Source organism: Gluconobacter japonicus, from assembly GCF_002723975.1.
Classification (GTDB): domain Bacteria; phylum Pseudomonadota; class Alphaproteobacteria; order Acetobacterales; family Acetobacteraceae; genus Gluconobacter; species Gluconobacter japonicus.
In genome coordinates this window covers 54,195-110,134 of sequence record NZ_BEWO01000006.1, presented here as the reverse complement: position 1 = coordinate 110,134, position 55,940 = coordinate 54,195, and the positions used below count along the sequence as shown (strand labels likewise).

57 protein-coding genes and 1 tRNA gene (1 of these 58 only partly in view) are annotated in these 55,940 nt (G+C 55.0%); 29 read left to right on the top strand and 29 right to left on the bottom strand.

Features of this window, described 5'->3' with window-relative positions; translation table 11 throughout:
* On the top strand, positions 1-431 hold the 3' portion of the coding sequence (locus GJA01_RS05985) for a metal ABC transporter permease (protein ID WP_062504984.1). The gene continues 361 nt to the left of window position 1, outside the view; 431 of the gene's 792 nt are visible here — the last part of the coding sequence; the start codon falls outside the window, past its left edge; its stop codon occupies positions 429-431.
* Here GJA01_RS05985 and GJA01_RS15535 read toward each other — a convergent pair.
* Entirely contained in the window at positions 428-562 is a 135-nt protein-coding gene (locus tag GJA01_RS15535; RefSeq protein ID WP_255312266.1) for a hypothetical protein, read from the bottom strand. The genes GJA01_RS05985 and GJA01_RS15535 overlap by 4 nt on opposite strands.
* A gap of 126 nt (positions 563-688) precedes the next feature.
* Between GJA01_RS15535 and GJA01_RS05975 the strand changes: the two genes are divergently transcribed.
* Together GJA01_RS05975 and GJA01_RS05970 are read left to right on the top strand one after the other, a co-directional pair.
* A complete protein-coding gene (locus GJA01_RS05975; RefSeq protein ID WP_062504983.1) occupies positions 689-2,176 on the top strand; it encodes a sugar porter family MFS transporter in 1,488 nt (495 codons plus the stop codon).
* Between the two features lie 32 nt (positions 2,177-2,208).
* On the top strand, positions 2,209-2,649 hold the full coding sequence (locus GJA01_RS05970; protein ID WP_062504980.1) for an HIT family protein: 441 nt from the start codon (positions 2,209-2,211) through the stop codon (positions 2,647-2,649).
* Here the strand turns inward: GJA01_RS05970 and GJA01_RS05965 are convergent.
* The 5 genes from GJA01_RS05965 to rfbB all read right to left on the bottom strand — a co-directional run bounded on the left by GJA01_RS05965 (position 2,646) and on the right by rfbB (position 7,217).
* On the bottom strand, positions 2,646-3,647 hold the full coding sequence (locus GJA01_RS05965; protein ID WP_231875894.1) for a glycosyltransferase: 1,002 nt from the start codon (positions 3,645-3,647) through the stop codon (positions 2,646-2,648). The two genes, GJA01_RS05970 and GJA01_RS05965, sit on opposite strands and share 4 nt — an antisense overlap.
* Positions 3,648-3,711: 64 nt before the next feature.
* On the bottom strand, positions 3,712-4,602 hold the full coding sequence (rfbD, locus tag GJA01_RS05960) for a dTDP-4-dehydrorhamnose reductase (RefSeq protein WP_010502914.1): 891 nt from the start codon (positions 4,600-4,602) through the stop codon (positions 3,712-3,714).
* A gap of 8 nt (positions 4,603-4,610) precedes the next feature.
* Positions 4,611-5,174 (bottom strand): dTDP-4-dehydrorhamnose 3,5-epimerase, encoded by a 564-nt coding sequence (rfbC, locus tag GJA01_RS05955; RefSeq protein WP_010502913.1) that lies wholly within the window; start codon positions 5,172-5,174, stop codon positions 4,611-4,613.
* Positions 5,175-5,268: 94 nt separating this feature from the next.
* Positions 5,269-6,141, bottom strand: a complete 873-nt coding sequence (gene rfbA, locus GJA01_RS05950; RefSeq protein WP_172794494.1) for a glucose-1-phosphate thymidylyltransferase RfbA — start codon at positions 6,139-6,141, stop codon at positions 5,269-5,271.
* Positions 6,142-6,161: 20 nt separating this feature from the next.
* Positions 6,162-7,217 (bottom strand): dTDP-glucose 4,6-dehydratase, encoded by a 1,056-nt coding sequence (rfbB, locus tag GJA01_RS05945; RefSeq protein WP_062504978.1) that lies wholly within the window; start codon positions 7,215-7,217, stop codon positions 6,162-6,164.
* A 190-nt stretch (positions 7,218-7,407) separates the two neighbouring features.
* On the opposite strand from rfbB, the gene GJA01_RS05940 reads away from it, so the two are divergent.
* The 5 genes from GJA01_RS05940 to GJA01_RS05920 all read left to right on the top strand — a co-directional run bounded on the left by GJA01_RS05940 (position 7,408) and on the right by GJA01_RS05920 (position 13,235).
* Entirely contained in the window at positions 7,408-9,456 is a 2,049-nt protein-coding gene (locus tag GJA01_RS05940; protein WP_062504976.1) for a hypothetical protein, read from the top strand.
* Positions 9,453-10,142, top strand: a complete 690-nt coding sequence (locus GJA01_RS05935; RefSeq protein ID WP_062504974.1) for a histidine phosphatase family protein — start codon at positions 9,453-9,455, stop codon at positions 10,140-10,142. The genes GJA01_RS05940 and GJA01_RS05935 overlap by 4 nt, the downstream gene beginning before the upstream one ends.
* Before the next feature lie 539 nt (positions 10,143-10,681).
* On the top strand, positions 10,682-11,998 hold the full coding sequence (locus GJA01_RS05930; RefSeq protein ID WP_082785305.1) for a tyrosine-type recombinase/integrase: 1,317 nt from the start codon (positions 10,682-10,684) through the stop codon (positions 11,996-11,998).
* Between the two features lie 137 nt (positions 11,999-12,135).
* Positions 12,136-12,819, top strand: a complete 684-nt coding sequence (locus GJA01_RS05925) for a MerR family transcriptional regulator (protein ID WP_062504972.1) — start codon at positions 12,136-12,138, stop codon at positions 12,817-12,819.
* Positions 12,816-13,235, top strand: coding sequence for a PIN-like domain-containing protein (locus GJA01_RS05920; RefSeq protein ID WP_062504971.1), 420 nt, complete (start codon positions 12,816-12,818; stop codon positions 13,233-13,235). The genes GJA01_RS05925 and GJA01_RS05920 overlap by 4 nt, the downstream gene beginning before the upstream one ends.
* A 42-nt stretch (positions 13,236-13,277) precedes the next feature.
* On the opposite strand, the gene GJA01_RS05915 is transcribed toward GJA01_RS05920, so the two are convergent.
* From GJA01_RS05915 to GJA01_RS05900, 4 genes are all read right to left on the bottom strand, one after another.
* Complete coding sequence (locus GJA01_RS05915) at positions 13,278-14,369, bottom strand: helix-turn-helix domain-containing protein (protein WP_062504969.1); 1,092 nt, start codon at positions 14,367-14,369, stop codon at positions 13,278-13,280.
* 9 nt (positions 14,370-14,378) lie between these two features.
* Positions 14,379-15,026: a hypothetical protein gene (locus tag GJA01_RS05910; protein WP_062504967.1), complete on the bottom strand. Its 648-nt coding sequence runs from the start codon at positions 15,024-15,026 to the stop codon at positions 14,379-14,381.
* A gap of 130 nt (positions 15,027-15,156) precedes the next feature.
* Positions 15,157-15,339: a hypothetical protein gene (locus GJA01_RS05905; protein WP_062504965.1), complete on the bottom strand. Its 183-nt coding sequence runs from the start codon at positions 15,337-15,339 to the stop codon at positions 15,157-15,159.
* A 5-nt stretch (positions 15,340-15,344) separates the two neighbouring features.
* Complete coding sequence (locus tag GJA01_RS05900) at positions 15,345-15,590, bottom strand: helix-turn-helix domain-containing protein (protein WP_082785304.1); 246 nt, start codon at positions 15,588-15,590, stop codon at positions 15,345-15,347.
* A 139-nt stretch (positions 15,591-15,729) separates the two neighbouring features.
* Between GJA01_RS05900 and GJA01_RS05895 the strand changes: the two genes are divergently transcribed.
* From GJA01_RS05895 to GJA01_RS05845, 11 genes are all read left to right on the top strand, one after another.
* Entirely contained in the window at positions 15,730-15,957 is a 228-nt protein-coding gene (locus GJA01_RS05895) for a hypothetical protein (RefSeq protein ID WP_062504963.1), read from the top strand.
* Positions 15,954-16,370: a hypothetical protein gene (locus tag GJA01_RS05890; protein ID WP_007282962.1), complete on the top strand. Its 417-nt coding sequence runs from the start codon at positions 15,954-15,956 to the stop codon at positions 16,368-16,370. The genes GJA01_RS05895 and GJA01_RS05890 overlap by 4 nt, the downstream gene beginning before the upstream one ends.
* Positions 16,370-17,221 carry a hypothetical protein gene (locus GJA01_RS05885; protein WP_062504961.1) on the top strand — a complete coding sequence of 284 codons (852 nt, stop codon included), beginning with the start codon at positions 16,370-16,372 and terminating at the stop codon, positions 17,219-17,221. Before GJA01_RS05890 ends, GJA01_RS05885 begins: the two co-directional genes overlap by 1 nt.
* A complete protein-coding gene (locus GJA01_RS15530) occupies positions 17,218-18,165 on the top strand; it encodes a hypothetical protein (RefSeq protein ID WP_062504959.1) in 948 nt (315 codons plus the stop codon). The genes GJA01_RS05885 and GJA01_RS15530 overlap by 4 nt, the downstream gene beginning before the upstream one ends.
* Positions 18,166-18,257: 92 nt before the next feature.
* Positions 18,258-18,539: a helix-turn-helix transcriptional regulator gene (locus tag GJA01_RS05875; protein WP_082785303.1), complete on the top strand. Its 282-nt coding sequence runs from the start codon at positions 18,258-18,260 to the stop codon at positions 18,537-18,539.
* Complete coding sequence (locus GJA01_RS05870) at positions 18,533-19,099, top strand: hypothetical protein (protein WP_062504957.1); 567 nt, start codon at positions 18,533-18,535, stop codon at positions 19,097-19,099. Before GJA01_RS05875 ends, GJA01_RS05870 begins: the two co-directional genes overlap by 7 nt.
* On the top strand, positions 19,096-19,833 hold the full coding sequence (locus GJA01_RS05865; RefSeq protein WP_062504956.1) for a phage antirepressor: 738 nt from the start codon (positions 19,096-19,098) through the stop codon (positions 19,831-19,833). The genes GJA01_RS05870 and GJA01_RS05865 overlap by 4 nt, the downstream gene beginning before the upstream one ends.
* Positions 19,830-20,393 carry a hypothetical protein gene (locus tag GJA01_RS05860; protein WP_062504954.1) on the top strand — a complete coding sequence of 188 codons (564 nt, stop codon included), beginning with the start codon at positions 19,830-19,832 and terminating at the stop codon, positions 20,391-20,393. The genes GJA01_RS05865 and GJA01_RS05860 overlap by 4 nt, the downstream gene beginning before the upstream one ends.
* Positions 20,390-21,463, top strand: coding sequence for a DUF7146 domain-containing protein (locus tag GJA01_RS05855; RefSeq protein WP_172794492.1), 1,074 nt, complete (start codon positions 20,390-20,392; stop codon positions 21,461-21,463). Before GJA01_RS05860 ends, GJA01_RS05855 begins: the two co-directional genes overlap by 4 nt.
* Positions 21,414-23,327: a DUF927 domain-containing protein gene (locus GJA01_RS05850; RefSeq protein ID WP_062504952.1), complete on the top strand. Its 1,914-nt coding sequence runs from the start codon at positions 21,414-21,416 to the stop codon at positions 23,325-23,327. The genes GJA01_RS05855 and GJA01_RS05850 overlap by 50 nt, the downstream gene beginning before the upstream one ends.
* Positions 23,328-23,512: 185 nt before the next feature.
* The gene (locus GJA01_RS05845) at positions 23,513-24,061 is read left to right on the top strand and encodes a recombinase family protein (RefSeq protein WP_062504950.1); all 549 of its coding nucleotides are present in this window, start codon (positions 23,513-23,515) and stop codon (positions 24,059-24,061) included.
* Between the two features lie 677 nt (positions 24,062-24,738).
* Here the strand turns inward: GJA01_RS05845 and GJA01_RS05835 are convergent.
* The 8 genes from GJA01_RS05835 to GJA01_RS05800 form a co-directional block, all read right to left on the bottom strand.
* A tRNA-Lys gene (locus tag GJA01_RS05835) sits at positions 24,739-24,814 on the bottom strand.
* Positions 24,815-24,922: 108 nt separating this feature from the next.
* Entirely contained in the window at positions 24,923-25,801 is an 879-nt protein-coding gene (locus tag GJA01_RS05830; protein ID WP_062504948.1) for a ParB/RepB/Spo0J family partition protein, read from the bottom strand.
* 6 nt (positions 25,802-25,807) lie between these two features.
* Positions 25,808-26,608 (bottom strand): ParA family protein, encoded by an 801-nt coding sequence (locus tag GJA01_RS05825; RefSeq protein WP_034880827.1) that lies wholly within the window; start codon positions 26,606-26,608, stop codon positions 25,808-25,810.
* Positions 26,598-27,179 (bottom strand): 16S rRNA (guanine(527)-N(7))-methyltransferase RsmG, encoded by a 582-nt coding sequence (rsmG, locus tag GJA01_RS05820; RefSeq protein WP_023944376.1) that lies wholly within the window; start codon positions 27,177-27,179, stop codon positions 26,598-26,600. Before rsmG ends, GJA01_RS05825 begins: the two co-directional genes overlap by 11 nt.
* A complete protein-coding gene (gene mnmG / locus GJA01_RS05815; protein WP_062504946.1) occupies positions 27,176-29,032 on the bottom strand; it encodes a tRNA uridine-5-carboxymethylaminomethyl(34) synthesis enzyme MnmG in 1,857 nt (618 codons plus the stop codon). The genes rsmG and mnmG overlap by 4 nt, the downstream gene beginning before the upstream one ends.
* A 3-nt stretch (positions 29,033-29,035) precedes the next feature.
* Complete coding sequence (gene mnmE, locus GJA01_RS05810; RefSeq protein WP_062504944.1) at positions 29,036-30,331, bottom strand: tRNA uridine-5-carboxymethylaminomethyl(34) synthesis GTPase MnmE; 1,296 nt, start codon at positions 30,329-30,331, stop codon at positions 29,036-29,038.
* A gap of 115 nt (positions 30,332-30,446) precedes the next feature.
* The gene (locus GJA01_RS05805) at positions 30,447-31,883 is read right to left on the bottom strand and encodes a c-type cytochrome (protein WP_062023473.1); all 1,437 of its coding nucleotides are present in this window, start codon (positions 31,881-31,883) and stop codon (positions 30,447-30,449) included.
* A gap of 34 nt (positions 31,884-31,917) precedes the next feature.
* Complete coding sequence (locus GJA01_RS05800) at positions 31,918-34,182, bottom strand: PQQ-dependent dehydrogenase, methanol/ethanol family (RefSeq protein WP_010504410.1); 2,265 nt, start codon at positions 34,180-34,182, stop codon at positions 31,918-31,920.
* A gap of 428 nt (positions 34,183-34,610) precedes the next feature.
* Here GJA01_RS05800 and GJA01_RS05795 point away from each other — a divergent pair, with 428 nt between their 5' ends.
* Positions 34,611-35,096, top strand: coding sequence for a methylated-DNA--[protein]-cysteine S-methyltransferase (locus GJA01_RS05795; protein ID WP_062504942.1), 486 nt, complete (start codon positions 34,611-34,613; stop codon positions 35,094-35,096).
* A gap of 58 nt (positions 35,097-35,154) precedes the next feature.
* Here GJA01_RS05795 and rho read toward each other — a convergent pair whose 3' ends face one another.
* From rho to GJA01_RS05775, 3 genes are all read right to left on the bottom strand, one after another.
* Positions 35,155-36,456, bottom strand: a complete 1,302-nt coding sequence (gene rho, locus GJA01_RS05790; protein ID WP_010504413.1) for a transcription termination factor Rho — start codon at positions 36,454-36,456, stop codon at positions 35,155-35,157.
* Positions 36,457-36,707: 251 nt separating this feature from the next.
* On the bottom strand, positions 36,708-38,237 hold the full coding sequence (locus tag GJA01_RS05780) for a GMC family oxidoreductase (protein WP_062504940.1): 1,530 nt from the start codon (positions 38,235-38,237) through the stop codon (positions 36,708-36,710).
* A gap of 14 nt (positions 38,238-38,251) precedes the next feature.
* Positions 38,252-38,881, bottom strand: a complete 630-nt coding sequence (locus GJA01_RS05775; RefSeq protein WP_253783389.1) for a gluconate 2-dehydrogenase subunit 3 family protein — start codon at positions 38,879-38,881, stop codon at positions 38,252-38,254.
* 173 nt (positions 38,882-39,054) lie between these two features.
* Here GJA01_RS05775 and sucB point away from each other — a divergent pair, with 173 nt between their 5' ends.
* The 4 genes from sucB to GJA01_RS05755 all read left to right on the top strand — a co-directional run bounded on the left by sucB (position 39,055) and on the right by GJA01_RS05755 (position 44,838).
* The gene (sucB, locus tag GJA01_RS05770; protein WP_062504935.1) at positions 39,055-40,152 is read left to right on the top strand and encodes a dihydrolipoyllysine-residue succinyltransferase; all 1,098 of its coding nucleotides are present in this window, start codon (positions 39,055-39,057) and stop codon (positions 40,150-40,152) included.
* A 109-nt stretch (positions 40,153-40,261) separates the two neighbouring features.
* Positions 40,262-41,260 (top strand): L,D-transpeptidase, encoded by a 999-nt coding sequence (locus GJA01_RS05765; protein WP_062504933.1) that lies wholly within the window; start codon positions 40,262-40,264, stop codon positions 41,258-41,260.
* 147 nt (positions 41,261-41,407) lie between these two features.
* Positions 41,408-43,654, top strand: a complete 2,247-nt coding sequence (locus GJA01_RS05760; RefSeq protein WP_062504931.1) for a TonB-dependent receptor — start codon at positions 41,408-41,410, stop codon at positions 43,652-43,654.
* Positions 43,651-44,838 (top strand): histidine-type phosphatase, encoded by a 1,188-nt coding sequence (locus GJA01_RS05755; RefSeq protein WP_062504929.1) that lies wholly within the window; start codon positions 43,651-43,653, stop codon positions 44,836-44,838. Before GJA01_RS05760 ends, GJA01_RS05755 begins: the two co-directional genes overlap by 4 nt.
* Positions 44,839-44,909: 71 nt before the next feature.
* Here GJA01_RS05755 and GJA01_RS05750 read toward each other — a convergent pair whose 3' ends face one another.
* The 3 genes from GJA01_RS05750 to GJA01_RS05740 all read right to left on the bottom strand — a co-directional run bounded on the left by GJA01_RS05750 (position 44,910) and on the right by GJA01_RS05740 (position 47,109).
* Entirely contained in the window at positions 44,910-45,299 is a 390-nt protein-coding gene (locus GJA01_RS05750) for a DUF3597 domain-containing protein (RefSeq protein WP_062504928.1), read from the bottom strand.
* 70 nt (positions 45,300-45,369) lie between these two features.
* A complete protein-coding gene (gene ahcY, locus GJA01_RS05745) occupies positions 45,370-46,665 on the bottom strand; it encodes an adenosylhomocysteinase (protein ID WP_062504927.1) in 1,296 nt (431 codons plus the stop codon).
* Between the two features lie 90 nt (positions 46,666-46,755).
* A complete protein-coding gene (locus GJA01_RS05740) occupies positions 46,756-47,109 on the bottom strand; it encodes a hypothetical protein (protein WP_010504432.1) in 354 nt (117 codons plus the stop codon).
* Between the two features lie 199 nt (positions 47,110-47,308).
* Between GJA01_RS05740 and GJA01_RS05735 the strand changes: the two genes are divergently transcribed.
* Together GJA01_RS05735 and GJA01_RS15525 are read left to right on the top strand one after the other, a co-directional pair.
* Positions 47,309-48,373, top strand: coding sequence for a transporter (locus GJA01_RS05735; RefSeq protein ID WP_061931138.1), 1,065 nt, complete (start codon positions 47,309-47,311; stop codon positions 48,371-48,373).
* 113 nt (positions 48,374-48,486) lie between these two features.
* Entirely contained in the window at positions 48,487-48,921 is a 435-nt protein-coding gene (locus GJA01_RS15525; protein WP_253783387.1) for a hypothetical protein, read from the top strand.
* A 117-nt stretch (positions 48,922-49,038) separates the two neighbouring features.
* Here the strand turns inward: GJA01_RS15525 and GJA01_RS05725 are convergent, their stop codons facing one another.
* Positions 49,039-49,482, bottom strand: coding sequence for a hypothetical protein (locus tag GJA01_RS05725; RefSeq protein ID WP_062504925.1), 444 nt, complete (start codon positions 49,480-49,482; stop codon positions 49,039-49,041).
* Between the two features lie 234 nt (positions 49,483-49,716).
* Between GJA01_RS05725 and GJA01_RS05720 the strand changes: the two genes are divergently transcribed.
* A complete protein-coding gene (locus GJA01_RS05720) occupies positions 49,717-51,201 on the top strand; it encodes a catalase (protein WP_062504923.1) in 1,485 nt (494 codons plus the stop codon).
* A 28-nt stretch (positions 51,202-51,229) separates the two neighbouring features.
* Here GJA01_RS05720 and GJA01_RS05715 read toward each other — a convergent pair whose 3' ends face one another.
* The 4 genes from GJA01_RS05715 to mutY form a co-directional block, all read right to left on the bottom strand.
* The gene (locus GJA01_RS05715; RefSeq protein WP_255312267.1) at positions 51,230-51,658 is read right to left on the bottom strand and encodes a DMT family transporter; all 429 of its coding nucleotides are present in this window, start codon (positions 51,656-51,658) and stop codon (positions 51,230-51,232) included.
* Between the two features lie 17 nt (positions 51,659-51,675).
* A complete protein-coding gene (locus tag GJA01_RS05710) occupies positions 51,676-52,854 on the bottom strand; it encodes a Gfo/Idh/MocA family protein (protein ID WP_062504919.1) in 1,179 nt (392 codons plus the stop codon).
* Positions 52,855-52,963: 109 nt separating this feature from the next.
* Positions 52,964-53,587, bottom strand: a complete 624-nt coding sequence (locus GJA01_RS05705; protein WP_062504917.1) for a hypothetical protein — start codon at positions 53,585-53,587, stop codon at positions 52,964-52,966.
* Positions 53,584-54,645 carry an A/G-specific adenine glycosylase gene (gene mutY / locus GJA01_RS05700; protein ID WP_062023444.1) on the bottom strand — a complete coding sequence of 354 codons (1,062 nt, stop codon included), beginning with the start codon at positions 54,643-54,645 and terminating at the stop codon, positions 53,584-53,586. The genes GJA01_RS05705 and mutY overlap by 4 nt, the downstream gene beginning before the upstream one ends.
* A gap of 10 nt (positions 54,646-54,655) precedes the next feature.
* On the opposite strand from mutY, the gene GJA01_RS05695 reads away from it, so the two are divergent.
* On the top strand, positions 54,656-55,171 hold the full coding sequence (locus tag GJA01_RS05695; protein ID WP_062504915.1) for a DUF721 domain-containing protein: 516 nt from the start codon (positions 54,656-54,658) through the stop codon (positions 55,169-55,171).
* A gap of 117 nt (positions 55,172-55,288) precedes the next feature.
* Positions 55,289-55,933, top strand: coding sequence for a hypothetical protein (locus GJA01_RS15235; protein WP_099282302.1), 645 nt, complete (start codon positions 55,289-55,291; stop codon positions 55,931-55,933).
* Positions 55,934-55,940 lie beyond the last annotated feature (7 nt).

The window sequence follows — 55,940 nt, the reverse complement described above, 5'->3', positions numbered from 1 at the left end:
GAGATGTTCTTGGCATTGATATGCCCACGTTGCTGGCTCTAACGGGCGTTGCGGTATTGTGTTTGTCGGGACTGGTTTTTCTTGGCCGGCCGCTTCTGTTTGCAAGCCTGATGCCGGATGTTGCTCAGGCCCGTGGAGTTCCTGTTCGCCTTACATCCCTCGGTTTTATGGCAATCGCGGCTTTGGCGTGTTCTGCCTGCGCAGAGGTTTCTGGCGCGCTTTTGGCTTTCAGCCTGATGGTTGGCCCGGCGGCAACAGCGCTGAGGCTAGGTCTTGGACCTATTGCAGGCTTGGTAAGCGCCGTGGCTTTGGCTTTGTTTCTCTCTTGGGGAGGGCTCGCTCTGTCATGGATGACAGACATACCCGTTCCGTTCTGGATCGGTCTTGGTGCCGCCGCCTGTTATGGAATGGCCTGTCTGGTCAGACGTTAATGGGCTGTCATTGTCACAAGACGAAAATGAATCAACCCGATAAAGGCAATCAGGCAAATATGAAGAATAATGAGCGCCTTTAGCGTAATGACGGGCGCATCACGCGTTGTATCCGGATTCTGAGACGGCATTATAAACCTCCACACGTTTTCTGCTTATAGCCACTTTAAGGCCACACTATACGGAAAATATAGTTTTTTACGAAAAAACAGCGTAGGCGCGAAAAACCTGACAGATTGCCCTATGTTAGTATCGCTATGTCAAATGATACGAAAACATCTCGACCTGTTCGTGAACAGATAGACCTCTCCAAAATCGAGGTCTCACCGAATGCGAAACTGATCCTGATGCTGGCCGCTATGGTCGCCGCAATTTGCGGTGGTCTTTACGGCTACGATACGGGAATCATTTCTGGCACTCTTCCTCTTATCGGTGAAGACTTCCATCTGAATTCCACCATGAAGGAAAGCGTAGCCTCTGCTATTCTTCTGGGAGCGGTTTTTGGTGCTTTTGGAGCCGGTTCTCTTTCCGAGAAACTTGGCCGTCGGACAACAACCTGCATTGTCAGTGGGGTGTTTGTTCTTGGTGCGACAGCCTGCGCATTCTCTCCTGATGTCTGGAGCCTGATTGCGGCCCGTTTCGTGCTTGGCCTTGCTGTTGGTGGCTCTACACAGGTGGTTCCGATGTATATTTCGGAACTCGCACCTCAGGAACGGCGCGGTAGTCTGGTAACGATGTTCAATGTTGCCATCGGTTTAGGCATTCTGCTTGCCAACATCATTGGTCTGACCCAGCGGACAAACTGGGGATGGCGCCCAATGGTGGGTATTGCCGCCATTCCTGCCGCCATCGTCTTCGTCTCCATGTTCTTTATGCCAAAAAGTCCTCGCTGGTCGGCCGAGAATGAGGGCATGAAGAACGCCATTCTCCATCTCAGTCGTATTCGGACGACCAAGCGCGCAGTGCGCAAAGAAGTGGAAGCAATCCGCGAGAACGCAACGGACATTGATCCTAAGAACCGCGGCTGGCGTGGCCTCTTCCAGCCTTGGGTGCGCCCGGCGCTGGTTGCTGCTCTTGGCGTCGCTTTCTTTACCCAGTGTGGTGGCCTGGAGATGATGATCTACTATGCTCCAACCTTCCTGAACGATGCTGGGTTTGGTGCGTCCTCCGCCCTATGGGCGTCCCTTGGCGTGGCAATTGTCTACTGCATCATGACTTTCCTGGGCTGTCTGTTTGTGGACCGGATTGGGCGTCGTCGTCTCATGCTGATCATGGGCCCAGGGGCTGCCCTGTCGCTGGTTGGTCTGGGCATCATGTTCATGAGCCATCCGGCTCCGGGGAGCGTTGGATCTTATCTGATCGTTGCTTTCCTTCTGCTGTTCATGATGTTCAACTCTGGTGGCATTCAGGTTTGCGGTTGGCTTCTTGGTGCGGAAATGTTCCCGCTTTCCATGCGTGGGCAGGCAACATCCCTGCACGCAGCGACGCTGTGGGGGGCAGATCTGCTTGTGACCAGTACGGCACTGACAATGGCCGAAGGAATTGGCCTGACATGGACGATGTGGTTCTACGCCTTGGTCAACTTGGCCTCTGTGATCTTTGTGTTCTTCTTTGTGCCAGAAACTTCTGGTGCATCCCTTGAAGACATCGAAGATGCCCTACTGGAAAACCGTTTCCGTCCGACACGGGAAAACAAGCGTATTGTGCCTGAAGAAGATGAAGAGGACGCTCGGTCCGCAGCATGATACGGTTCCTCCTTTCTTCAGGAGGAACCAATATGGACGTTATCGCAAAACGGGTTATTGCTGCGCGAAGTGGCAATAACCCGTTTGTTATTGGGCGTATGAAATCCGGTTGGCTGGTCCTTGGTGAAACGCAACCGCTTCCAGGGTATTGCCAGTTACTGGCAGATCCCATTGTTTCATCCCTGAACGATTTACAGGGAGAGGCGAGGGCGCAATATCTTTTGGACATGGCTGCTGCCGGAGATGCCCTGCTTGCTGTAACAGGTGCGTCCCGGATCAATTACGAAACATGGTGCAATCTTGCGCCGTCGCTTCATACGCATATCGTGCCTCGCTATGTAAGTGAGGAGGAAGACAAGCGGATCAAAGCTGCCAGTATTGCCTATGATTACGCTGCAGCCAGACCCTTCAGCCTGGAGCAGGATAAAGCCTTCATGGCCGCCATGAGGCAGGAACTTGGCTTGAAGGCTTAGTGACAGCGCGTTGCCAGAAGATACCAGAGGCGAAACACAGCCGTTTCACAGAAGGTCTGGCGCTGAAGCTCTGGCCGTTTCCAAATGAGTTTGAAACGTGCTTTGAGCGTCCTGGCCTGAGACAGATCTTCGAGAAGATCCTTGGACTCCGACGTCAGCATGTCCGGATAGCTGAGAAGGCGCTGTACATTCGATTCAAACGCAGTCATGAAAGCGCCTGGCCCGCGTTTGATGGCACAGAGGCCGCGTTTGAACTTGGAATGTTTTGCGCCGACCGTGTTACGGGAATGCTGGCGGTAATAACTCACACAGCGATTATCAAAAAAAATCTCGCCGCCTGCTGCCATAGTCAGAAGATAGGCCCACCAGTCATGCAGGGTATGAGAAGGCGGAGTCGTGCCATGCAGGAGATGACAGGCAGCGGCGTTAATGACAGCTGTATGGCCGGTAGCGATATTCTGGGTTAGAGCCGCGGCGAAACTGGGTTGTCGATGTAACCGTTCGGATTTGCTGAAGACATTCAGGTTGCTGTCCGTCAAATATTGGCGGGCACAATAGATTGCCGGGACATCTGAAGGCTGCGTTTTAAGCCAGTTTACGGCCCATTCCAGCTTTTTGGGGTGCCAGACATCGTCCTGATCAGCAAACGCAATAAATGGCGTTTCAGGAATAGAGTTCAGCAGATGGAGATATGAGGCGCCAACACCTTTGACGTCAGGAATAGACGTAACCTCAACACACCGTCCGTGGCCCCGATGTGCCGCGAAAGAAAGCATGATGACTCGCGACGCATCCGTCGATCCGTCATCTCGCCAGTATAAAACCCAGTCCGTATGAGACTGGGCCAGAATGCTATCGAGTTGTGCGTTGAGGTAAGATTCGCCGTTGTAAAGGGACAGTAAAATGGCGACGCGCGTCGTTCTATCGGCACCTAAGCTTGCTCCTCCCCGGATCATCTGCGGGTTCCAGCGGGGGAGGCCGGATTGAGGAGAAGACATGACATCCTTATGAGAACGGTAAAACTGCAAAATAGGCCATTCTGTCAGGAATGGCCCATAAAACTTACGAAGCCGTAAAGAGACGATGCACCGTACGGGCTACACTCTCACGCCATTCAGGCATTTTAACGCCAAAAATGCGGTGAAGTTTTGAACAATCCAGACGAGAATCCTGCGGACGCTTGGCCGGAGTGGGCCAGTCTTCTGTTCGGATGGCTGTAACCGTTGGCATGGCCTGACCATGCTTCTCGGCTTCTTCCAGCGCGGCGACTGCCAAACCATGCCAGGTCGTCTCTCCGGTTCCGCTGGCGTGATAGATGCCAGCATATTCCGGTTTCCAGCCGTCTTTTTCCACCAGAGCCAGAATGGCCAGAATGGCTTCAGCCAGATCGTCGGAACTGGTTGGATTGCCGCTCTGATCTCCCACGACCTTCAGTGCCGGATTTTTGGCTCCTGCATTGATCATGGTCTTGATGAAATTCTTGCCATGGGCTGAATAGACCCAAGACGTTCTAAGAACGATGCTCTTCGGATTGGCTGCCAGAACAGCCTGTTCTCCGTCAGCCTTGGTGCTGCCATAGACCGTCTCAGGATTGGTCGGATCTTCTTCAGTGTAAGGCGCACCCTTGTCACCAGAAAAGACATAGTCCGTAGAGACATGCACAAAAGGGATGCCAGCCTTGGCACAGGCTTCAGCAAGCGCCTTTGGGCCAGAACAGTTGGCGCGTTCTGCACCGTCTTTTTCTGTTTCGGCCAAATCGACAGCCGTCCAGGCTGCCGCATTCACGACAGCAGCCGGATGATACTTCTCAATCGCAGCGGCGATTGTTTCCGGCTTGTCGAAATCGAACTCAGGGCGGCCGACACGAATGATGCGGTCACCGCCCAAAGTGGCGAGAGATGTCGCAAGCTGGCCATTGCCGCCCGTGACGAGGATGGAACCTGTGCTGGACATGACGTTACTCACTTTTCGTACTGGAACCAGCCCTTGGCTTCGGAGAAGTGCGGTGCGATCTTGTCCTTGTCAGACAGAACCGCTTCTTCTTCGGAAACAGGCCAGTCAATGTTCAGTTCCGGAGAGTTCCAGATCACCGCGCGCTCGGAAACCTTGCTGTAAAGAGACGTGCACTTGTATTGCACTTCGGTGTTCTCTTCGAGCGTCACGAAACCATGCAGGAAGCCGGGCGGAACCCAGAGCTGGGACCAGTTTTCAGCAGACAACTCAGCTGCAACCCATTTGCCATAGGTTGGAGAGCCCGTACGGGCGTCGACTGCCACATCCCAGATGGCGCCGCGCGTCACGCGAACAAGCTTACCTTGTTCGTAAGGGGCTAACTGGCAATGCAGACCACGGACAACGCCTTTTTCAACAGAAAGGCTCTGATTGTCCTGAACGAAAGGCAGGTTGATGCCAGCCTCTGTCATACGGTCAAAATTATAGGTTTCGGAAAAGAAGCCGCGATTATCGCTGAAGCGAGGAGGCGTAACGAGAATGACGTCTGGAATGGCGAGCCGTTCAACCTTCATGACGGTTTCCTTCAAAAATTAGATCTGGAAATAAAGACAGATTATGCCTCAATAGAAAAAACGCTGCCTGACCGGGTCAGGCAGCGCGGATAGTTCAGACGCCGTGGTCTGCCAGTTCAAGCAACAGGCGGCCTAGTTCAGTTTTACCCATTCGCTTTGCATGATCGCGAAGCTGGTCAGCGGTAATGAACTTGTTGCGGAAAGCAACCTCAGCAGGCGAACCAACCAGCATGCCCTGACGGGACTGAATGGTTTGTACGAAGCTGCCAGCCTGCATCAGGCTATCGGGCATGCCAGCATCGAGCCAAGCGCAGCCGCGGCTGAGGCGATCAACCTGCAACGTGCCTTCTTCAAGATACATGCGGTTGAGATCGGTGATTTCCAGTTCGCCACGCGGGCTCGGCTTCACCTTTTTGGCAAAATCCACGACACGGTGGTCATAGAAATAAAGACCTGTGATGGCCCAGTTTGATTCAGGGTTTTCCGGCTTCTCAACGACTTCGAGTGCTTTGCCACTCTCATCGAATGAAACCACGCCGTAACGCTCGGGGTCACGAACCTGATACGCGAAGACCGTCGCACCTTCAGGACGGTTTGCGGCTGCACGTAGTAGCACACCTAGATGATCGGCGAAGATCAAGTTGTCGCCGAGCGCCAGAGCGCAGGGGGATTCGTCAAGCCAGTCTTCGGCAATCAGGAAGGCTTGGGCCAGACCGTCGGGGGAGGGCTGGATTCGATATTCAAACGTCACGCCGAACTGGGAACCATCGCCCAGAAGACGCTGGAACTGAGGCATGTCATGCGGGGTCGTGATGATCATGATGTCCCGGATTCCCGCCAGCATCAGCGTGGAAAGAGGGTAGTAGATCATCGGTTTGTCATAAACCGGCAGAAGCTGCTTGGAGGAAGCGAGCGTCATGGGATACAGGCGCGTGCCCGAACCGCCAGCCAGGATAATGCCCTTCATGGGCTTCGTGTCGATCGTGCTCATGCGCGTGTTCCCAGTCGCTGTCCCGTGTATCGCTTGGAGCGGATGCCCTCCCACCAGTCACGGTTGTCGAGATACCACTGAACCGTCTTGCGGATACCAGTTTCGAAGTCGTGCTTGGCTTTCCAGTCCAGCTCTTTTTCCGCATGGGACGGGTCGATCTCATAACGGAAGTCGTGGCCGGGGCGGTCCGTGACATAGCGGATCAGACGCTCACGCGGGCCTTCCGGATCTGGCAGGAGTTCATCCAGAACAGCACAGATCTTCTTGACGACTTCCAGGTTCGTGCGCGGCTGGCGGGCGCCAATAGCGTAGGTTTCGCCTGGCTTGCCAATTTCAACAGCGCGGACCAGAGCTTCAGCATGGTCTTCCACGAACAGCCAGTCACGGATGTTCTCGCCCTTGCCGTAAACCGGGAGTTCACGCCCTTCGATGGCGTTGATGGTCACGAGCGGAATCAGCTTTTCCGGGAAGTGCCAGACACCATAATTGTTTGTGGTGTTCGTTACGAAGGTTGGCAGACCGTAAGTATGATACCAGGCGCGGACCAGATGGTCGGACGAGGCCTTGGAGGCTGAATACGGGCTGCGCGGATCGTAAGGTGTTGTCTCTGTAAATGGCGGATCGTTTGGCTCAAGATGGCCAAAGACTTCGTCCGTGGAGATATGATGAAAGCGGAACGCGGCCTTTTCTTCGTTTCCAAGACCGTTCCAATATTTGCGGGCAGCTTCCAGTAGGGAATAGGTGCCGACAACATTGGTCTGGATGAAGACGCCAGGGCCATCGATTGAACGATCCACATGGCTTTCAGCTGCCAGATGCATCACGGCATCCGGGCGATACTCCTCGAACAGACGCTGCATTTCAACGCCGTTTACAATGTTGGCGCGAGCGTGAGAGTAACGCGGATCGGAAGAGACTTCGGCAACTGTATCTTCAGAGGCTGCATAAGTCATGCAGTCAACGTTCAGCACGCTGTGTTCGGTGTTCTTGATGATATGACGCACCACGGCCGAACCAATGAAGCCGCAACCGCCTGTCAACAATATCCGCATTTCAACTCCTTAACATCACGGTAGGAGCATCAGCCCCGCCACAGGAAAGTACCTTACAGTGTTGTACAAGAGGCGCAAACAGAGCTGTCGGTAATACTAATGAAACTATTTCTACAACCATAAGGTCTCGCCCCTCATCGCTGAATGAGCTACCCAGACACTCCTGTGAGGCACGCAGGAGAACAAAGGTATGCTGGCTGATACATTAACCCGCTCGCTCGTTGATGTGCTGGAACGCCCGGATCTCAGGGTCGTTGCGGCAGGCCTCATGCCAGAGCTCGATATTTCCTTACAGCAGCCTTTCCAGTTGGGAGAAAATCTGACGGCAGGTCAGGAATCTCCTGCCGGGCGGGCCTGTCTTAAGCTGGGGGAACCCTGTCTTCGTAATCCGGCGCTGGCACCAACATTTCTACGGCAGGCGGTTGAACTTTTCCGGTTGCTCCATGCTGGTGCAGACGCACGTCTTGCCAGTTTTGCTGCGGCGCGTGTTGCCGCGCTGTTTCATGGTCTCGATACAAATGCATCCTGTCCGCTTCCGACTGAACTGGCCATATGCGCGGGGGATGTGCCGAGAAGCGAGATATTGCTTGATATCTGGAATAGCCTGAAACTGCTGTTGCCAGAGGCGCCAGAGTTTACTTTGCAGGATGCCAACAGGTTGCAACCCATTCTCGTGCGTTTGTGGCCCGTTATGGCGCCGGCAGAAACATTGATGAGTAGTGGAGGGGACTCCAGACTGGCAGTTGATCCCGAAACAGGGCTGAACCGTTATTCCTGTTCGCATCGCCCACGTCCGTGGGCTGTCAGTTTTGGGTCGTCAACCGCATCTTCTTTGTCAGAGCGAGGGTTCGGAGGGGCAGAAGCAGCCCGATGTGCGATGATGAACGCACTTCTTTCAAAGCAGGACCCTGACCTTGTTCAGGAAGCAATGGTCAAAAATGCGCGAGCTGGCATTGGAGGACATTATGGCCTGCCAGAGGATGCCGTATTGCTTTCGGCATCAGGGACGGATTGTGAACTGGCAGTTCTGGCTCTTGTTGCTGCGGGAACCACGCGACCTGTCAGCTCCATCCTGCTTGCTCCAGACGAGACTGGAAGTGGTGTACCTCTAGCGGCGTGTGGACGCCATTTTGCTGCAGACAGTGCATGTGCCACGCTGGTCGGGAAAGGGGAACTGATTGAGGGATTCCCTGCCGATACCCGTCTTATCGGTGTTACAATCAGACATTCGGATGGAACCTCACGAGCCATAGAAGAAATCAATGCCGAATGTCTTGAACTCGCGCGACAAGAGGTAAAAGCTGGACGCCATGTTCTGATGCACCGCTTGGATCAGTCTAAAACCGGTCTGGCTGCTCCCGATATGAACACCATCGAAATCCTGAGACGCGAGCTTGGGGAACATTTCAGTGTTGTAGTGGATGCCTGTCAGGCGCGCCTCAGCCCTTCGCGTGTTTTTGAATGGGTAGAGAGTGGTCTGATGGTCGTGGTGACGGGCTCAAAATTTTTTACCGGACCGCCATTTTGTGGCGCCATTCTTCTGCCGGAAAAATTGCGCAATCGTCTTCGGTCGTTATCCCTTCCGGTCGGTCTTAAAGACTATGCCCATCGTGATGAATGGCCGGAAGGATCGGATGAAAACGCGTTGAGCACAGGCCACAATATTGGTCTCGCTCTGCGATGGCATGCCGCTCTCGCTGAGATGGACGCACTTTTTACTCTACCTGATGACACAATCCGCTATCGATTAGAGTCTTTCATGGCGCAGGCCGTCGACATAGTGAATCGGTGTCCGTCACTGACAATGCTTCCCATGGGGCAGCCCGTTGATGACGGGCGTTGGGATGCGGTTCCCACGATTCTGTCCTTTTTAGTGGATGATCCTCTGGTGCCTGAGCGGCCGCTTGCTCTGGAAGATGCACGAAAGCTGCATCGCTGGCTAAACGCAGATCTATCACCCTGGGTGAGGGAAGGGGAGCCAGCTTTGCTCTGTGTTCTGGGACAGCCTGTTCCAGTTCCTCATCCACTTCTGGATGGCCCAGCGGGTGCATTACGCCTGTGTGCTGGCGCGAGACTGGTGTCAGGAGAGCCCTCTCACGCAGGACTGGATGAATCGCAAAGATTGCAGCGGGAATGTGGGGATGCCCGCAGAGTGATCGCTAAACTGGAATTGATCCTGAAACATTGGAATGTTCTGCTGGACGCCAACCCCGTTCCCCGTTACGCGCCTTTTTCATGACCCAGACAGATCACGTCGTTCCACACGGACATTTTCTAGATAGCCCTGAGCTTCCTCGGGGTATCACGCGTTTCTGGCTTGTGCGACATGCTGTCGTGGAGGCCGCCGCACGCAAGACAATGTATGGCGCCATGGATGTGCCTCTTTGCAAAGACGCCATGGCCAGTCAGCAGGGTGGTTATGCGGCACTTGCACGTCGTCTGCCTACAGATGCTGTCTGGTATAGTTCGCCGCTTCAAAGAGCGAGGGATACGGCGATCCAGATTCGCTGTGCTGGAGATTTTCAGTGTCCTGATGTGATGCTGGACACACGGTTTGTCGAACAGTCGATCGGTGACTGGCATGGAACACCTCATGAGCAGTTCCTGTCACTTCTGCGTCTACCGCCAAACCCGTTTTGGTCTTTGTCAGCAAGCGAACTTCCGCCGGGCGGAGAAAGCATGCTGGACGTCTGCGCGCGCGTATCTCATGGTCTAGAGGATCTTGCCAATACGCATTCTGGTCAGGACATGGTGGTAGTCAGTCACGGAGGCGCCATTCGGGCTGCCCTGTCCCATGCACTTGCCATTCATCCAGATATTGCGCTCCGGTTTACGATTCAGAATCTGTCCATCTCAATCATTGAGCGCATCAATGGTCTATGGCGTGTTGTGGCTGTGAACGAGCTTCCAGATTTTCGGGGCTGAAAAATCCCCGAAAGAAAAAGTTTTCTAGCGTAGACCGGACTTTTTCCTGCGGAAGAGTCCGGAATGAGTCCGCGACTGCCAATGCAGCAATGAGAACTGATGTTCTGACTTTACACAAAATACAATTTCAAGGGTAAGACCGGAAACGGAGCTTGGTGGGCACACAAGGGCTCGAACCTTGGACCCGCTGATTAAGAGTTACGCCCGGCGAAATACAGTTAAGACGCAGTAAAGCGCAAAACCGCGCAATAACAACGCCTTATAAAAGGGCGTCTGAGACGGTTTGTGCAAAGAGACGCACCGAAACGCTCCTATTGCTATTTCAAATGAGTCCGGATTGAGTCCGGAAAAACTCGTCAGCGGGTTCAGAGAGGGGAATTGGGCAAAATGAAATTCAGGGAGCTACACAATTACGGTGTTATAGGTGTTATAGGTGTTACTCACATATATAATATATTGATTTTACTGTGTTTTTATCCGGTTTTCTCACTAACACCTTTCGATTTCGTAGGTGTTAAAGGTGTTATTGAGGGCTGGGCATGAGGTTTTCGAAGCGGGAAATAGACGCTCTCACCTGTCCGCCGGGGAAACGGGACGCTGTGTTCTCGGATACGGAGACCAAAGGCTTTCTCGTTCGTGTCACTGACACTGGGACAAAGCTGTTCTTGTTTCAGTATCGCTACGCAGGGAGGGTCCGTCGCCTCAAGTTGGGAGAGTATGGGGCGCTGACCATTGCCCAAGCCCGGAAGATGGCTGAGGAAGCCCGTGGGCGCGTTCTTGCTGGCGGCGATCCCGTGGGTGAACGCCGGGCGGAAGTAGTCTCCTATCAAGCCTCACTACAGGAACAGGCCGCACAAGCGGCGATAGATGCCCTGACGTTGGATGTGCTGATTGACCGCTGGGCTGCCATGGCACTCAGGGAGCATAGCGAGACCTATAGGCGGGAGGGCCCGCAACGCATCCGGTATAACTTCCAGCTGTTCCTGAACCGCCCGGCGCAATCCTTAACAGTCTCTGAGTTACAGGCCCGGCTTGATGAGATTGCAGAACAGCACCCCACCACAGCCCGGCGTCTGCAAGCGTATGCCCGCGCCATGTATGCCTGGGCTGTGAAACGTCAGCTGGTTGAGGATAACCCTTTCGCCCGGGTGATCGTCGAAGGGCGTGAAGTCTCACGGGACCGCGTTCTGACAGACGACGAAATCGGGGAGATATGGCGGGTGGCTGGACAGATGGCCTATCCCTTCGGGCCGTTCTTTCGATTGCTGTTGCTCACCCTGCAGCGGCGGTCAGAGGTTGCAGAAATGCGCTGGGAGGAAATCTCACCTGATCTGACAACCTGGACTATTCCTGCTGAGCGGACAAAGAACAGCAGAGTGCATATCGTCCATTTGTCGGAACCTGCACGGCATGTCCTGGCTGCGCTGCATAGGCAGACAGATCCGAAGACAGGGGCCATCTCCCCTTACGTCTTCACGAATACAGGCAGGACGCCAATCTCTGATTTCTCGGGAGCCAAAGAACGGCTGGAGAGACTGATTGAGGTTGAGAGAGTTGAAAAATCGCCGGGAAAAGAAGTCTGCGCCATGCCCGCGCCGGGCTGGCGATTGCATGATCTGCGACGAACGGGCGTGACGGTTATGGCCCGCCTAGGGGTTGGGCCTCATGTGGCTGATCGGGTACTGAACCATGTCCAGGGGACGATTAAGGGAGTGGCGGCCGTTTACCAGCGGCATGAGTTCCTGAAGGAACGGCAAATTGCCCTGGATAACTGGGCCATTCACGTCCTTCAGGTGGCTGAGAGCTCCGAACTTAATACGGCTGGAAGCAGAGTGATTGCGTTGCGGCGGTCTTGAGGCATATGACGCCCGGCGATACGGGTTACTTGCAAAACTAATAGGCAGCATGATCTATAGGCGAGAGATAGCCGAGTTCTGCCGTGTCGCAGGCGTGGCTTTGCGGGGTTTTATGGCCTCCATCGTGGAGGGTGCACATGCCGGATAAACAGAACATCATCGGGAAAGGCGTCTATACCGTCTCGGAAGCGGCATTGCTTGCGCGTGTTCCTGCGCCGCGTATTCGTGCCTGGCTGTTTGGGCATGGTGCTGATGCTGTCCTAAGCCCTGAACTGCAACCAGAAGATGGGCATGAGGGACTGACTTTCCTTAATCTCGTGGAGATACGTTTCGTCCAGGAACTGCGGGCATCTGGCGTGTCACTTCAAGCTATTCGGCGCATGGTGGAGAACGCCCGGCGCATGTTTGGAACGGATCATCCCTTTGCCTCCGGGCAATTCCATACGGACGGCAAGGCTGTGTTCTTCCAGGCGGCTGAAGAGGCTCCGGAAAAGAGCCTTATCGATCTGACAGATGGGAATGGAGCTATGCTGGATGTGCTGGAAACAAGCTTCCGGCGTTCTTTAAGTTTCAGTGACACAGATGGCCTCGCAGAGACATGGCAACCCTATGCGGAACTGAATCGAATTGTGGTGGATGCTCACCGCCAATTCGGGCGGCCTATCGATTGCTCAGGTGTTCCGACACAGGCGCTTGCACAAGCTTTGAGAGCTGAAAAAGGGAATGCACGGAAAGTGGCGTCCTGGTGGGAGGTTCCGGAAGAGGCTGTGACGCAGGCTGCTGAATTTGAGTTCAAAATCAATCAGCGGCTTGCGGCTTGAGGTTCGTTTTCGACGAAAACCATCCGCCACCTTTGGCACGGATGCTCGCAGAAATAGCCAAAGCTGAGCCCTATGACATTGCCTCTGTCGTCTCGCTGGGCCTTCGCGGCACGAAAGATATAGATCTTTTCGATATCCTTACGAAGGAAGAGGAATGCCAAAACGTCCTCATTACTGCTGACGCAGCTATGAAGAAACGCAAACATGAGGCTGCGGCTATCCAGAAGGCGGGTCTGATCGTAGTGGTCTGCGCAAAAGGCTGGAATCAGGAGGGAGATATTTTTCGGCGGGGAGCTATGTTTCTGCACTGGTGGCGTCAGATCGTGAGCTGCTCGGAAAGCGCATTTCCGGGAACGTTTCTGGAGTTGCCTTGGAAAAGCAGGACAGTTGGAAAGCTGGCACGCTGGAAGCCATGAGAGGCAACCTGTAAGAAATCCTTACAGGTTGGAGCGGTAAGCTTAGGCTTGGCCGTTAATGACCCGAAGCTGTGGACCCTTGCTTACCCGCTCTGTTGGCCCGGCGCTGGGCGTTTGCAAGAGACCGAACAGTAGCTTTTCAACTTCTACAGGGGGAAGGCTCAGATCCTTCGCTATTTCGTGTTTGGTAAGGCGCTCTTTCCAGAGTTCTTCCAACACCATTTTCCAGACCGTTGATTCCTCACGAGGCATAGGGTGCGGCTCGGTTGTTCGGTATCCGCGTTTCCCCATTTCAATGATCATCGTGCGATACTGCCAGTCGCTGAGAATTTTCAGTTTGTGCAGTCTGTAAGCAAGTGCCGAAACAGAAACGCCCCAACGCTTTTTCGCGCGTACGATCTGACTAAGAGATGACACGAAAGGAAGATGGGCTCTGATATCCGCTTCCGGCATCAGGAACGAAGACGCAAAGAGATTGGCTTCTGCTTCAGCCTGCTTTCCTTGCTTTGGACCTCCATGACGGTGGAGCACGAGATGTCCAAGCTCGTGAGCGCAGTCAAAACGGCTGCGTTCAGCTGACTTGAACGTATTAAGAAAAATGTAGGGCGTCTCCCCGTCCCAGCAGGAATAGCCGTCTATTCTCAGCGTCTCCTCAGCTAGAGAAAATACGCGCAGACCTTTGGCTTCCATCAGCTTGATCATATGGCTGATCGGCTGCTCACCTAACGTCCAGCGTTCGCGCAGGGCTCTAGCTGCCGCCGCTGGGTCTCTCTCAGCAGAGAAATTAATCAGATCTGGTTCTGGAAGGTTGAAGCGCTCCTCAACCCATCCCTGAATCCAGTAGGCAAACGGTGCTGCTGATTCTGCCATGTCCCGTTCACGAGCGGTCATGGTGCTCATGCTACGAAAGCTGATGATGTTGGATGCTGGCTTTTCGATATCTCCACACGAAAAAAACGCTTCGGGGAATTCGAGCGTGCTGGCGAGTTTGCGGACTGTTTCCGGTTCAGGCGTGTTTTTGCCGTTTTCGATGCGAGAGAGTGTGACCGGCGTGATACCGGCCATCTCTGCAAGCGCTCGACTGGATAAGCCGCGCCTCTGGCGGGCAAGTGTCAAACGCGATGGGTTGAACATGGTACCGTCTTATTTTCTCGAAATCTGAATATCGTAGTCCTGCTGCGGCATATCGAGATCCTTGTCCAGTTGAACGTCTTCAAGGTCACCCTTCTTCACGATAAAAATGCGCTCGTGGAAATCTACAAACTGTTCATTTTCCAGCGGGGCGGGGCGAGATAGCTCAGCGCGGATACCGGCCAATTCATCACAGCTGACACAGAGATACCAGACTTCGCCGGGATCTTCCTTTGATGGAAACGGCTCTACAGATGGCGGTACAAACAGATCGCCCTGAGCTCCATTGATCAGTTCCTTGGAGGCCGTGCGTTTCTTCGAGATGGCTTTGGGGGTGTATTGAAGGTCTGCTGCGAGATCTACGTTTTGGAAGATGATGCGGATATTGGATGTCTTGTTGAAAACAGACTCAATGCCGTTCTCGCGAAGACGCTCCCACTGTTTGGCCCGGAAAATGATCCGCGTTGCTCGGGTACCAAAAATGTAAGAGAGGGTGCCTGGTGCTGTAGCTGGATCATCAGCTGTAGAATCTCGTCGGGCTCCTACAGCCATTTTGACGACATGGATTAATTCGTCTCGTGTGACGCCAAAATGTCCAGCGAGGCGGGCGATAACGTCTTCTTCGTCAGTTCTGATGATACGTTTTGCAGGGAGACCCATGACCACACCGTGTTAATTTTTGTGCCCTCAAATGTGGAGAAGAAAATTAACACGGTCAAGGAAATCCGTGTAACGGTCGCCAGCCCGGCGGGATCTGATGTTCTTTATTGGTTCTAAGCCTGACGGAGCCTTACCAGGCTCCCAGTTCGCTCAGGATAATCCGTGCCAACCCTTCATTGGCGCCACCATTGGATTCCCGGGCACTTTTGGACTGATGGGTCTTGGCATTGGTGACAGTGATGATGCCTTTTTCGACCCGGTACCATCCAATGCGTTCACCGTTTTCGATAACGTCGATTGTGCGGCTGTCCATTTGCTCTACTCCTGATGAGCGGAGGCTAGGCGCACGCCAGGGCCGCCTCCGTTTTGGGGGATGAACTCTACGCCTGCGGCTTCCAGGGCTTTGCGGATGGCTGTGATCGTGCTGGCACGCGGGGCTGTTGCGCCATCTTCAAAGCGGACAAGAGTGCTTTTTGGAACGCCGCTGACGGTCACTAATTCATCGCGGCTCCAGTTGAGCAATCCTCTTGCTGCTCTCACCTGCGCCGCTGAAATGGTATCCACAATATCATTTCCGCTTGCTTCTGATGTGAGAGAGTGACACTCTCCGTATCGTTCTGCAAGGAACAAACCGTTTTACGGCTGGATGAGGTGCTACCAACACCTCGCCCAGCCTAACCACATACCGAGAGGGACCTCGGCAATGGCTATTCATGCCTTTACCACGTCCGGCTTGCGCCGGGCAGTGATTGCTTCTGCGCACCTTGTTTCTGAGGCCGCACCTGCTGTTCTGGGGGCTGGTCTGTTCCTGCTGTCTATCGTGACACTGGCCCAGCCGGAACATCTGCACGGCCCGGCGCAGGCTGGTCATCACCATACCCATTCCTCCCTCCTGCTGGCGTCTGCAAAAGCGGAAAGGGGGCGTTCATGATGAATGATCAGTCCAAGGCCAGAATGGCGACTGTAGCGGGTTTGGGCCGTCTCGCCGGGCTGGCAGCCATGACAGGGACAGACGCCATTACGGCGGACTCTCTTTCATTCTGTCCGCCTCCTGTGGATTCACACCTGGTTGGTCTCTGCGCGGATCTGGCTGCCACGGAAAGAGAGCGGCAACGTCAGCTTGACCAGGCACACAGTCTTCCGGCGTCTCGCCTGGGGGGACTGCTGGCCCGGCGTCAGACGTTGATTGCTGCGGTCTGTGAGACGAAGGCAGGCAGTCTGGACGGTCTTAAGGCCAAGAGTAGAGCCACGCGGCTTGTGCTTGGGGATGCGGTGGTCCCGCGTAACATGCGGGAGGCCCTGATGCGCTCCCTGCTGGAAGACATGCAGGGAGGGCTCCTGTGATGCAGACGTTCAAGGTTAATGCGGGCGGAGAGAATGCGGCTGATGTGTCGCCAGATGCCGTGCTGATCCGTCTGTGCGGTGAGTTCGTGCAGACTGTGCGGGCCAAGGATGCGCTTATGGAGACGGCTCCAGCCAGTCCTGAGGCTCAGGCTGTTTCTGATCGGGCACGTGAGTTGCTGGATGATTTTCTGGTGCAGCGTGCGACAACGCCGGAAGGCCAGAAAGCCCAGATGGAAGCTCTAAAGGCATTAGGACGGCCGGTGCTTGATTATGAGCAGATGATCCGTGAGGCTCCAGACTGGTTTGGGCAGGTCGCTGCGGCCATCATACGTGATCAGGCACAGGTCATGCAGGTTCGCCCGGCGGAGCCAGTTGTTTCCGCTTCTGTGGGGCCGGTGTCACCCTATGAGGCTGCTGTTCGTATGCGCCGGGCTCAGAAGCTCAAGGATCAGAGGACTGATTACCTTGAAAGTTTGGAAGACGGGCAGGAGATAAGGAAACGGCGCTGGTCTGCCCTTGATGCGCAAGCGGCCGAAAGTGTCGAACTGCTGTTGCATGATCTGATGCCGCTTCTGCCGTCTGCCTCCCTGGTGGACGCTACGGTTCAGGTGTTTGCGGCACTGGAAACGCTCCAGGCAGTGGATCTGGAGCCGGTGGGGGGAAGTGCTCCCCTGTATCGGTCCGAGAATGTCACGCGGATTATGCGGTGTCTGTCCTCAGCATTGCCCGTCCTTATGGCAGCCTGTGGGCAGGACCTGACGGACGTTCTGGACCCTGCGGCGCTGAGCCTGCCAGAAGCTGAGCACGGGCTTTTCAAGACACTCTGGCAAGGCTCTGAGGTGATGGCATGACCGGTCTTTCTTTAGCCTCGTCTGGGCTGGTCCGCGCTAGGTATGTTCACGGCTTGTTTCCTTTTGGTGCCGGGCGCATGGTGACGGATGGCGCGGCTAGGTCTGGCCGCCGAACGCCGGAACCCCACGTCTGGCCCGCCGCGCCGCTCCAGTTCACGCGTGGGGACGGCTGGCGTGGGGCGGCTATGGATAATCGTAATTCTTCTGATCCAGAATGGTTTTCGCTGTTGTCGCCTGTGGACCAATCTATTGCATCCAGACTTATCAGGCTGAGTGGTGAAGCCGCGTTTCGCCGTATTGCAACTGCGGCGGCGAGAGGGCAGGCAAAGCGCGGGAGATCGAAAGAAAAATGGGATGATGCTTGGCTGTCAGAAGGGTATCGTCTCTGGCTATTGTCTCCAGACGCGTCTTTTGAAAAAATTGCTAAAGAAGTAATAGAGGCTGATCAATCTATTGATCCTCGAATAAAAGATGGCCGTATTCGAGCGTTACGGGATGAGCTAACTCAATCCATCAAGAAATTTAATTCAAATTTAAAAAATGAGACGGTTGGGGAGCGCCTAAAGCGTTTTGAAAATCCGGATCTCTTCACAAAAGTAGAAAATAAAATTTTTGAAGAGAAAAGAAAAGTTGCTCGAAATGGTAACGTTATGGACGTTAATAATTCTTTATTGAAATTTATTAGGTTTATGGGAGGTAATTTTTCTAAAATACCAGACAATATAAATATATCACGATATTTAAATAAGGAAAAAATTAATAATTCTGAAAAAAAGAGAATTACTTTATTGAAGATGGAGGAGCGGGAAGGGAATTTCTACGATGCGTTTTCTCCTCTTTTAGACCACATGCCAGTTACTCAAGCTCGTCGCATATATGAAGCTGTGAGTGGCTACGTTGAAGAAGAAGCCAAGGCTTTTAACGGTGGTCCGAAAAAGAGCTGATTTAATGTAGTGGCAATTTTTTTTGCTATGACATCAATGAATAGCCGCGCCGGTTCGCAATTGGCGAACAGGAAAACTGCGGAGTATCACGAATGAATGTTCCGGTTATTGGTGAGCAACCAATTCATGGAAAAGAACGGCTTAATCGTCGCCGATTAGTGTTGTCAGAAGTGGAAACTGCTGACGAGCTGTCGTTATCAGTACGAACGCTTCAATCAATGCGAATGGATGGCACGGGGCCAGCTTTTATCAAGCTGACAGAACGGCGGGTGGGTTATGCTGTTTCTGAGTTGGAACGTTGGCTGGCAAGTAGAACTGTCCGTTCAACGGCAGAAGCAACGGTGCGAGCCCAGCGGGAGGCCGCACCATGCTGACAGCCTCCTACAGTGTTTCTCAGAGTGCACCCGCATCGCGCCGGGCCGGTGATCTGCTTTGGCCGTCTCTGGAGGACAGCAAGCCGGATCTGCTTACGCGCCTTATGACGTTCTTCCGTGGCTGTGACGACTACGTGCAGAACAGTCCCTGGCGTCGTGACATGAGTGAGACCCTGCGTCTGCATGGCCGTGATGAGTTCCGTCCTGTGCCGTCTCAGGCTGCTGTAATTGGCCTTCTGGCAGCGTGGGCAGAACTGCGGAAGGTTCTACTGGCTGACGACGCCTTTCTTGCCCTGGTCCATCAAGACATGCCGGAAGACGCGCCTGACCAGTTCCAGTCTCTGAAGGCCGCCCTGGTGTGGTTCCGCATTGGACTGGACCGGGATGTTCGCACGGTCGAGGCGAGGAACTGGCTGGATGCTCTCGGCTGGCAGGATATTCTCACTCTGGCAGAAAAGCGGGATCAGGCAGCCGAACGGTTGATTGCTGGAACCGCCATTGTCGGGCCGGAAGGTGACATCGTGGCTCTACCTGCGGCCCGGCGGGAGGGCGCGGTATGACCGAGATGATGCCTCTTCAGTTCGAAGGCCAGAATGTCCGGGTGCTGAACCGTGAAGGTGTTGCTTGGTGGGTGCTGACGGATGTGTGCGGTGTTTTGGAAATCCGCAACTCCCGTGATGCTGCTGACCGATTGGATAATGATGAAAAGGGGGTCGCTATTATCGACACCCTTGGTGGTCCTCAGGAAATGACCATCATCAATGAATCTGGTCTCTGGTCTTTGGTCCTCACAAGTCGGAAGCCTGCTGCAAAGCGGTTCAAGAAGTGGGTGACAGGTGAAGTCATTCCGTCAATCCGCCGCACCGGTGCGTATGTCGCCTCTTCTGCTGAAGACACGTCTGAGACGCTGATGGCGCGTGCTGTTCTGGCAGCTCAGGAAGCTCTCCAGCGGAAGGATGCCGAACTGGTGGCGCTGGCTCCGAAAGCCTTGGCCTATGATCGCATCGCCGGGATGGACGGACTGCTAACCCTCACGGAAGCGGCCAAGGAATGTGGGTGGCCGCCGCGTCGGTTCATGGCTCGTCTTCACGAGATGCGCTGGATCTATCGGGCCGGAAACAAGAGCCGCTGGATTGGTTATGCGGACAAGGAACGGGCTGGCTATCTCTCTTACAAGCATTTTGAGCAGACGCATCCGGAAGGGCATTTGGTGAGCCGCCCTCAGGTAGTGCTGACCCTCAAAGGGCTGGCTCGCATTGCCCAGATCCTCCCTGCTCTGGGGGAAGTAGTATGACTGGTGGTTTTGCAGGTTTCCGTTTTGGAATTGCAGAGCTGGCAATTCTGGGGCTGCTTTTTCCGGCGGAATGCGAGGATCTGCCTGTATGGTCTGTGGAGGACAGGGCGATCTTTCGCCGGGCCGCTGATCTGGTGGCGCGCAAAGGTGGTGATCTGTTCGTTCCGCCCGGCGATGGTCAGGACGCGTTGGCTGAAGCGCAATGGGAAGCCAATGCGCGGGCTTCGGGCTGGTGGCCTTTTACCTGGGTAAAGACAGGGCCAGACGGCGACTGTATCAGGCAGGTTCATGATCTGACATTGCCATTGCTCTGGGGGACGGAATGGCTCCTGGTGGAGCTGGAACGGCGGCGCTTTACCTATGCAGATCCGGCGATCAGGGCGGCATCTGATCTCATTCGGCACGCCAAAGCCCGTCTGGATGTTTTGCGTGAGCATGAAGGGGGCTTCGTCAATGATGTGCCCGATCTGAGGGATGTCTGCGAACGGCTCTCTGACACGCTGCAAGGCCGCTGCCCTGTTCTTATGGCTTGGCCCGTTCTGGAGCCTGAACCCGTATGAGGCAGCATGACGCGGGCACACTCTCACGGATGCTGGCGGAACGTATTGGCATTCTGGTGCGTGAGTTGCTGCCGAACGGCCGGAAGGACGGAGCGGAATGGCGTTGTGGGTCTCTGGCTGGTGAGAAAGGCCAAAGCCTTGCCGTTCATCTGAATGGTTCTCGTGCAGGCATCTGGTGTGACTTCAGTTCAGGCGAGCGCGGGGATGCGTTGGATCTGGTAGCGGCTGTCCTGTTCAGTGGTGAGCGGAAAGAAGCCATGAAATGGGCTGTCAGTTGGCTGGGGCTGGGTGATGGTTCTGCACCGACTTTCCGTGCTCCTGAACGGAGGCAGCCTGTTCCAGATAGGCGGAACGATGAACTGGATCAGGAGGCCCAGCGGAAGCGGGCTTCTGCGCGTCGGCTATGGCATGACACGGCACCTGGTATCGCAGGAACGCCAGTAGAGGCTTATCTCGCCGGGCGCGGGATTGTTCTGCGTGAGCTTGGGCGTGCTCCTGGTGCGCTACGTTTCAATCCGTCTGTCTGGTGTGGGGAAGTGCAGAGACCGCTTCCAGCCATGATTGCGGCCATCTGTGGCCCATCCGGAAAGCTGGTGGCCGTTCATCGGACGTGGCTGGGTCAGATGCCCGGCGGCCAATGGGCCAAGGCTGATCTTCAGAACGCCAAGAAGGTGCTGGGATCGTTCGCGGGCGGATGCGTGCGCTTGTGGCGTGGAGCCTCTGGCAAGGCGTTGGGTGTAGCTCCAGACGATGACGTGACGGTTATCGCGGAAGGCATTGAAACAGCGCTGTCCGTGGCTGTGGCCTGTCCTGAGTTCCGTGTGTTGTCTGCGGTCTCGCTGAGCAACATGGCTGCCGTCACTCTGCCGGACGCGCTCAAAAATATCATCATCGCGGCCGACAATGACAGCGGGAATGAAAAAGCCCGCCGCGCTCTGGAAGCCGCTCTCAAGAAATTCGCATCGCAGGGCCGCACTGTTCGGCTCGCCATGCCTGAAATCGTACATGGAGACTGGAACGATGTCCTCCGGGGAAAAGACACAGACGGGAAGTCAGAGCGGCCGGTCTGATATTCGCAAGGGAATTGAGAACGCCACGGTGTTCCAACTTCCGGTAATGGGACGAAACGACGCAAAACAGCAGGAGGTTAGTGAGGACCGGCGGTTTCTTTATCTGGATAGTGGGATCTGGCGCCGGGCCGGGGATGGCGCTCCATACTTCATCTGCGGACCTGTCGAGGTGTTGGGAGAATCACGCGATGAAGCTGGACAGAACTGGGGGCTTCTCCTGGCTTGGCATGATCGTGATGGTCACCGGCATGAGGAAGCTTTTGCGCGTGCATTGTTTGCTGGTGATGGCAATGAGATCCGAAGCCGTTTGGCTGATGGTGGTCTGACACTTGGCGCCGGGCCGAAAGCCAAGGCCGCGTTCCTGGAGTGGCTGGCGAGTTTGCAGAGTTCGCAACGTGCGAGAAGTGTGACGAAGATCGGCTGGCATCGTTTCGGGGGTGGGGATGTGTTTGTTCTGCCTGATGAAACGCTGGGTGAAACTTCTGAGCGCGTGGTGTTGCAGACGCTGGATCGTGAAGCGTCTCTGTTTGGGGTTTCAGGCAGCGTAGAAGATTGGAAACTCCAGATTGGTGCGCTGTGCATGAAAAACAGCCGTCTAATCTTCGCGGCCTCGTGTGCCTTTGCTGCGCCTCTTCTGGGGCTGTTGGGTGAAGAGGGCGGCGGCATCTCCTTCAAGGGTTCTAGTCGTCTGGGTAAGTCTACGGCCTTGCGCGTGGCGGCCTCTGTGTGTGGAGGCACACCTCAGAGCGGGGCAGGGGGTTACATTCGCTCCTGGCGTTCTACGTCCAACGGTATCGAGAGCACGGCCTTGGCGTCCTGTGATGTGTTGCTGCCATTGGACGAGATTGGGCAGTTGGACCCGCGTGAGGCTGGTGAGATTGCCTATCTGCTAAGTAACGGGCAGGGCAAGGCGCGTGCTTCTCGGACGGGTGGAGCGCGGACCGTGGCTCGGTTTCGCATTCTGTTCCTGTCCACCGGCGAGCTGGGGCTTGCGGATCTCAACCGTGAAGCCGGAAAGGCGACAAAGGCTGGACAAGAGGTGCGGTTTGCCGATCTGCCAGCAGACGCCGGGCATGGCCGTGGATTGTTTGAAGACGTGCATGACCATGACACGCCAGACGCTTTCGCCCGTCATCTGCGAGTTGTCACAGGGCAGTATTATGGCGCGCCGCTACGAGCCTTCTTGGCGAAGCTTACGGATGAACTGCGGATGAAAGGGAATGACGCCATACAGGATCGGTTGCGCGGTCGTATGGCGGATCTGACGGCTCAGTGGTTGCAGTCCTATCCTGAGGCATCGGGACAAGTGCGCAGTGTGGCTGCACGGTTTGCGATGGTAGCAGCAGGCGGAGAACTTGCGACGGAATACGGTCTGACAGGCTGGGACAATGACACGCCCGGCGTGATGGCGGAGATCTGTTTCACTGCATGGCTGGCAGAGCGCGGAACAGTTGGACGGCGTGAGGATGAACAGGCTGTTGCCCAGGTGCGAGACTTCATTGCCAAGAATGGTGAAGCCCGGTTTGAACGCTGGGTCGATCCTGTCCAAGCAGATGCGGCGCAGTCAGAAGAGAGCCAGCCGCCGGGCGAACGGTTCCGGACGCAGAACCGGGCAGGCTGGAAGCGATGGATGATAGGTGAGGAAGGGAAGCATGAGTGGCGTTACTTCCTGACAGCAGAGGGAATGTCCGAAGCTCTATCAGGGTTGAACCGACGCAATGCTACACAGACGTTGATTGAGACGGGCTATCTCATGCCTGGCAAGAACAAGAACTCGACTGTCATTTCTCCGCCGGGCCATCGCAATATCCGGGCGTATGAGGTGAAGGCTTCTATTCTGGGAACGGAAGAGGGGGACCGCTGAGGCGGTCTCCTTTCGCCATGCGCTGGACGCATGAGTTCAGGGTGTCTCTTTTGAGTATACCGATACGAGACGTTTTTGTGAGACACGGGATTGGCGGATTTCCTTGTCTCATTTGGGTTGATTTTTTCATATGAGACATTCTATGAGAAAGATCTAGACCCAAACGAGACACTTGGAACCGCCATATGAGCTATCTAGGTTACGCCCGCGTCAGCACCACCGATCAGGATCTGACAATTCAGGAGCAGGCTCTCAAAGCGGCTGGGTGTCAGGTTATTCGTTCCGAGAAGGTGTCAGGAACTTCGACCGCCGGGCGTCGAGAGCTGCAAACCCTGCTCGCTTTCTTACAGGCAGGGGACGTGCTGGTGGTGACACGGATTGATCGCCTCGCTCGATCCATTGCGGATTTGCAAACCATCATGCACACGCTCAAAGACAAGGGCGCGGCTTTGCGCTGTACGGAGCAGCCAGTGGATACGACCACAGCAGCGGGCAAGGCGTTCCTGGACATGTTGGGTGTGTTCGCAGAGTTCGAGACGAACCTGCGGCGTGAGCGTCAGCTAGAAGGGATCAAGGCCGCTAAAGAACGTGGCGTCTATACCGGCCGCAAGTCCTCGATTGATGCTGACGTGGTGAGGAAGCTGAGAGATGAGGGAATCGGGCCTGCTGAGATAGCCAAGCGTCTCGGCATTGGTAGGGCCAGTGTCTATCGCATTCTATCTGCTGATCTCTGAGCCTGCTGCGGTCCGGGTGTCTGGTCTGCGCGGGCAGCGCAGGAAGTTTCCTTCCCGCGTTTTTTGCCTCCCTATGCATTAAGCGCATATCGCTACCTTTTGAGGCTGGCATATGCGGATGGGCGCGTTTGGGAGGTGTTAAAGAAAAACCCCAGTTTTCTGCGGAATAGCCTTAAGAGCCAATAACACCTTTTAGAAGGTGTTACGCCTGAACTATGAAAGGTGTTATTGGAAAACTGTTATAAAACAGATGTTTATCGGTCGAATAACACCCTAACACCTTTAACACCGTTTTCAGGGCAAGGGTAAGAAAGGCAGAAGCAGAGACCTCAGAGGTATGCGTTTTGTGCATGGATCTGAAAAAAGGGAGGGGCAGGGCCAGCAGGATCAGGCGGTAATCCGGAAAATGTTGGGTCCCTCCTGGAGGGTTTGCCGTCCGGGGGTAGTTCGCACCCTGGTAAGAGGCACTTTCTGCATAAATCAGGAATCGGGTTTGTGTTGTTGTTGTTGCTGCTCACAGCATGACAGCGAAAGCGGCCAATATTTTTCAGATGAGTCCGGATTGAGTCCGGAAGATCTTTAGGGTGGATATAGACCCTGATCTGGAAGACGGTTTAGGCACCGCTGAGATCATCTAAAAAGCGCAGATTTTCAAGGGTAAGACCGGAAACGGAGCTTGGTGGGCACACAAGGGCTCGAACCTTGGACCCGCTGATTAAGAGTCAGCTGCTCTACCAACTGAGCTATGTGCCCGTCGCTCCGTTTCCGGTGAGGCGCGTTATAGAGCGAACTCCGTGGGTTGTGCAAGAGGGATTTTCAGGAAAAACAAATAAATCTGAAAATCCCTCACAAAACAGTAGCTTAAGACCGATTCAAAAGTCGCATGAGGCTCTCGAATTGTTCGAGAGACCGATAATCGATCTTGAGTGAGCCGCCTTTTTTACCATCGTAGGAAATATGAACTTTCAGGCCAAGACGAAGAGCGAGGTCTTCTTCGATCTGAACAATTTCAGCATTCCGGCGGCTTTTGGGGGCAAGCTTCTTGTCCGATTTCTCGGCTGCAAGTGCTTCAGTCTGTCGGACGTTCAGGCCTTTTTCCAGAACGATCTTGGCGGCAGCCACTGGGTCAGGGTGACCCAGCAGGGCACGAGCGTGACCGGCAGTTAACGCGCCTTGACGCACATAGGCGCGCACTTCGGAAGGAAGGTTAAGCAGGCGCATCGTGTTGGTGATGTGTGGGCGGGATTTGCCAACAGCGCCGGCCAGCTCTTCCTGCGTTAGCGTATAATCATTAAGGAGACGCTGGAGCCCTTCAGCTTCTTCGATCGGGTTCAGGTCTGCGCGCTGAAGGTTCTCGACCAGTGCCGCAGCCATGGCATCCGTATCATCCAACTGACGCACATGGACCGGCACACTGTGCAGTCCCGCAAGCTGCGACGCACGCCAGCGACGCTCACCGGCGATGATCTGATAGCGTTCCGGATTGATAGGGTCTGGTCGAACCAGAAGAGGCTGAAGAATGCCTCTAGAGCGAATGGAATTGGCCAGTTCTTCCAGGCGCTCGGGGTTCATGTCCTGACGTGGCTGAAAGGGACTTGGTTCCAGCACATCGACGGGTAGGGAGGTATGCTGCTGCACTGGAGTATTGGCGCGTGTTGTGCGGGCAAGTTGAGGGGCTTGGTCCCCCAGCAGGGCTGCAAGTCCACGACCGAGGCGCGGGGAAGTGTCCTTTTTGGCCATCGCAGCTTACGCCTTTGTCCTGTTCTCGGTTCGCTTCAGAAGTTCGTCTGCAAGTGCCACATAGGCGACTGCGCCTGTGGAGCGTGCATCATAATTCAGCACCGGACTGCCGTGGCTCTGAGCTTCGGAAATACGGATATTTCTCGGGATCAGCGTTTCGAGAACCTGGTCTCCGAAGAACCCTCGTGCATCCTGTGCGACGAGTTCTGAAAGGTTATTTCGTCGATCATACATTGTCAGAACAATGCCTTCGAGATGCAGATCTGCATTGAAAGCACGCCGCACACGGTCAATGGTGCGGACAAGTTGACTGATTCCTTCGAGCGCAAAGAACTCACACTGAAGGGGAACTAGCACACTGTCGGCTGCAACCAGAGCGTTCAGCGTCAGGAGGCCAAGGCTGGGAGGGCAATCGATCAGGATGGTGTCGTAATCGCCTTCAAGGGCGCGGAGCGCATCGCGGAGACGATATTCCCGCCGCTCATCTGCAATCATCTCCAGTTCGGCACCAGCCAGTTCGTTATTGGCTGTGATGATCGAAAGATTCTCGAACTCGGTCGGCTGAGCAAGGGCATGTGGCTCTGCTTCCTGCATCAGAGCAGCATATGTGCCGACATTCCGCTGATCATACTCGATGCCTAATCCGGTCGAGGCATTGCCCTGTGGGTCCAGATCAACGAGCAGGACGCGCTGTTTCCGTGCCAGCGCAGCGGCCAGATTGATTGTGGTCGTGGTTTTGCCAACACCACCTTTCTGGTTGGTGACGGCAATGATACGAGTGGTGGGGGATACGGAATTAGACGACACGCTTGAAATCACTGACCTTGATGATGGCTCCGCCGGGGTCGGTGCGGCTGGGAAGAATGGTAGATGTCATGTGCCAGTCACGGCTTGCCTCGGTCAACTCATCCTGTGCCTTTATACCCTTGAGAAACAGACAAAATCCGTTTTCTTTCAGCAGAGGCCGCGCCCAGCCGAGCAGTTTGACCAATGGAGCCAGTGCGCGAGCTGTGATGATATCTGCTTCTGGAGGATTGGCCGCTTCAATTCTTTTGGGAAGAACAGTGACATTGGCTTCGCAGATACGGCCAGCCTCCCGAAGGAACGCGCATTTCCTCTGATCGGATTCAATCAGCGTAACCGGATTACCCGTCGCGATGGCCAGAATGACACCCGGAAAGCCGCCACCAGAGCCGAGATCTGTAATGGTGGCGCCTTGGGGGATCTGGTCTGCGAGTTGCAGGCTGTCCTGAATATGGCGGGGCCAGAGTTGGCCTAAATCTTTCGGACTGACCAGATTAATCTTCGCATTCCACTGCACGAGCAGATCAGCGAAGCGCTCCAGTCTGTCCTGCGTTTCACGTGAAACGGTGGTCATGACAGGGTCCTTACATGAGCCAGCAGAGCAACAAGCGCGGCAGGCGTTACGCCTCGAACGCGTTGTGCGGCTGCAAAGCTGGTCGGTCGGGCCTGAGTGAAACGCTCGCGCATTTCGTTACTCAGGCCGCCAATGGCTGTGTAATCCAGATCGTCTGGCAGTACGATGGCACTTTCCGATGCAAGCTGTTTGATCTCACGGTCCTGCCTGTGCAGATAGCCACCATAGCGGGCTTCTGTTTCCACATGACGGCGGATGCGAAGCGGCAATTCTGCGAACCAAGGCGCTAGATCGAGAACTCTGGAATGATCACCATTACTGGCCAGAACATCGAGAACGCTCCGACGCCGTCCATCCAGTGAGACTTCAAACCCGACTTCTCTGAGTGTCTGGGGCAGGAATGTTGTCGAAGCGGCCTGAGCCATAGCCGCATCAATCTGGGTCTTCATATCTGTAAAAGCGTTGGCTCGTTCTGCCAGAACGCAGCCTGCATCCATACCTTTCGGGGTCAGGCGCAGGTCGGCGTTATCAGCGCGCAGGATCAGACGGTATTCGGCACGGGAGGTGAACATGCGATAAGGCTCGCTGATGCCGTGCAGCGTCAGATCATCGATCATGACGCCCAGATACGCATCGCTCCGATCCAGAATGAGGGAATCGTTTCCGGCTGTCGCGCGGGCGGCGTTCAGCCCGGCGAGAAGGCCTTGAGCCCCCGCTTCCTCATAGCCTGTCGTTCCGTTGATCTGCCCCGCCAGATACAGACCCGGCAGACTACGCAACTGAAGCGATGGCAGAAGTTCGCGTGGATCGACGTAGTCGTATTCCACGGCATATCCGGCAGTCACGATCCGGGCTTTTTCCAGACCCGGCATGGAGGCGATCATGAGCGCCTGAACGTCCGCCGGAAGGCTGGTGCTAATTCCGTTCGGATAGACGAGGTCGCCGCCCGGATTGCCAGGAAGTGCTTCGGGCTCCAGAAAAACCTGATGGGAAGATCGCTCTGCGAAGCGGACCACCTTGTCCTCAATTGACGGGCAATAGCGTGGACCACGCCCGGCAATCGCACCACCATACATAGCAGAACGATGTAGGTTCTCGTTGATGATTCGGTGTGTTTCTGACGTCGTCTGGCTGATGCGGCACGAGACCTGGTCGTTCGTGATGCGATCCGTCAGGGGACTGAAAGGTTCCGGGATGTCGTCACCACGATCTTCGGGCAGATTGTCCCAGTCGATGCTGTCCCGGGCAATGCGTGGTGGTGTGCCGGTCTTAAGGCGGCCCATACGGAGGTTCAGGGCTTCCAGACGTTCCCCCAATTTCGTGGCAGGGGCTTCACCGATGCGCCCGGCAAGTTGCTGCTCATGGCCGACATGGATCACACCGCGTAGAAAAGTGCCCGTTGTCAGGACAACAGCACCGCAATGAAAAGATCTGCCATCCTCGCAGATGACACCGCAGATCTGTCCGTTTTCTTCAATCAGATCCCCAACAGCTCCAGCCATGATCGTCAGGTTGGGCGTTTCTGCCAGAAGGGTTTGAATGGCCGTCCGGTAAAGGGAACGGTCAGCCTGTGCACGGGGGCCGTGAACGGCTGGCCCTTTGGAACGGTTGAGCAGTTTGAAATGGATACCCGCGCGATCGGCAGCTTTGCCCATCAAGCCATCCAGCGCGTCGATTTCACGCACGAGATGGCCTTTGCCAATTCCGCCAATAGCAGGATTGCAGGACATAGCTCCGATGGTTTCGAGCTTGTGGGTCAGCAGGAGTGTTCTGGCTCCAAAGCGCGCAGATGCTGCGGCTGCTTCGCACCCGGCGTGACCGCCGCCGATCACGATGACATCGAAATCGCTCAAAACCTACTTCCCGATACAGAACTGCCCGAAAATTGCATCGAGCAGGGATTCAACATCAACACGTCCCGTCAGACGCCCCAGAGCCTGCATGGAAAGGCGAAGCTCTTCGCCCCGCAATTCAGGCCAGGTGGCAGTCCGGGCGCGCTCCAGATGGGTGACGGCTTCCTGAATACCTGCACGATGACGTGCCCGGGTCAGGGGCGGTGCACCGGCGCTAGCAGTCAGTGCTGAGACCCGTTCCGTCAGTACGGACCGAAGTGCTGACAATCCATCACCTGTCTGGGTGCTGATGCCTAGCATGTTCGGCGGGGCAGATGCGATGTCGATTTTTGTACGAACCGCAATTTCATTGTCAGACAGAGCGTCCGTAGTTTCGTCTGGCCCAATTAAATGCAGAATGACGTCCGCCTGTTTCACGTGAAACAAAGCGCGCCGGATACCTTCTGCTTCGATCTCATCTTCCGTCTCACGAAGTCCCGCTGTGTCGATCAGTCGGAGGCGGACACCATTTAAAATCCAGTCAACGGCAATGGCGTCTCGTGTTGTTCCTGCGCGATGCGTGACGATTGCTGCATCATAACCAGATAAGGCATTGAGAAGGCTGGATTTTCCAACATTCGGAGAGCCTGCAATGACGACTGTTAACCCCTGTCGCATCAGTTCGCCGCGATTGTCTTGCAAGTGAGCGGACATTTCGTGATGGAGCGCTGACATTTCAGCCAGAAGAGTTTCCTCGACTTCTGGAGGAAGGTCTTCGTCCGGGAAGTCAATCAGAGCTTCCTGATGCGCTAAAACAAGGCGTAGTCGCTGCGCCCAGCCATCGTATAACCGACTGAGAGCCCCATCTGCTTGTTGAAGTGCCTGCTTGCGCTGGCTTTCCGTCTCGGAATCGACCAGATCGGCAATGGCTTCGGCTTGAAGAAGATCCAGCCGACCTTTTTGCACCGCACGTTTGGTGAATTCTCCTGGTTCAGCAGGCCTCGCCCCCAGATCAGTCAGAGCATCCGCAACGCGGGCAATAACGGCTGGTCCGGCGTGAAGGTGGAGTTCAAACCCGTCTTCGCCGGTGTAGGATTTCGGTCCCGGAAGCCAGAGAACTACGGCATGATCCAGAACTTCGCCCTGATGACGAAGGCTGCGAAGGCTGGCGCGTCGAGGTTCAGGGAGGGAGCCGCAGAGATTCTTGAGAAGTTCCGCACTTCCTGGTCCGCTAGCGCGCATGATGGCAATGGCCGCACGGCCCGCACCGGTTGCCAGAGCAAAAATAACCTGCGAGGTCGAAAAGGAGATGGGGGTCATGCTCCTTATGTAATGCAGGATGTGGTTCTGTGAAAACGGATTGATGGCAAAAGAAAAAAAGGTGGTTCGCTTCCGAACCACCTTTTCATGTCAGGCTAACAAAGTTGGGAGAGGCTTACTGAGCCTGATCCACACCTGTGTGCGTCTGAGGGGAGAAGGTCCAGCCTTCGCCATAAGGCTGCGGCATGTAGGCCATCCAACCCTTGGAAGAAACATTCCATCCAGCCGTGGACACCGGAGCACCCGTTGTGCGGAGCTTGCGGATATCCGAAGCGGACAGCGTTCCTGGAGCCTGGTTGCCCCAGCTCTTACGCATGAAGTTGACGGCATCGGCGATCTGCTGGTCAGACAGATGATCGCGGAAGCCCGGCATCGCAACAGCGGACGGCGCCGTGTTCGTCGGAGGCAGGATGCCACCAAAAGTCACGATGTTCGCCATGGATGTTGCATCATCCGTAATGACAACCGGGTTGCCAGCCAGAGGCGGGAACATGCGGTTGACGCCCGTACCGTCGTTCATATGGCAGATGGAGCAGTTATGCAGATAAACCTCTGCGCCTGCGTCCCCCTTGCCACCGGCTTCGAGCAGGGCCGTAGCCTTGCCGTCATCCTGACCGAGGTTCTTGCCTTCTGGCACGGCCGGCATGCTCTTCAGGTACTTGGCGGTTGCGTGCAGATCGTCATCCGTCCAGTGCTGGGTGCTGTAAGCCACCACGTCGGCCATGCCACCGAAGACGGCAGAATGGTCGATACGGCCGCTCTTCAGGAACTCGGCAATGTCTTCTTCAGACCAGCGACCCAGACCCGTATCGCTGTTGCTGCGCAAGCTCGGAGCGATCCAGTTGTCGATCGGTGCGCCACCGGAGAGGTAAGCGTTGCCGTCCTTCGTCGTATAACCCTTGACCTGCATGGCCATGCCACGAGGTGTATGGCACTCGCCGCAATGGCCCGGGCCATTCACAAGATATTCGCCACGGGCAATTTCCGGATCGGAAATGCTCTTGTCGAGGCCGGGTGTCACTGTCGGAACAAACATTGCGCGCCAGATGGCCAGCGGCCAGCGCATGTTCATCGGCCAGGAAATGTCTGGTTCCTTGTTCTGACGGGCTACCGGCTTCACGCCATGCATGAAGAAAGCATACATGGCCTTGATGTCGTCATCAGACAGGCGGGCGAATTCAGGATATGGCATGGCCGGATAGACCGTTGCACCATCCTTGCGGATACCCTTGCGGATGGCCTTCGTGAAGTCTTCCAGCGTGTAGCTGCCGATACCGTATTTCGGGTCCGGCGTAATGTTGGTGGAGTAGATCGTGCCGATCGGGCTCTTGATCTCCAGACCACCAGCATAAGGCTGGCCGTGCAGCGCCGTGTGACAGGCGACGCAGTCAGACAGGCGAGCCACATAAGCGCCGCGCTGAATCAGGGCGTCATCAGCGTCCTGGGCTTGGGCAGCGCCGAAAGACACTGCCATAAGGCCGACTGCGGCCGCGTATTTCCATCCCTGTTTCATCTCAGATACCAGTCTGTCCCGAGTTAATGCCTTGAGCATGTCACGTCATTCCTTTCAGCGTGACGGTTTCCCGTCACGGATGGTCCGGCGTTGCAGGCGCAACCGAACCCTGAGGGACGTTGAGGAATTCAGCGTTGGGGACGCCTGCCTCATTCTCTCGGGCCTTGACTTCGTCTGCGTAGGACTCGTTGGCACGCTTCACAAGGAAGTTGCGGATGTCTTCGATTTCAGCCGGAGACATGGACGTATCGAAACGGTCCATACCATAGGCCGTCAGAGCACCCTTGCCGACGAGCTTGTAGAACTTTTCCTGTCCGCGGATTGCACCGGACCAGCGCAGGTCTGGCAGAACGCCACCGGAAATGCCGTTATCGCCATGGCAGGCTGCGCAATAGGTCTGGAACTGGAAGTAGCCATCCTTGATCTTGGCTTCGTCCCACTTTTCAGGTGGCTTCACCGGAACAAACCCGAGTTCGTTCTTGGTCGGAAGCTTGTCACTGCCGTCGAGAGCAAATGCAATGATTCTGGAATGGTTGACCGTCCAGCCCGACGTGCGGGCAACGCCGCCGAGGAAGAACGGATAGATACCGCCCCAGCCCACTTCCACAGCGACATACTGCTTGCCGTGTGCCGTGTAGGTCACAGGCGGAGCGATGATGGCGCTCTGGGCTGGGAAGGTGAAGAGGTCCTTGCCCGTTGTCGCGTCGTAGGCATGGAACTCGCCATTGGCGAGACCCTGGAACAGAACGCCGCCAGCCGTAGCCAGAAGGCCACCATTCCATGGACCCTTGTGGTCAACAGTAAAGACAGCCTGCTGCTTTGCGGGATCCCACGCAACGATCCAGCCCTTCAGATCCTTCAGGAACTGGGCCTTGTCAGCCTTATGCTGTGGATCGTTGTCATCCAGCAGACCGATCTTGTTCATGTCGAGGCCAAGGTTCCAGCTGTCGTGGTGAGCCTTGAAGCCACCCTTCTGCGGATCGTAAACGAACGGAACCTGCTGGGCCGGGATATAAACCAGCTTCGTCTGTGGGCTGTAAGCCATGGCAGCGAAGTTATGGCCACCCAGATCGCCTGGGATACCGTACCAAGGCTTGCCGTTCAGCGTCCAAAGAGCTTCTGGATTATAGTTCGGGCGGCCTGTTACAGGATCCAGACCATTGGCCCAGTTCTCATAAGTGTAAGGCTTGCCAGAGATGAACTTACCGGTCTTGGCGTCGATGATGTAGAAGAAGCCGTTCTTTGGAGCGTGCACGAGCACATGGCGCATCTCGCCATTGATCGGCATGTCGAGCGCCATGATCTGCTGAACCGAGGTGTAATCCCACTGGTCCATCGGCGTTTCCTGGAAATGCCAGACGTATTTGCCGGTGTCAGGATTGATGGCCACGATGCTGCCGAGGAAGAGGTTGTTACCCTTTCCTTCAGAACGGAACTTGTAGTTCCATGGCGAACCGTTACCCACGCCCAGATAAACGAGATCCGTTACCGGGTCATAGATCAGGGAGTCCCAGACGGTACCGCCGCCGCCCTGCTGCTTCCATGCGCCGCCCTTACCCCATGTCGGGTAAGCCTTGGACATCAAAACATCATCGGACGCAGCGCCATCCGGCTTGTTGTCAGGGTTCGGAACCGTGAAGAAACGCCAGTCCATTTTGCCGGTTTCGGCGTCATAGGCTGTGACGAAACCACGGGCACCGAATTCTGCACCACCGTTACCGACGATGACCTTGCCCTTGGCAATACGCGGAGCGCCATCAAGCGTGTAAGAGCGCTGATGACCCAGCTGGGCTTCCTTGGGAACCGTATAGACGCTCCAGACCAGCTTGCCGGTCTTGGCATCCAGTGCGATCAGACGGCCGTCAAACGTGCCGAAATAGACCTTGCCGTTCCAGTAGGCTGCACCACGGTTGACCGTATCGCAGCAGCCGCGGTCAGCGATGTTGCCTGGAACTTTAGGATCGTAGGACCACAGCAGCTTGCCGGTTGCTGCATCCAGAGCCTTCATTTTGCTCCAGTTGGTGGTGGCGTACATGACGCCATCAACGATCAGCGGCGTACCTTCCTGACCACGATTGGTATCCAGATCGTAGTGCCATGCGAGCTTCAGGTTGCTCGCATTGTCCTTGGTGATCTGGTCCAGCGGGCTGTATCGCTGCTCGGAATAGGTCCGGCCATAGCTCATCCAGTCTCCCGGATGCTGGTCGGCGTTTGTAATGGCTGTCCCTGTGTCCTCAGCTAGGGCGACAGGAGAGGCGGCGCAGAATGCCAAAGCGGCAGCGCAGCCCAGAAGGCGCTTCTTCGTAACGTTGATCGGCGTCAGTAGACCAGAAACCATGATCCGACTGTCCTCTTTGCAAAGACTGTTCCTGTTACTGGTATTTCGGACTCCTTAAGTCCTGATAGGCTCCTTTCACGCGATAAAGGTGCCATCAGTTTCTCAAGTTGTCTGGAAAACCAGCATCACGAGAACTTACTACTCCTTATTTTATTGTTTGTAGAAAACTGGGCTTCTGACGTTTCCGTGAGCGGTATGTTTGAGAAATAGTCTTCTTGATTAGATGAGAATTATTCTTAATAAGAAACAAGCAAACATCTTTGGTACCTGTCGCAGGTTTGACACAAAAAATGGCAGTTTCTCAACAAGGTGAGTAATATTTCGTAAAATCATACAAAAATGATCCCATATGTTATTTGAGAATACCGGCTTCCCGGCATATGCGTGACACGCATGTGTTTTTTTTATAGGGACTCTTTTAGGGAAGCATGATTGACGCTTTCCTGGGGATGAGGCAGCGTATCTGCATGCCACAGCTTTCCTGTCATTCCCCACTTGGAGCCCTGACCATCAGCGAAGATGAAGGGCGTATTGTTGCTCTTGATTGGGGTTGGGGCCGCGATCAGGAAGAGACGCCACTTCTGGTGAGAGTCCGCGATCTTCTTGAAAAATATTTCGATGGGGAGAAGGTCGATTTCAGCGACCTTCCATTTTCTCCCTATGGAACGCCTTATCGCCAGAAAATCTGGAAAGCCATTCTAAAAATCCCATACGGAGAAACGCGGACTTACGCTGAAATTGCCGCACAGGCTGGAGGGTCAGCGCGCTCTATTGGTGGGGCTATGGGAGCCAACCCAATTCCGGTTCTCATCCCCTGTCACCGCGTTGTAGGGGCAACCGGGCTAGGGGGATATTCCGGATTGAATGGTATTGAAGACAAGAAAATTCTTCTTAATCTCGAAAAAGGCGACTGAAAACACCAATAAAAAAGGGGAGCCGAAGCTCCCCCTTTTTGCATGAACAGAAAACGGATTAGTTGTTCATGGCTTCAAAGAAGTCGTGGTTAGATTTGCTGTATTTCAGCTTGTCCAGCAGGAAGTCCATGGCATCCATCGTCCCCATTGGTGCGAGGATACGGCGCAGGACCCACATCTTGGACAGTTCAGCACGGTCAACCAGCAGTTCTTCCTTACGTGTGCCCGACTTGGTGATGTCGATGGCAGGGAAGGTGCGCTTGTCAGCCAGTTTGCGATCCAGAATGAGTTCGGCGTTACCCGTACCCTTGAACTCTTCAAAAATCACTTCATCCATGCGCGAGCCGGTATCGATCAGCGCCGTAGCGATGATGGTGAGCGAGCCACCTTCTTCGATATTACGGGCTGCACCGAAGAAGCGTTTCGGGCGCTGCAGAGCGTTGGCGTCCACACCGCCGGTCAGTACCTTGCCGGATGATGGCACAACGGTGTTGTAGGCGCGGGCCAGACGGGTAATGGAATCCAGGAGGATCACCACGTCTCGCTTGTGCTCAACGAGACGTTTAGCCTTTTCGAGAACCATTTCCGTCACCTGAACATGGCGTGTTGCCGGTTCATCGAAGGTAGAGGAAACAACCTCACCGCGCACAGAGCGGGCCATGTCCGTCACTTCTTCTGGACGTTCGTCGATCAGAAGAACGATCAGGAAGACTTCCGGATGGTTTGCTGAGATCGAGGCCGCAATGCTCTGGAGCATTACGGTCTTACCCGTCCGCGGTGGAGCGACGATCAGGGCGCGCTGGCCCATACCGATCGGCGTGACAAGGTCGATGACGCGTGGCGTGTAATCGCGCTGGTCTTTCTTGCCCTTGCTGCGGGGCGATGTTTCGGAAACGGCTGGCTCGGACTGTTCAACTTCCATCTTCAGGCGACGCTCAGGGTAGAGTGGCGTCAGGTTATCGAAGTTGATACGCGTCCGGACGACGTCCGGGTCTTCGAAGTTGATGGTGTTAACCTTGAGGAGCGCGAAGTAACGCTCGCCATCACGCGGGGCGCGGATCTGGCCTTCAACCGTATCACCGGGGCGCAGACCGAAACGGCGGACCTGCGTCGGGGAAATATAGATATCGTCTGGGCCGGGAAGATAATTTGCTTCCGGGCTCCGCAGGAAACCAAAACCATCCGGCAGGATTTCCAGTGTTCCCTCGCCGTAGATCGCCTGATCGCGTTCGGCGAGGGTCTTGAGGATAGCAAACATGATGTCCTGCTTGCGCATGGACGAGACGTTCTCGATCTCCAGTTCCTCTGCATAAGCCAGTAGATCGGCCGGAGATTTTTTCTTGAGTTCGGCGAGATGCATGAAAAACGCGCCTTATGTGCCCTTGGGGCAAACCTTATGGGGGAAGGATGGGCCTGCCTGATGCTGAATGATCAGAACAGAGGCTACGGACGTCAGGCACCTTTTCAGTGCGTGGCATCGGAAGCAAACGTCATCCGGTTAGGAAAGGAGACCGGGTGGCTAGATAACCACCAGGAAGTCCCCGTTGGATTACCGGAGCGCGCGAAGGAGTGTCAAGCCTGACGCGCTCGGTGACATGACTTTGATATGAATCAATGGGTCAGCATGGCATCTGCCGTGCGAAGGGCCAGAGCCATGATGGTAAGGGCGGGGTTGGCAGCGGTGGCGCTTGGGAAGGTAGAGTGATCGCTGATCCACAGGTTGTCGATATCAAAGCTCTGCCCGTAAGGCGTCACAACAGCAGAGCCGGAATCTTTCCCCATACGCGCCGTGCCCATCATGTGCGCCGCCCGATCAAGAATACGAAGATCCTTCGCGCCAATGGCGTCCCACATACGGGTCAGCAGGCGGGAGGCATGCGCATGCATGGCCAGTTCGTTAGGGCCATAGCTGTGCGTGATGAGAGGTTTCGGGATACCGAAGTGGTCTTTCTCGTCTGAGAGCACAACGCGGTTTTCGGGGCTGGGCATGCAGTCGCCGTGAATCCCCATGCCGATGCTACGATTATATCCTGCGAGCGTACGGACAAGATCCGCCCCACGACGGGTAGACCCGCGTGCGATGTTGGAAGCCCAGGTGATGGGCATCATGCCAAGAGATTGAATCAGATATCCCCCAGCGAAATCTGCGTCTTTCGGGCGCATCATGTCTTCAGTAATTGTCAGGGAAGGATAACCGCGATTGGGGCGAACCTCCTGGTCAATCTCGCCCCAAATCTGGGTAGAGATATGAGTCATGTAATTTTCCCCAACCTGCCCTGAACTGTTAGCCAGCCCGTTATGCAGAAGCAGACGGGCAGTTTCGACAGCACCGGCAGACAGAACCAGTTTCTCGCAGCGCTGTCGGATATCCTGGCCATTCTGCTTATAGACAACACCTGTCACGCGACCGGCTTGGTCTGTTTCAATGGTATGAACGAAACAACCCGGTCGTATTTCGGCGCCATACGTAACAGCCAGCGGAAGCCATGTGTTGTCAGTGCCTGATTTTGCACCATTCCGGCATCCCTGATGACAGGCTCCACAACTGACACAGCCTTGCCGTTCACCAAAATACGGTTGATTGAAAGGTCGTGTGATCAGCGCTGTTGGACCATCAGCATGACGAAGGCCTAAAGCGTCGCAGGCGTCGCGCATTTTCAGGGCTGCCGGATTTGCTGGCGGGGGCGAGTAGGCATATTGTCGGGAGGGATCCCATGGATATTGGGCCGGGCCAGAGACACCAATGAAGGATTCTACTTCCTCAATGTAAGGAAGCAGTTCCTCGTAACGGAAAGGCCAGTCCACGCTGCGTCCCGTTTCCGTATGAAGCTGGAAGTCCCGGGCGTCCGGGCGAGGAAGAAAGGCTCCATAGTGCAGCATGGATCCACCTACGCCCGTCCCACTATTGTTGCCTCCGAAAGGCTGAGGATTACGCCCCCCGGAAAGACGTTCGTTAAGCCAGTAGATTTCGCGGGCTTCGATTTCGTCAGATGTATACTGTGCAGGTGTGAATTTCGGTCCTGCTTCCAGCACAAGAACGCTTTTGCCCGCCTGCGCCAGGCGTGCGGCGAGAGGGGCTCCGCCGGCGCCGCTTCCAACAATAATGACGTCCAGAGTATCGGTTTCAGCATAAGTCTTCATTTTTCAAGTGCGCCTTATGCTGCGGAGGAGATTTTTGTGGCAGGTTCGAAGTCTTTCCGTTCATTGGCTTGAACGGTTTCAAAACCCTGAAATCTTTCGTCACCACCGTTCAGGTTGGCAGACATTCCAAGTCTGTCCTGAACGCGGGGATCAGCCAGAAAACATTCGATCACGTCTGCCCGCAGATCGAGAGCCCATTTCTGCATCTGTGACGGGTTCAGACGGTTAGGCGTGTCCAAACCAACTTTCCCCTCTCCCATGGCATCCAGAAATGCCGCGACAGCGCTGTCTTCGAGCAAAGAAAAAGGGCGCTCAAATTGTGAAGTGGAAAGATCATTCAGAGTCAGGAGGGCTTGCTCCCACGCCTGACTGTCGGAAGGAAGTTCTGCAAAGCGCCAACCGTCCCGCGGTCCGCTTAAAGCCCGATCAACTCGCAAAGCAAGATTGAGCGTCTGTTGGCCCAAAATCTCTTCCTGCGGCAAGAGAACAGTCACAATACGGTCCAAAACCGAAAAAGCGGTCGAAGAAAGCGTTCGTGGTGTGCCTGATGAATCTTCTTCGAGGCGTTCCTTCAGAATGTCATGAGTGCGACGGGAAAGATGATCTGAGGCCAGAAAGGGAGGAAAATCAGACGAGTTTGTCATGTCGGCGTCCTTTGCTTCATTTTTCAAAGTCCCGGCATAGGGATAGTTCCTGTCTCCCGCTCAGGATCAAGATGCACTATCCTGCTTCAGTTATCCTGTCGGGCATCCGGCGGAATGAGAGTTAGAAGAGATCCATCCCCTGATCGGGGTGTTTGTGCAAGTGAGGAGAGACGATGGCGGTCGAGATCCGGGTGCCGGCGCTGGGAGAAAGCCTGACGACCGCGACTGTCGCGCGCTGGCTGAAGCAGGCGGGTGATTACGTTCAGCATGACGAAACAGTTGTCGAACTTGAGACGGACAAGGTGAGCGTTGAGGTGACGGCACCTTCTGCCGGGCGCCTTGAGAACTGTATTCCGTTGGGGACGGAAGTGGAGATTGGTGGTCTTTTAGGCCAGGTTGATGAAACGGCTGAAGCACCAGCGGTGACCGCATCTGAAGTTCTGCCTGTCGAGGCAGTATCTTCTGAGCCTGTCGCGCCGCCGGTTGTTGAGCCTTCACCTGCGCCAAAACCGGCTCCTAGACCGGCAGTCACGGAGCCTCCCGTTGTCGGTAATTCTGGAGATAATATCTCCCGGGAACGTCGCGTTCCGATGTCGCGACTGCGGCAGACGATTGCACGAAATCTGAAAGCAGCACAGAATACGGCTGCAATCCTGACGACATTCAATGAAATTGACATGTCTGCGGCTAAGGCACTTCGGGCCGAATACAAGGATGAATTTGAAAAGAAACATGATGGTGCCCGACTGGGCTTCATGTCTTTCTTTGCCAGAGCCGTAGTCGGGGCACTTCGTGATTATCCAGCCCTGAATGCCCAGATTGAAGGGGATGAGATCGTTTATCGTGATTTCGTCAATCTCGGAATCGCGGTTGGAACAGAGCGCGGTCTGGTTGTCCCCGTTCTTCATGACGCTGACCAGATGAGTTTCGCAGAACTGGAGCGCCGTATTGCGGATTACGGCAAACGCGCGCGAATAGGGTCGCTCAAACTGGACGAGCTGTCACACGGGACGTTTTCAATCACGAACGGTGGTATTTTCGGATCACTGCTTTCGACGCCAATTCTGAATACGCCGCAGTCGGGTATTTTAGGTATGCATGCCATTCAGGATCGTCCTGTCGTGCGTGACGGTCAGGTCGTTGTTCGTCCCATGATGTATGTTGCATTGTCTTATGATCACCGTCTCGTAGATGGGCGCGAAGCTGTCAGCTTCCTTGTCCGCGTCAAGCAACTTGTTGAAGATCCGAGGCGGCTGCTTCTCGATCTCTGATCTTTTTCGGAAGACGCAACGTTAAGACGTGGCATCTTTTGCTGAACGCCGGACGAGTATCGTTCCCCCGCGTTCATTGAACCATTTTGAACCGAGGGTCATTCTAGCCATGTCATCTGCTTTCACACTGTCTTATTCCATCCGGCTTCTTGCCATGACAACGGTCCTGGGAGGAGGTGTACTACCATTGATGGCGTGTGCGCAGACTGACCCGGTGGGAGGAGAAGCGCCGCGGCCTGCTGCCGTGACAAGTGCAATCGGAGATGCGTCGGTTCCGCCTCCTGCAATAAATCCACCCACTGATGCCGCGCCTGTCATTCCTCCTGTAGAAATTCCGCCTCTTCCTGCCGTGAGTAATGCTGAGGCACATAAAGAAGCCGCGCGACTGGAAAAAATGATGGTGAAAACCATCAAGGGATTTTCGACTTACAAACCTGAACGTCGGGAAAAGTTTATTGCTCTGGCTCAGGAAGAACTGACGAAATCCGGTTTGCCAATTTCACGCCCACAGCTCGTTATGGTTGTGGATCGAAATGAAAAAATACAGCATCTGGATTTTGTTTTGGCGTTTCCGGATGAGCCTTGGGTTTCGATTGGAGGAACTCCGGTTTCCACGGGAACGACAGGGCGTAAATATTATTACATTACCCCAACGGGTGTTTTTCAGAATACGGCAGACAGGCTGGGCTATCGCGCGGAAGGAACCAAAAACAAATATGGTATTCGCGGTATTGGCGCCAAGGGATCCCGTGTCTGGGATATGGGATGGCAGACCGCATTGAAGGGCTGGTTACCAAAACATGAAACCGGCCAGATCAGGCTGGAAATTCATGCGACAGATCCGCAGTTTCTGGAGTGGCGTCTCGGACATCCAGCCTCGGAAGGATGTATCCGTATTCCGGCGACCATGAATCACTTCATGGATCACTACGGTCTGATCGATGCGTTGTATGAGCAGGCAGCCGGTTATGATCCGCGGTTTTCGGCTCTGTTGCCAAAAGATCGGGAGCAGACACCTATTGCTGGAGATCTGGTAATTGTTGTGGATTCCGGACCGTTAACCGAGCCAAAAATTGATCCGATTGCAGATAAAAGACCACTTCCCTGATGTTTGGAATAAGAAATATTACATAATAAGTATGACATTTTTAGGTAAACCGTATGAAACTTCTGTTGCGAAGGGGTAATACAGGTTTTCAGTACCCAGAAGCATGAGTAATGAGCGTCTTCTCTTCCACGGGAGCACGCGATTTCCATGAAAAATGTTCGAAAAAGTTTCGTCCTGTCCAGCCATATTGTGACAGGGGCGATTCTTTTTGGTTCTGTTGCCTATGCTGCGGAAAGCAAGCATGCGGACGACAAAAAGGATGCAAACAAAGAAACACAGGCAGTTGAAAAACTGACTGTTCTAGGTCATGCATCTCGTATCGCTCCCGCAACGGTACCTTTGGACATTACGCAACCGACATCAAAAATCCAGTCAGGGTTTTTGGCGAATAATATTATTCCACTGGCAAGTGTTGATGATATTATTCAGTTTCAGCCTAGCGTTTTTTCGCAAAACCCTAATGGCCCGGGAATGGGAAAAGCGGAGACAATGAGTCTGCGTGGGTTTCAGGACGGTCAGTATAATATGACGTTTGATGGTATTCCGTTCGGGAATGCCACGGACCTTGGGCATACAACCTCATCGCTGTTCATTTCCCATTTTCTTGGGGAAGCCCAAATTGATCGTGGTCCTGGAACTGCGTCAACAATTGGGAATGCCACTTTCGGTGGCACAATGGGATTTACGTCTAAAAATCCTGCTGCCCGGATGGGCACAACCCTGTATGGAACGTATGGAAGCTTTAATACCCGTGCGGGCGGTATTGAGTTCAATACAGGAAAAACCAGATTTGGCCGTGCTTTCATCGATATGCAGCACGAAGAGACGAATGGTTATCTGGCTAACTCGTCCGAACGCCGTAGCAATCTGATGTTTAAGGATGTTGTTGACCTTGCACCAGAAACGACGCTGACAATTGAAACGACCTATAACAAGGAATGGCAGTACACGACGCAGGGTGCCACGCTGGAAGACTATAGAAAATACGGTAAAAATTACGGGCTTTGTAATGATCCGAAAAAGCAATGTTATTACGGATACCAGCCCAGCACCTACACATCTGATTTTGACTATATCTCTCTTAAAACACGTCTTCTGTCATGGCTGACGTTGGAAAATCAGATTTATACGAGTGGTTTCGAGCATGATTATTCCGAAAGCACGGATGCCAGTCAGAGTAGCGCTGCGGCAAATGGTGTAACGTTCTACAATGCTGCAGGCAAAAAAGTAGCGACGTATAAAAATGATATTCCTGGCAAATATGCCGATGCAGCATATCGAACCTACGGAGATACCCTCCGCTTGAAGGCGCATACAACCTACGGTGATATTCTTACGGGCGTATGGGCAGACGTCCAGAAGGATCGACGGTATACATATGCAATTGATATCAGTCAGGGCTCCATCCCTGTGATGGGGAAAAGCGGTTCTCCGTATAGCTATGATATTTCAGATTTAAACACCACGATCCAGCCTTATCTTGAGTTGAATGTTCATCCATGGAAAGGAGCAACAATTAAACCGGGTATAAAATATTCCATTTTCAAAAGAGATTATGACGCGGGTATCAATAAGAGCACAAAGGTACCATTGAAAGATACACAAAGCTATAATTCCTGGCAGCCATCTATTGCGATAAATCAACGTATTATCAAAAACTGGAGTGCCTACGCACAGGTTGCGCGAGGCTTTCTCGCGCCGCCAATGTCTGTCTTCCAAGCGAATTCGGTTGGAGACGTAAAGCCCGAAACAACCATGAATTATCAGGTTGGTTCCGTATATCATGGTCGGAACTGGATGCTGTCTCTGGATGGGTACTATATTAATTTCTCGAATTATATTGCTGCTGCTCAGATTAAAGTTCCAAACATCGGTACAACATCAACATATGTAAACAGCGGTGGCGCAATCTATCGAGGAATTGAGATCGAAGGACAGTATGTCATTGGCTACGGTTTTTCTCTTTATGGGAATTACAGTGTGAATGATGCAAAATACAAACATAGTCATGTCCGGGTTGCTCAGACACCTAATGCACTTGCCTCCTTTGGTGTGCTTTACGAGAGTGAGCATGGCCCATATTTCTCCCTTATGGGAAAATATGCTGGAACGCATTGGGGGTTGGACAGTACCACGGATGATGACGGAAACACGGCTTTCAAAAATCAGTATAAAATTGGAAGCACGGTGACTGCGGATCTCGCCATGGGGTGGCGAATTCATCATATTGGCTCGTTTTTCAGAGATGTTACGCCAAGCATCAAGATTGCCAACCTCTTCAATAACCGTGCGATCAGCGATTTTGCGGGCAACCAGTCTTATGGAGATGCCCCATTGTTCTGGCGTATTGCCGGCCGGAGCGTCTTCTTCAACATGACCGCAACGATGCCATGATGCGACGGTTTTCTTCGCTTGTTTGCCTGCTTGCTCTGGGGGCTTGTGCACCTCAGACGCAGGGAGACGTACTTGAAAAAGTTGTTCTTCTCAGTCGACATGGAATTCGCAGCCCCACACAGTCGCCGCAGGATATGGAACGCCGTACGGGTCACGCCTGGCCTGTCTGGTCTGTGGCACCGGGGGAAATGACGGATCACGGTGCTAAAACTCTTGCTGCGATGGTGCAGGCTGTTCAGGAGACTTACCAGAAGACTGGCGTGCTTCCTGCGTCAGGAGACTGTCAGACAATGGAACAAGAGAGCGTTGTCTGGGCGGATACGGCCGATCATAGAACACGACAGACAGGTGAGATCTGGGCAAAAGGAATTGCGCCTGAATGTGCTGTAAAGGCTCAATGGGCGCCTACTGCGGCTGATCCTGTTTTCAATGCACTTGGTACTCAATCCGGCCGTGTTGATTCTCTGGCATTAAGGCGGGACTTTGAAGCTGCGGAGAGAACCTTACCCGAGCCAGCGTCCACCAATGCGCTGAAAAAACTTCAGGCTCTTCTCGCTCCGAAAGGCTGTTTGTCAGATCCAGCATCGCCTCAATGCCTTGCTGGGCCGACGAAGATTGAGTGGAAAAAGGGTACTCCTCGCCTTCAGGGAGGTTTTGTAACAGGAGGAATGGCAGCGGAAAGCCTGTTGCTGGCCTATTCCGAAGGGCTGTCGTTAACAGACTTTGGCATTACCGAGAGAGACGCACCGGCATTTATCGACGCCATCATGCCAGCGCATGAAGCAGAAAATCACCTGCTGCGCCGTTTGCCTGAATATGCTCGAGCCCGGAATAGTATAATGGCCGAGAGTATCCGCGCGTTTCTGTCTGACCGGTCTGTACCGTCTATTCCGAGCGTTTTGCCTTCAACGAAGGTGCTGGTTCTGGCGGGGCATGACACGAACCTGGCAGCCATGATGGCGCTATTCGGATTGGACTGGTCTTTCCCGGATCAACCTGATTCGACCGCGCCCAATACCGTTCTGGCGTTTGAGCGTTGGCGCCATTCTGATGGCACGCGCGATATCAGGGTAAGGATTTTTCATCAGTCCCTGATTGAGTTACGTGAGGGAAGAGCGCCTGATATCGAGGCTTCAGCCATAACGCTTTCCCCCTCGTGGCCTGTTCTGGCTCGTCAGCCCTGAACGCCTTTCCAAGACAAAAAAAGCCCGGATGTTTTCATCCGGGCTTTTTCGTAACGGATCTAAAGGAAGGCTTAGTGAGCCCAGCCTTCAGGAACCTTGCCACCGTTCTTGGCCAACTCGGCATAGACCTGCTTGATGAGCCAGACGTTCATCGTTGCTGAGTCGTCCGTGCTGCCCGTGTAGTGCAGTTCGGCTGCAAGCTGCTTGCGCGCTTCCAGCGAGCTGTCGAGACCGAGCAGCTTCAGAAGATCCACGATCGAGGTCTTGTAGTTCAGCGGCTGGCCAGCCTTGGATGCCAGATCGGAAAGAACAGCATCCACGTCCACTGGTGCGGCTGGGGTGGCAGGTGCCGCAGCAGCCGGAGCGCCAGCGGAAGCCTGTGCATCAGCCGTGCCGGACGTTGGCGTAGCTGCTTCTGCATGTCCGAAAATCTTGGACATGATCGTGCTGAAAAGACCCATAGGAAACACTCCTGACGGTTTGAAAAAAGGTGTCGGGGTAGACAACGCCTACCCCTGTTACCTGTTCCGCTCAGTAACGATATTCTTCGTGCTTGAACGGACCGGCAACCGGAACGCCAATGTAGTCAGCCTGCTTCGTGGACATCTTGGAGAGTTCGGCGCCGACCTTTGCGAGGTGGAGGGCAGCGACCTTTTCGTCCAGAGCCTTTGGCAGGGTGTAAACCTTCACTTCGTACTGGCCCGGCTTGGCGGTCCAGAGTTCGATCTGGGCCAGCGTCTGGTTGGTGAAGGAAGCGGACATCACGAAGGACGGGTGACCCGTGGCGTTGCCAAGGTTCACGAGACGGCCTTCAGAGAGCAGGATGATGCGGCGGCCTACGGCCAGCTCGATTTCGTCAACCTGCGGCTTGATGTTGTTCCAGCGATAGTTGCGCAGGGCTTCGACCTGGATTTCGCTATCGAAGTGACCGATGTTGCAGACGATCGCACGGTCCTTCATTTCGCGCATGTGGTCGATCGTGATGATGTCCACATTACCCGTGCAGGTGACGAAAATGTCGCCGCGCGGAGCTGCGTTTTCCATGGTGACGACTTCATAGCCTTCCATGGCGGCCTGAAGGGCGCAGATCGGGTCAACTTCGGTCACGAGAACGCGGCAGCCTGCATTGCGCAGGGAGGCAGCGGACCCCTTGCCCACGTCGCCGTAACCGGCAACGACGGCAACCTTGCCGGCCATCATGACGTCTGTGCCGCGGCGGATGGCGTCCACCAGGCTCTCACGGCAGCCATACAGGTTGTCGAACTTGGATTTTGTGACGCTGTCGTTCACGTTGATGGCCGGAACCTTCAGCGTGCCAGCCTTGGCCATCTGCCAGAGACGATGCACACCCGTCGTCGTCTCTTCGGACAGGCCGCGGACGTCCTTCAGGAGTTCCGGGAACTGATCGTGCATCATGACCGTGAGGTCGCCGCCGTCATCGAGGATCATGTTCGGCGTCCAGCCGTCCGGACCCGTGATGGTCTGCTCAATGCACCAGTTGAATTCTTCTTCCGTCAGGCCCTTCCAGGCAAAGACGGGAATACCGGCTGCAGCGATGGCTGCTGCTGCGTGATCCTGCGTGGAGAAGATGTTGCAGGACGACCAGCGGACCGTTGCGCCGAGAGCCGTCAGCGTCTCGATCAGCACGGCGGTCTGGATGGTCATATGGAGGCAGCCAGCGATACGCGCACCCTTGAGCGGCTGGGTGTCCTTGTATTCTTCGCGGAGTGCCATCAGGCCGGGCATTTCGCCTTCAGCGATGGAGATTTCCTTGCGGCCCCAGTCTGCGAGGGAAATGTCGTGTACCTTGTAGTCCTGCGTGGTCATGATTGGCCCTTACTGCCCGTCTTGGATGGCAGCAGGTATAGAGGCTTGGCGGAGCCACGCAAAGTGTGGCTCCGTCGCATCTGGTCTGTGTCAGTTCGGCTGTGCGGTGTCGGTCTTGGTTTTGACCGTCCGCGGTGTCTGATGTGTGCGCTTCAGATGGTGCTTGTATTCGGTTTTGCCCTGCTTTGTTGTGTCCGTCATGGCGTGAGGCGCCTGAGGGGCGGGCTGGTCCGGCTGTTCTGTGATGGTACGGGGGTTCGTCGGCAGGTGATTGGCAGGCTGGTCAATCGTGGAATTCTGCGCTTTCTGCGTCGCAGAACTGGACGTCTGGGGTTGATCGTTGCTCGGGCTGCTGACGGCCTGCGCGAAAGCTGCTGATGAAACGGCAGGAGAGGCCATGATAACGGCTGCGGCAAGCAGGGAGGCTTTCAGGCGAATGGACATGTCTTGAATTTTCCTCTGCAAAGGGAAGAGCTGGCTCCTCCGGGAATAATCTGATAACTCCCGGACAGCGTGACAGTTGCCCCGATGCAGCATATTGCGTCAGTTGCCCGGGCATGTCAGAGAACGGCAGATCACCTTCTGTCGTGTTGTTCGAAACCGGCGCAGGTCCAGAATACCCCCTGAAGAACAGGAGGCTGCCGTGTCAGAGAACCCCACTTACAACTTTCCTTTCACGGTGCTTGATCCGGCGTTCCAGGAAACTGGAAAACCTGCCTTCGCCAATGGTCTTGTCTGGGCTGTGCATGCGATTCCGGGACAGGAATTGCGGTCTCTGGGGGCGGGAGAAGTTGAAGATCTGTTGGTTCCGGGGCGTGTGCCATCGTCCGAGGGGTGGTTCTGGCTTCATTTTGATACTGTTCACAGTTCTGCCCGGTCCTTTGTCGCTCATCTGCCAGGGCTACCGGAAGACGTGCGCGCCATGCTGGCGGAAACAGAGTACGGTATTGCGCTTGAGGCCGTTGATGATCTGATCTGGGGGGCGCTTCCCGCATTTGATGATGCATTGGCGGAAGACGACCGGGAAATCTGCGCCTGGCGTTTTGCCATGCGGCCTGACCTTCTGATTACAACACGACGCAATCCCATTCCTGTTCTTGGGGCGGCCTATCGGTCCCTCAGGCCTGACCATATTCCGCCGACCCCTGCGGGGATTGTGGATCGGGCATTACGGGAATTTACGGGAACCGTGCGTCGGCAGCTTGGCCAGCTTGATGATGATCTGGATCGGGCGGAGGATGTTCTTCTGTTGATCGAGCATCGGTCTGATCTGGGGCATCTGGGTGGTATTGTCGGTAAGGTACGCCGTCGGGCGACGGAACTCAGACGCGTTGTCACGCCGATTGACCGTGTTCTGAAGGATGAGGATCTGGACCTTCCTGAATGGGCGGAAGACGAACTCCGTGACCGTGCGGAGCGTCAGGTTCATGCGGCTTTGGACGATCTGATTGCTTTGCAGGACCGGGCGCGTTCCCTGCAGGACGAACTGGGGTCCAATCAGGCGGAAGAAACCAACCGTCGTCTGTACATTGTTTCGGTGGGGACGACGTTGATGCTGCCGGCGACCTTCGTGACCGGCTTCTTCGGTATGAACACGGGCGGCATGTTTCTGGCGCAGGGGGCGTGGGGAACAATCGAAGCCGGGTTTGTGTGTTTCGTGTTCATGGCTGTGACGTTTCTGTTCATGAAACTCGCCCGGCTTCTCTGAAGGGAATATGAGCTGGGTGCCTGTTGTCTGGGCGGAAAAAACCTGTTTCTGTTACAGAAGGATACATTCAGAAGACAGTTAATAAAGACTGTCTGTCCAAGAAGCGGAAACTGATGCCTCGTTTTCTGACACTCTCTGCTTTTTCTCTTTTGATTTGCGGTCTTACTGGCTGTGGACCGCAAATTTACACGCCTGAGACCGCGATTTCTGCGGTTCATGCTGATCCTTCCGGAGTGGTCGGTAAATTCAGAATGACTGTAAGGCGCGTTGGTTGGAGTGACGGATCAATGTACCTGGATTCTGCCCAGGATTACAGAGATCCAAAAACCCTTGTTGTGGCCATTAGAGGCGCTATGGCAAAAGATTTGCTGCGTAATACGTCACAGTCGGCTGAACAGTATTTCATGAACCGAACAATCCTTGTGTCCGGGATTGCTCAGAGGGTTCCTGTTTTCTGGCTAAATGACGACGGAACGCCGACAGGAAAATATTATTTTCAGACGCAGGTTTTTACTGGAGACTCTGAAGACCTGAAAATTTTGCCCTGACAACGAAAAACCATCCAGCCTTCTGGATCTGTAACACAGGTTATGTTGGTGCTGTTTGGTATTGCATTGAGCTATGCCAAACAGCGTGATGTCGGTTTCTTGATGCTCTGGAAACGGTCAGGGATTTTTCTTGGCAGGCCCGCTGGATGTTGCGGGGGTTTGGCCGAGGGCAGACGAGGTTGTGTTGGGATCTGTCGTCTGGTGCATGTCTGATTTTGTGGCGTCTGATTCTGGGGCGGGTGTTGTGGAGACGCCGTGAGGCTGTTCAGCCGCGTATTTTTCGAAAGCTTCTGGCGTGCCAACGAAGGCGCAGTCACACAGGTCCCGATCTGCATAGATGTAGCGCAGACCCTCGGGCGTTTTGCGTGTCAGGAAGACGTGTTGCGGCATGAGTTGCAGCTCTGCGCGGCGAGACGGAGAATTGGCGGGGTGTCTGACGAACCCTGCGGAGATGAGCTGCTTTTCCTGTGGGCTGGTATTGTCATTAACGCAACCGGCGAGACCGAGGGCGACAGACAGCGCTGCGACAGGAAGGGAGAGGGAAAAAACAGTTTTCAGCATATCAGTCTCCTAACAGCTTTGATGCCATGGGGTTTCATGGGCAGGGCCGATCTTACGGATATTGTCGAAGGGTAGGGGAAAAAGAAAATCTGTGCAGGAAATGGATCAAACACTGACGCAAACTTGAAAGGTTTTTAAAAGGAAAAACCGAACACAGATAAAAAATAAATCGGTTTAACCTTTTGTTTGTGTATCGGCTAACTGGTCTCACTTGTTAAGACAGGAGATCAGGCCATGGCCGACCGGACTATCATTCGCACCACCGCAGGTGCCCCTTGGGTCAGTAATCAGGATAGCAAGACGGCAGGTCCGCGTGGGCCGCTGCTGCTGGAAAATTATCAGTTGCTCGAGAAACTGGCGCACCAGAACCGGGAGCGTATTCCTGAGCGGACTGTGCATGCCAAGGGCTCAGGCGCGTTCGGCACGTTTACGGTCACGCATGACATTACCCGTTTTAGCAGGGCGTCCATTTTTTCTGAAGTCGGCAAGACTACCGATATGCTGGCGCGTTTTTCCACTGTCGCGGGTGAGCGCGGTGCGGCGGATGCTGAACGGGATGTTCGGGGTTTTGCCTTGAAGTTTTATACCGATGAGGGGAACTGGGATCTTGTTGGGAACAACACGCCCGTTTTCTTTGTCCGTGATCCGATGAAGTTTCCGGATTTCATTCATACCCAGAAGCGTCATCCGCGTACGAACCGCCGGTCTGCGACGGCGATGTGGGATTTCTGGTCTTTGAGTCCGGAAAGCCTGCATCAGGTGGCGATCCTGTTTTCCGATCGTGGGCTGCCGCAGGGCTACAGGTTCATGAACGGGTATGGCAGCCACACGTTTTCGCTCTGGAATGCACAGGGTGAGCGTTTCTGGGTGAAGTTCCACTTCAAGACCCAGCAGGGGCACCGTTTCTGGACGAATGATGAGGCGAATGCTGTCATCGGGCAGGATCGTGAGAGCGCGCAGGCTGATCTTTACGAGGCCATTGAGGGCGGCGATTTCCCGAGGTGGACTGTGTTCATTCAGGTGATGGAAGAGGCGGAGGCGGAGCGCGTCAGTTTCAATCCGTTCGATGTGACGAAGGTTTGGCCTCATGCGGAGTATCCTTTGCAGGAGGTGGGCGTCATGGAGTTGAATCGTAATGCCGTGAATTATTTTGCGGAGATCGAGCAGGCGTCTTTTTCACCATCCAATATCGTGCCGGGCATTGGCTTCTCGCCTGACAGGCTCTTGCAGGGGCGTCTGTTTGCTTATGCAGATGCGCATCGTTACCGGGTGGGGACGCATTATGAATCGCTGCCAGTGAACCGTCCGCAGATTGCCGTGAAAAATTATCACATGGATGGTCCCATGCGGTTTGATGCGCCTGAGCCGGGGGATGGCGAATATTATGAGCCGAATTCGTTTGGCGGGCCAGTTGAAGAGAGTGCTGCCATGGAGCCGCCTCTGCGGATCAATGGGGATGCGGGCTACTACGAGCATCGCACTGACGGGGATGATTTTGCGCAGCCGCGCGCGCTGTTCCGTCTGTTTGATGCTGCTCAGCGGGAGCGTTTCTTCAATAATATTGCCGGGGCCATGACGGGTGTTCCGGCAGAGATCATGGAACGGCAATTTGCTCTGTTCCGGCAGGCAGATCCGGAATGGGAAGCTGGCGTGCGACAGGCTGTTACGCGGATCATGACGGGGCTGTCTTCTTCTGCGCCGACGACTCAGGGCGACTAAGGGAAGCCGTCTTTCTGGTCAGCTGCGTTCAGAACATGCTGACCAGAAAGATTCCTCTGATCGCCATGGTCGCTCCAATGAGGCGTGGGGGGGAGGCGGTATGTTGCTCCAGTCCGAGCAGTCCGAAGTGATCCAGAAGGACGGAGAGAGCGATGGCACAGCTTGCGACTGTTACAGTGAAAACGGCTGAACCAATTTCCCGTGCTGCCAGAGAGCCGGCGAGGACAAACGCGACATTGAAGAGGCCGCCCACCCACGCCCACCATGGAACGTGTGAGAGACGGTCAATAAAAGGCTCGGACGGGTCGCTGAGTGCAAGGACTGGCAGCGTGCAGAGCAGGGCTGCCAGTGCCACACTGTAAACGGTCAGGACTGTCGATGCTGGACCGAGAGCCTTGTTCAATCCGGCGTTGGCGGCTGACTGAATCGGGTTTCCAAAACCGGCTGCGAGGGCCAGCAGGAAGAACAGGACTTTTATGACGTCGGGGACAGGTGGATCATTCGTCCTGTTTTTGCGGACTCATAGAGGGACTCCATGAGTTTCTGATCGCGCAGTCCTTCTTCGCCGGGGGTTCTGGGGGTGAGATCGTTCAGGATACAATCTGCGAAATGGTCGATCTCAAGAGCAAACTGGTTTTCTGCGGGAAGCCGCCATTCGCTGACAGTTTTATGGTTGCCTTCCCGTCTGCCGATCCGAAGGCGATGGCCGGTGTAGGAGAAAGCATTTTCAAGGGTGATCCAGCCTTTTTCGAGCTGGATTCGAAGATCCTTGCTTTCATGGGCTCCGTAGCTGGTCGCGCAGTTTGCGATTACGCCGGATGGAAAGCGGAGCATGAATGAGAATGTTTCATCCAGATCTTTGTAGCGCGGGTCATTTGGGGGGCTGACCATTTGAGCGAAAAGGCTTTCCGGCTCTTCTCCAAGGACGGCGCGTGTGCCGTTCAGGCAGTACAGTCCAATATCTGGTAACGCTCCGCCCCCTGCCAGTTCCGGTTTGAGGCGCCACTGGTCTGCGCTGCCCTGCATTTGGGTGTTGATGGCTTCTACAAGTTTCGGGCGCCCCAGTTCTCCGCTCTGGACCAGTTTGCGGACTGCCTGATTGAAGGGCTCGTAATGGCAGCGATAGGCGATCATAAGTTTGACGTGTGCTTTCCGACAGACGTCGATCATGTGCTGGGCTTCTGCACTTGAATTGGCCATCGGCTTTTCGCACAGGACGTGTTTTCCGGCTGCAGCGAGAGCTTCGACCTGTTTTTCGTGAAGAGCGTTGGGGGTGACGACATATACGGCCTGAATATCGGGGCGATCTGCCAGACGGTGGATGTCATCATATGTGAAGAGGGAGTCGTCTCCGATGCCGTAGCTATGTGCCGTTAAACGCGCTTTTTCGGGTCGTCCGGAGATGAGTGCGACAGGTTTTGCGAAGTGGCAGTCTGCAAAGGCGGGGAGGATTTCTCCGAGGGTCAGACGGCCAAGGCCCATGATGGCAAACCCTACCCGCTCTGAAGGGGGAAGGGCCTGTGGGGGTTGGCTTTCGGGAACATCGGCGTCCCCGCGCCAGTTTCCGAAATTGATCTGACCTTTCTCGACCATTCCCGTATCCAGAATGGACGGGGCGAGATGAGGAATAATGGTCGGGATATCATGAGACATTGCGAATTGCTTTCCCTCAGAGATGTCAGGGGAAACAACGCAAAGTCAGGGTAATGGGTCCGGTTTTTACGAGAGCTCACATCAATCGTGACGTCTGTGTCATACGGTGTCAACCAGGACGTTGAACGCGGATTATTAAGGGCGTGTCATGATCTTCTTCCTGAAAGGAAATGTCCGCTGTTTGCCCTGCTGCAAGGGAGCCAAGTTGTTCGATGGCTGAGGTGTTTTTGACGAGAGAAAGCCGCTTTCCGTTTATTTCTCCGATAAATCCAGAGTGTAACTGGATGGCTGAAAAGGCTTCACCTGTCTGCGGGTCTGTCAGGGTTGCGGCCTGCGGGACAAGAAGTGCGGAGAGGCCGCGCAGAAAATTCTCGCTCATGGGGAGAAAAGATTCCCATTGGGCAATCTGAGGTGATGTGGCGACGACTTCTCCACCGTGCGGGAAACGGGCGCTTTTGAGGTAGGTGCCTTTGTCTTTGACCTGAAAGCAGACGAGTCCGTTCGGTGCGGCCTGCATTTCAAACCGGGGGAGCGGGCGGGGCATGGAAACCCGTTTTTCCAAGGCAACACTGCATGGCAGGTGCAGTGGAACGGGAAGCTGTGCGGACAGGCCCGGGTGGATGCCGGGCTCAAAGGGAGCCTGTGAGAAGTCATCCCGGATAGGGTCGTGGCTGAGAACCCGACCATGCCAGTCCATGAACCACAGGCGGGTCAGGGAAGGGGTTGCGTTCATCGTGTCTCCAAATCAGCAACTGCGAGGGCCAGGCATTTTTTCATAACACCTGGCAGGGCGGCGCGCTCTGTGGACCGGAACGTGCCAAAAGAGGGATCGATCCCTGCATTATGGCCTGCAGGGAGGGCTGCGGCGTAAATCATGAGCCGAAGCGTGAAATGGGTAAAGACATGGATGACCTCTCCACAGGCTGTCCATGGGCCCAAAACCGGAGCCATTGCGAGGGCGTCTTTCTCGTCCCATGGGGTTGCGAGCCAGTCTGTACCGGGAAATTCGTCCATGCCGCCGAGTAATCCTTTTTCAGGACGCGTTCTGATCAGCATATGCCCGGATGCATCCTGAAGAACGAAGTGAGTGCCATAGCGGGTTGGTTTTGCCTGTTTGGGGGCTTTGCGGGGAAGGGTGGCCGCAATTCCATCGGCGTGACCCTGACATGCTGGGCGCCAAGGACAGGTGAGGCAGGACGGGTTACGGGGTGTACAGAGTGTGGCGCCAAGGTCGAACAATGCCTGAGCGAAGTCGGAGGGGCGTTGCTGTGCGTCTTTGGACTGGTTCAGTAATGCGGCCTGCCGTGCCAGGAGGGGCCGGGATGCAGGAAGCGGGTCCTCAATGGCGAAGAGTCGTGACGTGACACGTTCGACATTTCCATCAACCGGGACAACGGGTCTACCAAAAGCGATGGCTGCAATGGCGCGCGCTGTATATGCACCGATGCCTGGGAGCTTGAGCAATTCGTCAACGGTGTCTGGGAACTGTCCGAGTTCAGCGACGCGTTTTGCGCAGGCGTGCAGATTTCTGGCGCGGGCATAATAGCCGAGCCCGGCCCAGAGACGGAGTACGTCTTCCTGCGGGGCAGCGGCCAGATCCTGTACAGTGGGGTAATGCGTGAGAAAGCGTTCGTAATACGCTATGACAGCTTTTACCGTCGTCTGCTGAAGCATGATTTCGCTTAGCCAGACGCCATAGGGATCGGGGCGTTCGCCGGGGAGGCTACGCCAGGGCAGGGTGCGGCGGTGCGTATCGTACCAGCGCAGCAGGTCGGAAGCATCAGGAGTCACGGAGAGGGATATGACGAAGGATCGGGGTCCAAACAAGAACCTTCGTGATCGGACTGATACATTTACGCCCAAACAGAACTGGACGGCTAAACGGGGTGGAGCGCGGCAGATCGGGGCTTTGGTGCCGGGAATTACCCAGCCCGCTTTCAAAAAAAAATCGCCATTGCTGGTTCGATTGTCCATGGATTGGGAAGATTTTATCGGGCAGCGCCTGTCTAAAGTGACGGAGCCGCGGCGGTTTTCTGCGGGGACGTTGACGCTGGCCTGTTCTGGGCCTGTGGCGATGGAGCTTCAGCATCTTGCGCCTCAGATTATCGAACGGATCAACACAACCTGTGGCCTGCGGGGAGAGGCGATGATCGTGCGTCTTAAAATCGTGCAGGATATGACGGCGTTTGAGCGGCCACGTCCGGCTCGGCCAAGGCCCATTCAGGTCGATGTTCCGGAAATTGAGGACGATGAGCTTCGAGATGCGTTGCAGCGTCTGGGGGGACATATCGGGGCCCGGGGTAAGCGCCGTCGGTGACTGGTATGTTTCACGTGAAACGACTTGTTTCATGCCCTGAAACAGCCCTTTTCAGAGAACAGGGTGTTACCGATATTTACTGAAGACAGAATACGGCTCTTTCCGAGGAGACAGGCCATGAACATCACGAAGAAAACCGTCGGAGCACTGTTGATGGCTGCCCTTGCTGGAAGCCTCCCGATGACGGCGTTCGCCCAGCAAGGAGGCGGAGGTTTCCGTGGTGGCCCTGGTGGTGGTGGCTTCAGGGGAGGAATGGGCGGCGGTCCAGGTGGCGGTTTCCGTGGTGGACCCGGTGGTGGTGGCTTTCGCGGCGGTCCTGGCGGAGGTCCCGGTGGATATGGCGGCGGGTTTAGGGGTGGTCCGGCCGGGTTTCGCGGTGGATATGGTGGTGGACCGGGCTGGGGATTCCGGCCGGGTTATGGAAACTGGAGTGGAGGCTGGGGTGGCCCGCGCTTTATGGGGTGGGGACGTCCCGGATGGAGTGGCTGGAACGGTTGGGGTGGCCCCGGTTGGTATGGCTATGGTTGGGGGGTACCGGGCTGGGGGGGCGGCTGGGGCTGGGGCGGTTGGGGCCTTGGCGCCGCCGCGCTGGGTGTTGCTGCTGGAATGGCGATTGAGAACGCCGCCTCTGGGTGTCCGGCCGGATATTATCTGACCCAGTATCAGGGGTGTGTTCCAGCAGGGGGGTATGCCGTGCCTCAGGGGTACTACGGTGCTCCGGCCTATGACGGGGGTGTCCCGCCCTATACCTGGGGGTATTGAGGCGGGT

Bases quoted from the DNA above. Each gene is read 5' to 3' on its own strand.
- GJA01_RS15535 (WP_255312266.1), bottom strand. From the start codon at position 562: ATGCCGTCTCAGAATCCGGATACAACGCGTGATGCGCCCGTCATTACG.
- GJA01_RS05975 (WP_062504983.1), top strand. From the start codon at position 689: ATGTCAAATGATACGAAAACATCTCGACCTGTTCGTGAACAGATAGAC.
- GJA01_RS05970 (WP_062504980.1), top strand. From the start codon at position 2,209: ATGGACGTTATCGCAAAACGGGTTATTGCTGCGCGAAGTGGCAATAAC.
- GJA01_RS05965 (WP_231875894.1), bottom strand. From the start codon at position 3,647: ATGTCTTCTCCTCAATCCGGCCTCCCCCGCTGGAACCCGCAGATGATC.
- rfbD (WP_010502914.1), bottom strand. From the start codon at position 4,602: ATGTCCAGCACAGGTTCCATCCTCGTCACGGGCGGCAATGGCCAGCTT.
- rfbC (WP_010502913.1), bottom strand. From the start codon at position 5,174: ATGAAGGTTGAACGGCTCGCCATTCCAGACGTCATTCTCGTTACGCCT.
- rfbA (WP_172794494.1), bottom strand. From the start codon at position 6,141: ATGAAGGGCATTATCCTGGCTGGCGGTTCGGGCACGCGCCTGTATCCC.
- rfbB (WP_062504978.1), bottom strand. From the start codon at position 7,217: ATGCGGATATTGTTGACAGGCGGTTGCGGCTTCATTGGTTCGGCCGTG.
- GJA01_RS05940 (WP_062504976.1), top strand. From the start codon at position 7,408: ATGCTGGCTGATACATTAACCCGCTCGCTCGTTGATGTGCTGGAACGC.
- GJA01_RS05935 (WP_062504974.1), top strand. From the start codon at position 9,453: ATGACCCAGACAGATCACGTCGTTCCACACGGACATTTTCTAGATAGC.
- GJA01_RS05930 (WP_082785305.1), top strand. From the start codon at position 10,682: ATGAGGTTTTCGAAGCGGGAAATAGACGCTCTCACCTGTCCGCCGGGG.
- GJA01_RS05925 (WP_062504972.1), top strand. From the start codon at position 12,136: ATGCCGGATAAACAGAACATCATCGGGAAAGGCGTCTATACCGTCTCG.
- GJA01_RS05915 (WP_062504969.1), bottom strand. From the start codon at position 14,369: ATGTTCAACCCATCGCGTTTGACACTTGCCCGCCAGAGGCGCGGCTTA.
- GJA01_RS05910 (WP_062504967.1), bottom strand. From the start codon at position 15,026: ATGGGTCTCCCTGCAAAACGTATCATCAGAACTGACGAAGAAGACGTT.
- GJA01_RS05905 (WP_062504965.1), bottom strand. From the start codon at position 15,339: ATGGACAGCCGCACAATCGACGTTATCGAAAACGGTGAACGCATTGGA.
- GJA01_RS05895 (WP_062504963.1), top strand. From the start codon at position 15,730: ATGGCTATTCATGCCTTTACCACGTCCGGCTTGCGCCGGGCAGTGATT.
- GJA01_RS05890 (WP_007282962.1), top strand. From the start codon at position 15,954: ATGATGAATGATCAGTCCAAGGCCAGAATGGCGACTGTAGCGGGTTTG.
- GJA01_RS05885 (WP_062504961.1), top strand. From the start codon at position 16,370: ATGCAGACGTTCAAGGTTAATGCGGGCGGAGAGAATGCGGCTGATGTG.
- GJA01_RS15530 (WP_062504959.1), top strand. From the start codon at position 17,218: ATGACCGGTCTTTCTTTAGCCTCGTCTGGGCTGGTCCGCGCTAGGTAT.
- GJA01_RS05875 (WP_082785303.1), top strand. From the start codon at position 18,258: ATGAATGTTCCGGTTATTGGTGAGCAACCAATTCATGGAAAAGAACGG.
- GJA01_RS05870 (WP_062504957.1), top strand. From the start codon at position 18,533: ATGCTGACAGCCTCCTACAGTGTTTCTCAGAGTGCACCCGCATCGCGC.
- GJA01_RS05865 (WP_062504956.1), top strand. From the start codon at position 19,096: ATGACCGAGATGATGCCTCTTCAGTTCGAAGGCCAGAATGTCCGGGTG.
- GJA01_RS05860 (WP_062504954.1), top strand. From the start codon at position 19,830: ATGACTGGTGGTTTTGCAGGTTTCCGTTTTGGAATTGCAGAGCTGGCA.
- GJA01_RS05855 (WP_172794492.1), top strand. From the start codon at position 20,390: ATGAGGCAGCATGACGCGGGCACACTCTCACGGATGCTGGCGGAACGT.
- GJA01_RS05850 (WP_062504952.1), top strand. From the start codon at position 21,414: ATGTCCTCCGGGGAAAAGACACAGACGGGAAGTCAGAGCGGCCGGTCT.
- GJA01_RS05845 (WP_062504950.1), top strand. From the start codon at position 23,513: ATGAGCTATCTAGGTTACGCCCGCGTCAGCACCACCGATCAGGATCTG.
- GJA01_RS05830 (WP_062504948.1), bottom strand. From the start codon at position 25,801: ATGGCCAAAAAGGACACTTCCCCGCGCCTCGGTCGTGGACTTGCAGCC.
- rsmG (WP_023944376.1), bottom strand. From the start codon at position 27,179: ATGACCACCGTTTCACGTGAAACGCAGGACAGACTGGAGCGCTTCGCT.
- mnmE (WP_062504944.1), bottom strand. From the start codon at position 30,331: ATGACCCCCATCTCCTTTTCGACCTCGCAGGTTATTTTTGCTCTGGCA.
- GJA01_RS05805 (WP_062023473.1), bottom strand. From the start codon at position 31,883: ATGCTCAAGGCATTAACTCGGGACAGACTGGTATCTGAGATGAAACAG.
- GJA01_RS05800 (WP_010504410.1), bottom strand. From the start codon at position 34,182: ATGGTTTCTGGTCTACTGACGCCGATCAACGTTACGAAGAAGCGCCTT.
- GJA01_RS05795 (WP_062504942.1), top strand. From the start codon at position 34,611: ATGATTGACGCTTTCCTGGGGATGAGGCAGCGTATCTGCATGCCACAG.
- rho (WP_010504413.1), bottom strand. From the start codon at position 36,456: ATGCATCTCGCCGAACTCAAGAAAAAATCTCCGGCCGATCTACTGGCT.
- GJA01_RS05780 (WP_062504940.1), bottom strand. From the start codon at position 38,237: ATGAAGACTTATGCTGAAACCGATACTCTGGACGTCATTATTGTTGGA.
- GJA01_RS05775 (WP_253783389.1), bottom strand. From the start codon at position 38,881: ATGACAAACTCGTCTGATTTTCCTCCCTTTCTGGCCTCAGATCATCTT.
- sucB (WP_062504935.1), top strand. From the start codon at position 39,055: ATGGCGGTCGAGATCCGGGTGCCGGCGCTGGGAGAAAGCCTGACGACC.
- GJA01_RS05765 (WP_062504933.1), top strand. From the start codon at position 40,262: ATGTCATCTGCTTTCACACTGTCTTATTCCATCCGGCTTCTTGCCATG.
- GJA01_RS05760 (WP_062504931.1), top strand. From the start codon at position 41,408: ATGAAAAATGTTCGAAAAAGTTTCGTCCTGTCCAGCCATATTGTGACA.
- GJA01_RS05755 (WP_062504929.1), top strand. From the start codon at position 43,651: ATGATGCGACGGTTTTCTTCGCTTGTTTGCCTGCTTGCTCTGGGGGCT.
- GJA01_RS05750 (WP_062504928.1), bottom strand. From the start codon at position 45,299: ATGGGTCTTTTCAGCACGATCATGTCCAAGATTTTCGGACATGCAGAA.
- ahcY (WP_062504927.1), bottom strand. From the start codon at position 46,665: ATGACCACGCAGGACTACAAGGTACACGACATTTCCCTCGCAGACTGG.
- GJA01_RS05740 (WP_010504432.1), bottom strand. From the start codon at position 47,109: ATGTCCATTCGCCTGAAAGCCTCCCTGCTTGCCGCAGCCGTTATCATG.
- GJA01_RS15525 (WP_253783387.1), top strand. From the start codon at position 48,487: ATGCCTCGTTTTCTGACACTCTCTGCTTTTTCTCTTTTGATTTGCGGT.
- GJA01_RS05725 (WP_062504925.1), bottom strand. From the start codon at position 49,482: ATGCTGAAAACTGTTTTTTCCCTCTCCCTTCCTGTCGCAGCGCTGTCT.
- GJA01_RS05720 (WP_062504923.1), top strand. From the start codon at position 49,717: ATGGCCGACCGGACTATCATTCGCACCACCGCAGGTGCCCCTTGGGTC.
- GJA01_RS05710 (WP_062504919.1), bottom strand. From the start codon at position 52,854: ATGTCTCATGATATCCCGACCATTATTCCTCATCTCGCCCCGTCCATT.
- GJA01_RS05705 (WP_062504917.1), bottom strand. From the start codon at position 53,587: ATGAACGCAACCCCTTCCCTGACCCGCCTGTGGTTCATGGACTGGCAT.
- GJA01_RS05695 (WP_062504915.1), top strand. From the start codon at position 54,656: ATGACGAAGGATCGGGGTCCAAACAAGAACCTTCGTGATCGGACTGAT.
- GJA01_RS15235 (WP_099282302.1), top strand. From the start codon at position 55,289: ATGAACATCACGAAGAAAACCGTCGGAGCACTGTTGATGGCTGCCCTT.